General features: G+C 45.9%; 49 protein-coding genes and 2 tRNA genes (1 of these 51 running past the window's edge). 14 read left to right on the top strand and 37 right to left on the bottom strand.

What is annotated here, in order from left to right:
* Positions 1–381: 381 nt before the first annotated feature.
* Positions 382–1,257 carry an IS110 family transposase gene (locus MKX35_RS30935; protein WP_256716424.1) on the top strand — a complete coding sequence of 292 codons (876 nt, stop codon included), beginning with the start codon at positions 382–384 and terminating at the stop codon, positions 1,255–1,257.
* Positions 1,258–1,814: 557 nt separating this feature from the next.
* Here the strand turns inward: MKX35_RS30935 and MKX35_RS30940 are convergent.
* Together MKX35_RS30940 and MKX35_RS30945 are read right to left on the bottom strand one after the other, a co-directional pair.
* Positions 1,815–2,405, bottom strand: coding sequence for a YdeI/OmpD-associated family protein (locus MKX35_RS30940; RefSeq protein ID WP_256716423.1), 591 nt, complete (start codon positions 2,403–2,405; stop codon positions 1,815–1,817).
* Positions 2,381–3,322 carry an alpha/beta fold hydrolase gene (locus MKX35_RS30945; protein ID WP_076133036.1) on the bottom strand — a complete coding sequence of 314 codons (942 nt, stop codon included), beginning with the start codon at positions 3,320–3,322 and terminating at the stop codon, positions 2,381–2,383. Before MKX35_RS30945 ends, MKX35_RS30940 begins: the two co-directional genes overlap by 25 nt.
* A 99-nt stretch (positions 3,323–3,421) precedes the next feature.
* Here MKX35_RS30945 and MKX35_RS30950 point away from each other — a divergent pair, with 99 nt between their 5' ends.
* A complete protein-coding gene (locus MKX35_RS30950; RefSeq protein WP_076300916.1) occupies positions 3,422–4,333 on the top strand; it encodes a helix-turn-helix transcriptional regulator in 912 nt (303 codons plus the stop codon).
* 354 nt (positions 4,334–4,687) lie between these two features.
* On the opposite strand, the gene MKX35_RS30955 is transcribed toward MKX35_RS30950, so the two are convergent.
* From MKX35_RS30955 to MKX35_RS30965, 3 genes are read right to left on the bottom strand one after another with little or no spacing between them, the layout of a single operon-like run.
* Positions 4,688–5,758, bottom strand: coding sequence for a coiled-coil domain-containing protein (locus MKX35_RS30955; protein WP_179086748.1), 1,071 nt, complete (start codon positions 5,756–5,758; stop codon positions 4,688–4,690).
* A gap of 35 nt (positions 5,759–5,793) precedes the next feature.
* Positions 5,794–9,909, bottom strand: a complete 4,116-nt coding sequence (locus MKX35_RS30960; RefSeq protein ID WP_341044539.1) for a DUF4855 domain-containing protein — start codon at positions 9,907–9,909, stop codon at positions 5,794–5,796.
* Between the two features lie 47 nt (positions 9,910–9,956).
* Positions 9,957–14,261 (bottom strand): S-layer homology domain-containing protein, encoded by a 4,305-nt coding sequence (locus tag MKX35_RS30965; RefSeq protein ID WP_076300913.1) that lies wholly within the window; start codon positions 14,259–14,261, stop codon positions 9,957–9,959.
* A 536-nt stretch (positions 14,262–14,797) separates the two neighbouring features.
* Here MKX35_RS30965 and MKX35_RS30970 point away from each other — a divergent pair.
* Together MKX35_RS30970 and MKX35_RS30975 are read left to right on the top strand one after the other, a co-directional pair.
* Positions 14,798–15,628, top strand: a complete 831-nt coding sequence (locus MKX35_RS30970) for a hypothetical protein (RefSeq protein WP_076300912.1) — start codon at positions 14,798–14,800, stop codon at positions 15,626–15,628.
* 183 nt (positions 15,629–15,811) lie between these two features.
* Positions 15,812–16,033 (top strand): hypothetical protein, encoded by a 222-nt coding sequence (locus MKX35_RS30975; protein WP_231573411.1) that lies wholly within the window; start codon positions 15,812–15,814, stop codon positions 16,031–16,033.
* 516 nt (positions 16,034–16,549) lie between these two features.
* Here the strand turns inward: MKX35_RS30975 and MKX35_RS30980 are convergent.
* The 3 genes from MKX35_RS30980 to nrdR form a co-directional block, all read right to left on the bottom strand.
* Positions 16,550–16,622, bottom strand: a tRNA-Lys gene (locus tag MKX35_RS30980).
* 10 nt (positions 16,623–16,632) lie between these two features.
* Positions 16,633–16,708, bottom strand: a tRNA-Ala gene (locus MKX35_RS30985).
* A 159-nt stretch (positions 16,709–16,867) separates the two neighbouring features.
* Entirely contained in the window at positions 16,868–17,344 is a 477-nt protein-coding gene (gene nrdR / locus MKX35_RS30990) for a transcriptional regulator NrdR (protein ID WP_042126015.1), read from the bottom strand.
* Between the two features lie 164 nt (positions 17,345–17,508).
* On the opposite strand from nrdR, the gene MKX35_RS30995 reads away from it, so the two are divergent.
* Positions 17,509–17,727 (top strand): alpha/beta-type small acid-soluble spore protein, encoded by a 219-nt coding sequence (locus MKX35_RS30995; protein ID WP_042126012.1) that lies wholly within the window; start codon positions 17,509–17,511, stop codon positions 17,725–17,727.
* 79 nt (positions 17,728–17,806) lie between these two features.
* Here the strand turns inward: MKX35_RS30995 and MKX35_RS31000 are convergent, their stop codons facing one another.
* The 11 genes from MKX35_RS31000 to MKX35_RS31050 all read right to left on the bottom strand — a co-directional run bounded on the left by MKX35_RS31000 (position 17,807) and on the right by MKX35_RS31050 (position 30,368).
* Positions 17,807–18,370, bottom strand: a complete 564-nt coding sequence (locus MKX35_RS31000; protein ID WP_076283312.1) for a lytic transglycosylase domain-containing protein — start codon at positions 18,368–18,370, stop codon at positions 17,807–17,809.
* On the bottom strand, positions 18,367–18,963 hold the full coding sequence (gene coaE, locus MKX35_RS31005; protein ID WP_076300911.1) for a dephospho-CoA kinase: 597 nt from the start codon (positions 18,961–18,963) through the stop codon (positions 18,367–18,369). The genes MKX35_RS31000 and coaE overlap by 4 nt, the downstream gene beginning before the upstream one ends.
* Before the next feature lie 9 nt (positions 18,964–18,972).
* A complete protein-coding gene (locus MKX35_RS31010) occupies positions 18,973–19,719 on the bottom strand; it encodes an MntP/YtaF family protein (protein WP_076283314.1) in 747 nt (248 codons plus the stop codon).
* A gap of 127 nt (positions 19,720–19,846) precedes the next feature.
* Positions 19,847–20,683, bottom strand: a complete 837-nt coding sequence (gene mutM / locus MKX35_RS31015; RefSeq protein ID WP_042186551.1) for a DNA-formamidopyrimidine glycosylase — start codon at positions 20,681–20,683, stop codon at positions 19,847–19,849.
* Between the two features lie 52 nt (positions 20,684–20,735).
* The gene (gene polA / locus MKX35_RS31020) at positions 20,736–23,405 is read right to left on the bottom strand and encodes a DNA polymerase I (protein WP_042186549.1); all 2,670 of its coding nucleotides are present in this window, start codon (positions 23,403–23,405) and stop codon (positions 20,736–20,738) included.
* 309 nt (positions 23,406–23,714) lie between these two features.
* The gene (phoU, locus tag MKX35_RS31025; protein WP_042186547.1) at positions 23,715–24,374 is read right to left on the bottom strand and encodes a phosphate signaling complex protein PhoU; all 660 of its coding nucleotides are present in this window, start codon (positions 24,372–24,374) and stop codon (positions 23,715–23,717) included.
* Between the two features lie 73 nt (positions 24,375–24,447).
* Positions 24,448–25,203 (bottom strand): phosphate ABC transporter ATP-binding protein PstB, encoded by a 756-nt coding sequence (pstB, locus tag MKX35_RS31030; protein ID WP_042186541.1) that lies wholly within the window; start codon positions 25,201–25,203, stop codon positions 24,448–24,450.
* Positions 25,204–25,402: 199 nt separating this feature from the next.
* On the bottom strand, positions 25,403–26,131 hold the full coding sequence (locus tag MKX35_RS31035) for a response regulator transcription factor (RefSeq protein ID WP_042125998.1): 729 nt from the start codon (positions 26,129–26,131) through the stop codon (positions 25,403–25,405).
* Positions 26,132–26,240: 109 nt separating this feature from the next.
* The gene (gene pnpS / locus MKX35_RS31040) at positions 26,241–28,037 is read right to left on the bottom strand and encodes a two-component system histidine kinase PnpS (protein WP_076300910.1); all 1,797 of its coding nucleotides are present in this window, start codon (positions 28,035–28,037) and stop codon (positions 26,241–26,243) included.
* Positions 28,038–28,217: 180 nt separating this feature from the next.
* Complete coding sequence (locus MKX35_RS31045; protein ID WP_042186537.1) at positions 28,218–28,604, bottom strand: VOC family protein; 387 nt, start codon at positions 28,602–28,604, stop codon at positions 28,218–28,220.
* 195 nt (positions 28,605–28,799) lie between these two features.
* Entirely contained in the window at positions 28,800–30,368 is a 1,569-nt protein-coding gene (locus MKX35_RS31050) for a fumarate hydratase (RefSeq protein WP_076300920.1), read from the bottom strand.
* A 102-nt stretch (positions 30,369–30,470) separates the two neighbouring features.
* Here MKX35_RS31050 and yfbR point away from each other — a divergent pair, with 102 nt between their 5' ends.
* Positions 30,471–31,076, top strand: a complete 606-nt coding sequence (gene yfbR / locus MKX35_RS31055; RefSeq protein WP_143759587.1) for a 5'-deoxynucleotidase — start codon at positions 30,471–30,473, stop codon at positions 31,074–31,076.
* Positions 31,077–31,164: 88 nt separating this feature from the next.
* On the opposite strand, the gene MKX35_RS31060 is transcribed toward yfbR, so the two are convergent.
* The 6 genes from MKX35_RS31060 to MKX35_RS31085 all read right to left on the bottom strand — a co-directional run bounded on the left by MKX35_RS31060 (position 31,165) and on the right by MKX35_RS31085 (position 38,804).
* Entirely contained in the window at positions 31,165–32,034 is an 870-nt protein-coding gene (locus tag MKX35_RS31060; protein WP_076300908.1) for an SDR family oxidoreductase, read from the bottom strand.
* A gap of 230 nt (positions 32,035–32,264) precedes the next feature.
* Positions 32,265–34,454 carry an S-layer homology domain-containing protein gene (locus MKX35_RS31065; protein ID WP_076300907.1) on the bottom strand — a complete coding sequence of 730 codons (2,190 nt, stop codon included), beginning with the start codon at positions 34,452–34,454 and terminating at the stop codon, positions 32,265–32,267.
* Between the two features lie 190 nt (positions 34,455–34,644).
* A complete protein-coding gene (locus MKX35_RS31070) occupies positions 34,645–35,073 on the bottom strand; it encodes a hypothetical protein (RefSeq protein ID WP_042125989.1) in 429 nt (142 codons plus the stop codon).
* A 173-nt stretch (positions 35,074–35,246) separates the two neighbouring features.
* A complete protein-coding gene (gene mdh, locus MKX35_RS31075) occupies positions 35,247–36,188 on the bottom strand; it encodes a malate dehydrogenase (protein WP_042186530.1) in 942 nt (313 codons plus the stop codon).
* Between the two features lie 56 nt (positions 36,189–36,244).
* Positions 36,245–37,540: an NADP-dependent isocitrate dehydrogenase gene (icd, locus tag MKX35_RS31080; RefSeq protein WP_042125986.1), complete on the bottom strand. Its 1,296-nt coding sequence runs from the start codon at positions 37,538–37,540 to the stop codon at positions 36,245–36,247.
* A 151-nt stretch (positions 37,541–37,691) separates the two neighbouring features.
* Positions 37,692–38,804, bottom strand: coding sequence for a citrate/2-methylcitrate synthase (locus tag MKX35_RS31085; protein ID WP_042186527.1), 1,113 nt, complete (start codon positions 38,802–38,804; stop codon positions 37,692–37,694).
* 395 nt (positions 38,805–39,199) lie between these two features.
* Here MKX35_RS31085 and ytvI point away from each other — a divergent pair, with 395 nt between their 5' ends.
* Positions 39,200–40,315, top strand: a complete 1,116-nt coding sequence (ytvI, locus tag MKX35_RS31090) for a sporulation integral membrane protein YtvI (RefSeq protein WP_076300906.1) — start codon at positions 39,200–39,202, stop codon at positions 40,313–40,315.
* A 91-nt stretch (positions 40,316–40,406) separates the two neighbouring features.
* Here the strand turns inward: ytvI and MKX35_RS31095 are convergent, their stop codons facing one another.
* Genes MKX35_RS31095 through MKX35_RS31105 form a run of 3 tightly spaced genes read right to left on the bottom strand, consistent with a single transcriptional unit; the run spans position 40,407 to position 42,549 of the window.
* Positions 40,407–40,805 (bottom strand): FxsA family protein, encoded by a 399-nt coding sequence (locus tag MKX35_RS31095; protein WP_042186523.1) that lies wholly within the window; start codon positions 40,803–40,805, stop codon positions 40,407–40,409.
* Positions 40,802–41,329 (bottom strand): acyl-CoA thioesterase, encoded by a 528-nt coding sequence (locus MKX35_RS31100; protein WP_076283319.1) that lies wholly within the window; start codon positions 41,327–41,329, stop codon positions 40,802–40,804. Before MKX35_RS31100 ends, MKX35_RS31095 begins: the two co-directional genes overlap by 4 nt.
* A gap of 38 nt (positions 41,330–41,367) precedes the next feature.
* Positions 41,368–42,549 carry an MFS transporter gene (locus MKX35_RS31105; protein WP_042186520.1) on the bottom strand — a complete coding sequence of 394 codons (1,182 nt, stop codon included), beginning with the start codon at positions 42,547–42,549 and terminating at the stop codon, positions 41,368–41,370.
* A gap of 133 nt (positions 42,550–42,682) precedes the next feature.
* Between MKX35_RS31105 and MKX35_RS31110 the strand changes: the two genes are divergently transcribed.
* Positions 42,683–43,354: a G1 family glutamic endopeptidase gene (locus tag MKX35_RS31110; RefSeq protein WP_076300919.1), complete on the top strand. Its 672-nt coding sequence runs from the start codon at positions 42,683–42,685 to the stop codon at positions 43,352–43,354.
* 119 nt (positions 43,355–43,473) lie between these two features.
* Here MKX35_RS31110 and pyk read toward each other — a convergent pair whose 3' ends face one another.
* The 6 genes from pyk to MKX35_RS31140 all read right to left on the bottom strand — a co-directional run bounded on the left by pyk (position 43,474) and on the right by MKX35_RS31140 (position 51,742).
* Complete coding sequence (gene pyk / locus MKX35_RS31115) at positions 43,474–44,892, bottom strand: pyruvate kinase (protein ID WP_042186514.1); 1,419 nt, start codon at positions 44,890–44,892, stop codon at positions 43,474–43,476.
* Positions 44,893–45,224: 332 nt separating this feature from the next.
* A complete protein-coding gene (locus tag MKX35_RS31120) occupies positions 45,225–46,226 on the bottom strand; it encodes an acetyl-CoA carboxylase carboxyltransferase subunit alpha (RefSeq protein ID WP_042186511.1) in 1,002 nt (333 codons plus the stop codon).
* Position 46,227: 1 nt separating this feature from the next.
* Entirely contained in the window at positions 46,228–47,121 is an 894-nt protein-coding gene (accD, locus tag MKX35_RS31125; protein ID WP_042186509.1) for an acetyl-CoA carboxylase, carboxyltransferase subunit beta, read from the bottom strand.
* Positions 47,122–47,193: 72 nt separating this feature from the next.
* On the bottom strand, positions 47,194–47,382 hold the full coding sequence (locus MKX35_RS31130) for a hypothetical protein (protein WP_042125966.1): 189 nt from the start codon (positions 47,380–47,382) through the stop codon (positions 47,194–47,196).
* Positions 47,383–47,528: 146 nt separating this feature from the next.
* Positions 47,529–48,029, bottom strand: coding sequence for a phosphatidylglycerophosphatase A family protein (locus tag MKX35_RS31135; protein WP_076300905.1), 501 nt, complete (start codon positions 48,027–48,029; stop codon positions 47,529–47,531).
* 74 nt (positions 48,030–48,103) lie between these two features.
* A complete protein-coding gene (locus MKX35_RS31140; protein WP_076300918.1) occupies positions 48,104–51,742 on the bottom strand; it encodes a DNA polymerase III subunit alpha in 3,639 nt (1,212 codons plus the stop codon).
* A gap of 325 nt (positions 51,743–52,067) precedes the next feature.
* Between MKX35_RS31140 and MKX35_RS31145 the strand changes: the two genes are divergently transcribed.
* The 3 genes from MKX35_RS31145 to MKX35_RS31155 all read left to right on the top strand — a co-directional run bounded on the left by MKX35_RS31145 (position 52,068) and on the right by MKX35_RS31155 (position 53,305).
* On the top strand, positions 52,068–52,391 hold the full coding sequence (locus MKX35_RS31145; RefSeq protein ID WP_042186502.1) for a YtrH family sporulation protein: 324 nt from the start codon (positions 52,068–52,070) through the stop codon (positions 52,389–52,391).
* Positions 52,392–52,396: 5 nt separating this feature from the next.
* On the top strand, positions 52,397–52,897 hold the full coding sequence (locus MKX35_RS31150; protein WP_076300904.1) for a DUF4044 domain-containing protein: 501 nt from the start codon (positions 52,397–52,399) through the stop codon (positions 52,895–52,897).
* 87 nt (positions 52,898–52,984) lie between these two features.
* Positions 52,985–53,305, top strand: a complete 321-nt coding sequence (locus MKX35_RS31155; protein WP_042186497.1) for a YtpI family protein — start codon at positions 52,985–52,987, stop codon at positions 53,303–53,305.
* 95 nt (positions 53,306–53,400) lie between these two features.
* Here MKX35_RS31155 and MKX35_RS31160 read toward each other — a convergent pair whose 3' ends face one another.
* Complete coding sequence (locus MKX35_RS31160; protein ID WP_076300903.1) at positions 53,401–54,735, bottom strand: DRTGG domain-containing protein; 1,335 nt, start codon at positions 54,733–54,735, stop codon at positions 53,401–53,403.
* Positions 54,736–54,912: 177 nt separating this feature from the next.
* Between MKX35_RS31160 and MKX35_RS31165 the strand changes: the two genes are divergently transcribed.
* Together MKX35_RS31165 and MKX35_RS31170 are read left to right on the top strand one after the other, a co-directional pair.
* Entirely contained in the window at positions 54,913–55,746 is an 834-nt protein-coding gene (locus tag MKX35_RS31165) for a hypothetical protein (protein ID WP_076300902.1), read from the top strand.
* Positions 55,747–55,850: 104 nt separating this feature from the next.
* Positions 55,851–55,991 (top strand): hypothetical protein, encoded by a 141-nt coding sequence (locus MKX35_RS31170; RefSeq protein ID WP_179085720.1) that lies wholly within the window; start codon positions 55,851–55,853, stop codon positions 55,989–55,991.
* Positions 55,992–56,351: 360 nt separating this feature from the next.
* On the opposite strand, the gene MKX35_RS31175 is transcribed toward MKX35_RS31170, so the two are convergent.
* Positions 56,352–56,636, bottom strand: a complete 285-nt coding sequence (locus tag MKX35_RS31175; protein ID WP_042186490.1) for a hypothetical protein — start codon at positions 56,634–56,636, stop codon at positions 56,352–56,354.
* Between the two features lie 192 nt (positions 56,637–56,828).
* Here MKX35_RS31175 and MKX35_RS31180 point away from each other — a divergent pair, with 192 nt between their 5' ends.
* Positions 56,829–57,404: a hypothetical protein gene (locus tag MKX35_RS31180; protein ID WP_042186488.1), complete on the top strand. Its 576-nt coding sequence runs from the start codon at positions 56,829–56,831 to the stop codon at positions 57,402–57,404.
* Between the two features lie 126 nt (positions 57,405–57,530).
* Here the strand turns inward: MKX35_RS31180 and MKX35_RS31185 are convergent, their stop codons facing one another.
* On the bottom strand, positions 57,531–57,671 hold the 3' portion of the coding sequence (locus MKX35_RS31185; RefSeq protein ID WP_042186485.1) for a YlbF family regulator. 198 nt of this gene lie beyond the right edge of the window; only the last 141 of its 339 coding nucleotides appear in the window; its start codon lies beyond the right edge, outside the window — the gene reads right to left on this strand; its stop codon occupies positions 57,531–57,533.

Here is a 57,671-nt window from a genome sequence, read left to right on the forward strand (position 1 = left end):
CATCGAATATGTATACTTAAGCCCCACATGGACATTTAACATCCACGCCTCTACCCTTAACACATACCTCTGCTTTACCATCACTTGTGATACGGTTCCCCGCGTTTGATCTTCAACTCTCCTGCCCGTTCGTATTATGAGATCAACCAGTTCTTTCTGGTTGATCCTTTTTTCATTTGCATAGAGGATTAAAGTAGCCTGGTCGAACGTACCTGCCCGTGGGACTTGATCCCGAGAGCTATAATGTTCACCCCTACTTGTCATGACCATGATTGAGGCTGGTTGGGACGTAAGATCCCGTATAACAAGCGATGCTATGGAGCGACAAAAAGATCAACCTTAGGGGATGCCGGTGAATCTACACTTACAAGGGGAGATGAAATGAATCCAGTTATCGGTCTAGATATTTCTAAAGAAGAAAGCCATGGACAAGCCTTTCTAGAGCGCGGAAAGCCATTCCAAGGGATATTCCACTTCGAGCACACTCGAGATGGTTTAGCAAATTTCCTTCAAGTTTTAACAGAAGTTGAATTTGCATCTCAACAACGTCCTTTGCTTATTCTAGAAGCAACCGGTCATTATCAAAGTCCCGTTGTTCAGTTCCTAGAGGAACATCATTATATTTATATTGTTATTAATCCGCTCATCTCAAATCGGCTTAGGAAGTCTCAACTTCGTAAAGTAAAGACGGATGCTGCTGACGCTTACCTATTGGGAGAGCTGTACTACAAAGAAGAATTTGAACCGTTTAAGAAAAGAGGTGTGCAACTTCTCAATCTGCGCTATCTTACAAGACAATATGAGTCTCTTTCAAAGATGTGTGTACAAACTAAACTACAATTCCAAGCTGTTTTAGATCAGGTTTTCCCTGCTTACAAAGGTGTCTTTGGAGCTATGTATTCCGGTATTTCATTACAGTTTTTAAGTGAATTCCCAACCTCATATTCAGTATTACAGACGGATGAAAACACACTCAAATCTAAGATGAAAGAACTGCTTTCTTCAAAACGGGGGCGTTCAGAGGACTGGATTAACCAACGGGTGCAACGGCTGCTAGTTGCGGCAAAACAAAACCCATTTCAGCAAACCATGTATGCAAGCCACTTAATCAATTTGAAAGTCCTTATTACCCTCATTCTTCAGTACCAAGAGCATCTTACTGGATTGGAACAGAACATAGAGCGATGCTTTTCTCTCCGCCTGTTCAATTATTGCAGTATTTCTGCTTTGTTAGTTATACGCCTTTTCCTTGCGTGAAGTAAAAAACAAACGGCACGGGGCTTTCCCATGCCGTTTTGAATTCCATTTTTATTCCCGTTCTTACCTTTGAGCTTAACTTAATGACATTGCCTGTTTGGGTGTCCTTATTGTTTTTCTAAGTTTTGCTTGCTAAGCGACTCTATTCAGCATCATTCTGCTCTTCCAGTCATCTCAAAATCGCTTGGTTTGTTTCTTCCGGCTTTTCTTGCTGGATCCAATGACAGCAATCCAGATTGACCACTTCCGCATTAGGCACGAACTTTGTCAGGTTTTCAGACCTCTGGACCGTATCCCGGTCACCATAGATCATGAGGGTCGGCTGTACCATAAAAATGAAGGGGGTTGCGATTTTGGATGAGCTGTTTCATCCCTTCTTCATTTAGCGATTTGATTTATGCCTCGCATTTAAAACGTTCTGACTTTTGATGAGAATTAAACCCTAAATGATTGAGAAATACAGTAGCTCCCCTCTCCTAAAGATCAGGGAAACAATAGACCCAGATTTATGCAGTACCAAAAATCCTTTTAACGATTCTTTTGTTATTTGTATTTCCTTATTCTGTAATATTATTTTTGCAATGTTGAAATTTTAGCCCTTCTTCAGATGAAGCGATCAATATTCCAAGCCTTCTTAATCGTGTTTCTTCTTTCTTGGCGCTCATTATCCACCAGATAGAATCTCTTTTATAGGATGGTGATAAATTAGTGAAGAATAGCCAGGCTGTTTGATTGGCCTTGATTTGTTCTTCATATTCTTTGGCAAGTTCCACGTTTCTTTGTTCAGAGGAATAGCCTTGTGCATCGGTTCTGTTGTTAAAGACGTGCATTCCTTCTGGTCTCATCTTTCCAAGCTGTATTAGTGCTTTTACCTTCTTTACGTTCACAGCACTCCATACACTATTTACTTTGCGCGGAGTAAAGCGAATCTTATAGCTTTGTTTATCAATGGTTTTTCGTATACCGTCAATCCACCCAAAACAAAGAGCGGCATCTACTGATGCAGACCAAGTAAGGCTTGCACGCCCTGTACTTATCCCAAAATAGCCCACCCAAATTTCACTAGCTTCAGCATGATGTTCTTCTAACCAATCGTTAAACTCTTCTTGGTTGTTGAAAAAAACTACATCTCCCATTGTTCCAGCCATTTTAAAATCGCTTGGTTTGTTTCTTCCGGCTTTTCTTCCTGGATCCAATGACCGCAATCCAGATTGACCACTTCCACATTGGGCACGAACTTTGTCAGGTTTTCAGACTTCGCAACCACATCCCGGTCGCCGTAGATCATGAGGGTCGGCTGCTGGATGATTGGGTTCACTTTCGCCAATAAGCGCCAGTTGCGGTCAAGGTTCCTGTACCAATTTATGCTGCCCGTGAACCCTGATGTTTCAAAAGCGGAGACGTAAACGGCCAGCTCGCTTTCGCTCAATACGGGCTCACCGAGCGGTGTTTCTGCTCTGGCGAGATTGATCAACGCCATACCTGGCTCAGGTGCTCTGAGAGGCTCGTTCTTCCGGTACAGGTTGCGAAGGAACCTGTATGTATTGTCTTCGAATACGGCGTCCGCGACGCCTGGCTGTCGATTGAAGTGGACGAAATAGAAATCGCCGCCAAGTATTTCTTCCATGAACTCGATCCAGGGTTTTTCTCCGCGCTCTTGGTAAGGCAAGCTCAGATTTATCACTTTATTGACTCGGTTTGGATGCAACAAGGTCAGTCCCCAAACGACGAATGCACCCCAGTCATGACCGACAAAGGTAGCGTCCTCGTATCCATAGTGATCGAGAAGCGCGATGAGATCACCCGACAAGTGTTCAATGTCATAGTCTGTTACTTCGGTCGGACGGGATGAGTTGCCGTAACCCCGCTGGTTGGGGACGATGACATGGTAGCCCGCTGCGGCAAGTGCGTCCATCTGATGGCGCCAAGAAAAGGCATGCTCTGGCCAGCCGTGGCAGAGTACAATAGGTTTTCCTGCGTTTTCTCGGCCTGCTTCAAACACTTCGAGTTCCACACCGTTGGCTGAAATAAGGGTGGGCTTGGGAAAATCGGTTGGATTAAACATTGAATTAAAACCTCCTTCTTGTGATACTTGTAGTATAATGGATAAAAGGTGACATCAAGGTGTCACCGTTCTGAAATCATGTAAAAAAAGAGGGCAATTATGGACAAAGTGGAGAGACTCATTTCGATTATCATGATATTGCTGAAAAAAGAGGTTGTTTCTACAACGGAATTCTCACAACTATTCAATGTCTCCAAAAGAACGATCCTTCGCGATATGGAAACATTGAGCTTATCGAATATCCCGATCTACTCTGTCAATGGGGTCAAAGGGGGCTACGGCATAATGGATGAATACAAGGTGGATAAACGCCTTTTAAGCAGCTCCGATTTACAGAATATATTAACTGCGCTCGGCGGATTGGAACAAATCCTCCGTACTGAAGAAGTTGAAAGAACGATAAAAAAAATAGAGGCAATGGTTAGTCCATTGTCTCTAAATCGTTCCATTCAACTGTCGTTTTATGATTGGGAAGGTCGGTCCGAGATTCTTGAAACCTTAAAGACATGTCAAGAATCCATTTCAAAAAAGAGGCTGGCTTCGTTTGATTATACAGATAAGGACGGGGCTGTAACGAATAGAATGGTCGAGCCCTATGAGCTGCATTTTAGCGAATCGAGTTGGTACTTGAAAGGATTCTGTTTACATCGACAGGGATATCGAACTTTCAAGTTATCTCGGATCGATCATATTACTATGGATGAACGCGCGTTTCATCCTAGAGACGATTGGTCAGAGCAAGTACACGAAGCAAATTATCTACCTGAATTCGTCACGATTAAGGCATGGATATCGCCTAGCATAAAAGATCAAATCATCGAAAGGTATGGTCGAAGAAGTATTGAAGACCATAGTTCTGGATTTTTATTAGCAACCATTTATGTCCCACAAAATCGTATGGGATTTCAACTTTTAGCAAGCTTCGGCACTCATCTAAAAGTTGTAGAGCCCAAAACCTATGTTGAAGACTTTCGAAATTATTTATATCAAATGATGGAGAACTATTCCTGATATATTTAGCATTAAAGCTTCAACCTTCAACTCAACTTTTCGCCCTATTTATGGTACGGTTCACCGTACCATAAATAGGGCGAACGCAAATATTCTACTTACCTAATTTTTAGATAGTAAAAGCGAATGAAATGTTTCAATCGCTTTTATCTAAAAAGGTCCATTATATATTAGCACTATTCCTTTATTTCATTTGCTTCTTCATCTATTAGACCATGCTCGCCATTGTAAAAAGTATATTTAGTGAATAACTTATCAAATTGGGTTGGAGGTGTATTTTCAACGAGAATTATTTGATGATGATCACCTAATTCAACTAAAATTTTATAAAACTCTTCATAAACTTCAGGATCTCTAACTTGATTTTTTTACTGGACCTTCAGCAATATTTAAATCCTGATTTTCTTTCTTCAAAGTACCCACATACTTGCTAATTGAGTCTAGCAACAATAATCCTGGGTGTCCTACAGCGTAACCAACTTCCTTGCTATTGAGAATAGCACCTAAGTAAGATAGCTGCATACTTTCTAGCAATCCTCCACTTTCATGTGCATAAACGCTAGCTCCATTATAATATGGAATGAAATTTTCTCTATTAATGTAGGTATCTACAAGAAATTCATCTTTCAATCTGATCATGAATTGACGATACTCAAGATCAAGGAAATTAATAATCTTTTCCTTTTCCGCACCTTTAACCTGTAACGCTGCTAGTTTCAATTTCAATTTCTCTTCTTTAATCCCTAGAGAAATAATAGAAGCTTCTTTTTCCTCGATTTTATGGTAAATCCTCATACTTTCTTTAAAGATTTCTTGATCTCTTGTCAGTCTGTTAATCATACTATTTAAAGTTTCTATTTGGGAAAGGAACGGAACTTCTGTTTTCTTGCTGAAAACCTTAATCGCTTCATCAAAAATTTCGCGTTTTTGATTTAGATTTGATATCTCATTATTTAGTTCTTCTACTTTCTTATTTTCAGTCTCTATTAATCCTGATACTAAAGTTTTTTTGCTTTCAATTTCCTTCCTAATCTTTTGTAAATTTTTTTCTGTTTCACCACTATTCAGGACTCCACTAGTATGATTATGCTTTATTTGTGAATTACACAAAGGACACTCAAGTATTTGATCAGCAATAACTAACTTGTAATTTATATTTAATGTTTCTTCTATTTCTACAAGTTCCACGTCATATTCTTCTAACAACAACATTTTAGAAGAGACCGATAAGTTTAATAACTTTTCTTCTTTCCGAAAATTAAACACCTCATTAGAAATATTCTCTATATCTCTTTTGAGCTTAATATATAATTGGTTTTCTTTATTCTCATTAGAAGCGCGGGACGGCTTACCGGCTTCATCCGTCCATTCAGGAAGTTTTATTCTGTATCGTCGAAAAAGCACATTCCGGTCGCGTTGCCGCACTAATCGGAATGTGCTTTAATCAATTGTTTCCGCGTCTACTCCTGCTGCTGCCCCTCGATTAATTTAAGAAAGCGATACAAGAACGTCGCCGCTTCCGCTCTGCTGGTCGTACTCTTCGGCTTCATATAGCCGCCCGAGCCCGTAACCAGCCCATGCTCGAACAGAGTTGCCACGCTGTCCGCAGCATATGGCGCAATCTGGCTCGCATCACGGAAGCCCTCAAGTGTTGAACCGGATGCGGACGGCTTGATTGCCCCCGTCGTTTGAAGCGCTCGGGTTAGCATAACCATAGCGTCCTGGCGGCTGATTGAGTCACGAGGAGCAAAGTTAACTTCGTTCACTCCCGAAACGATTCCCAATTGCTTGACGATGGACACCGCATCGTAGTAATAATCATTCGGTTTCACATCGGTGAACGTCGAGGTAATCTCGGCGCGCAGGTCAAGCATGTTCACCAGCATAAGGATAAAATCAGCTCGCGTTACTTGATTTGCGGGGCTGAAAGTGCCATTTTCGATCGAAGTGCCTTTGACGATGCCTCTTTCGGCCAGCTTCTCTATCGCCTCGCGCGCCCATTCATGCTTGCCAAGGTCAGTGAACGCAACTGGTTTCTTGCCGCCGACAGCATAGACGCCGACTTGGTCGATGGAGAATCGCAGTACGCCCTTGTCTTTGTCATAAGACGTGCCATCAATTGCCGCCGCGCTGTCGCCCGTCAGCTCGAAAGCTTGCAGATCAGCAACTTGCTCGCCCGCTTGAAGCGAATACGGAATCGCAATGGAAATCGGTGCCTTCGCATTGTTCCAAGACAGAGCTTCACCGTCCAGTTGCAATGCAACTTCAACGATTGGCCTGTTGCCGATCCGGCCAGCCGCTTCGTTGCCGCGATACTCGCCTGCATGGTCGCTTACGATAACGAGCAGCTTTCCGGCATTCTCCTTGACTCCAGCCAGCATGTCGCCAGTCAAAGCAAGCTGGGCATACGGCGTGGAGATATGCAGAATCAGATTAGACTGGTTCGTCAGATTAGCTGCGGGAAGCTCCAAAGCATAGCTGCCAGCCGCGTTCGACAGCTTCAATTCAAGACGAATATGCTTGTTGCCGTTGCTGTCGGCTGTTGCCTTGAGAATCGCGGCATTCAGATCCGCTGCTCCGACCGAAGCTACAGCCTGATTGCCTTTCAATGTCGGGACAAGCACGGCTTTGACTGAACCGTACGTTTGCAACGTATACGGATCTTGCGCCGAACCGCCTCCAATGCTGCCTCCATTGCCTCCGCCAGTGGAAGGCGGCTTGCGATATTCGAAGGCGGCCTGCGCTGGAGTCGTCATGTCATCCGTTTCAAGCTCGACCGTATACAGTCCTTGCTCTTCTCCGGTCAACGTAAAGGCGATGCGGAAGCTTCCGTCATCCTCAGTGCCGGTCTGGCCGGTATATTGAATGTTGCCTTTTGGGTCAAGCACTTTGACATACAAATGTTCTTTCTTGCCGTTCATGACTAACCCATTGATCGTAACTTTCTTCGTGGAGGCGTCCACGGCCGCTTGTATGCCGTCCAATGTCTTCAGCTCTTGCCGCTGGGAAAGATTGTACACGCCGAATTCATAGAAGGAATAACCGTAGAACGTTGCCCGATTCAGTCCCTCAAACTTGATGTATCTCGCCGTCGTTGCCGGGAATACCAGCGTATTCTTGCCGTCGGACGCTTTAACCACGCCATTGTTGCCGACTTTCAAGGGCTCCCACGTCTGCTTATCATCCGAGACGCTCAGACGGTATTGGTCCGCGCGCGCATATTCCCAATCGATGCGGACCGTATTGAAGGTTTGCTTGCTGTCCAGATCGATCTGGAACCAAGCCGTATCGCGCACTTGGCTCGCCCAGCGCGTACCCGGTGCGCCATCCAGCGCCTTAGAAGCCTCTAGACCTGCGGCTTCCGTCGAGGATGCCTCTGCTTCTTTGTCTTGTGCGATGCTGCCAATCTCGTAATACACGCCTTCCTTCAGGGCCGTATAAGCGCCTTCCGTTACAAATTCAAGGCCTTTAGCCCCTTCCAGCTTCGCATTGAATGCCAGCAAATAGCCTATGGCTTCCTCAGGATCGCTCTCTTGCGTACGCTCCATCATAATCAGAGCGTTGCGCATAGCGCGTACCGTATCGGCATTGCTAAGCTGCTTGTTGTCCGCGTATTTATCAACAAGAGCCAATAGACCTTCAGCGCCCAAACGAGCTTCTATTACGAACTTAACCGTCTTGGATTTGGAAGCCGCCACCGTCAGCTCCAGCACATGCTTGCCCGGCTTGCCCGTCAGATCTACTATAGTTCCTTGCGTATAAGGTTTGCCGTCATACTTGGCCGTTACTTTGACGATACCGCTGTCATCATCTCCTGGAATGGCCCAGGTGAAGGCGGCCTGTGTCGTATCAGGCACAATCGTATGCTCCGAGATCGGCTCCCCGTTCATGAGCGCTACAACATCAGGCGCAGCGGCGTCTTGCTTCTGATAAGTGCCCTTCACGAATTGGTACAGCCAATCGTAGAGGACGCGGATAGCAGGATCCTCGCTTTTCGCCGCGCTGAAAATGGCGTTGTTGCCTTGATAGTACGCTCTATACCCTTGCTGCATTAGCCCTGTATCCACGCCGCTGTTCAAGTAATCGATGAACCGCTCGCGGAAGACGGCGTCATTGATCATCCGGTCATCGAACTCCAGCTCCAGCGACATGCCGTACCGTTTCGCCATATCCGCTGTATCTTCCAGACGCGAGAACTCCATTTTCTCGAAGAAATAGTTCGGCTGCAGAGATACTGCATCGATGCCGACATCCTTCCACATGAATTTCTTATAAGCCAAAGAATGAGGGATCCAGAACATCTTCAGGTCAGCGTTATGAACGATGTCGCTCGCTTTCTTGACCATCTCCGGGCCAGTCGAATGCGTGCTTATTTGTTCCTCCAGCCAATACATGCCGACGAGCTCCAGATTCGAGTAGCCCGCAGCCGCCCATCTTGCTTGCACTTCATCGGTCCACCACTGAATCGCTTTGGCCCGGTTGTTCAGCGATGCGGCATTACCAACCACACTTAGGTTGAAGTCCAGATTTTCATCGTTAATGCTGCCAAAATCGGACTGATATTCGCCCGGATCGGGTATCATCATAACAACCTTCGTCTTACGGTCAGGCTCGCCAAGCTTCGCGCCTACCTCGGCCGTCGCCTCGTTCAGCGCGCTCATATCGCCGCCGGCGTTAAACGTTTTATTCAAATACCATTCCCATTCCACTCTTCTGGCTTTGCCGGCCGCTTCAACCGCGCCGAAGCCTCTGCCGTTTTCCGACGTCAAACCCAGATACAGCACGCCGTCGAACAGCCAATCGACAGGCTCTCCCTGCTTGTTCACATAGCTGATATTAGGGATAACCCGTTCCTTCGTCCAGGTTCCTGTACCATCCGGGTAATGCCCGTTATACAGCAAGCCCAAATTTTCAATCCCGCCAGTAGCCTCCCCAGGTTGCTGGAGACCATAAGGTTCGGGCTGCACTGGCTGGGCTCCGTCGATCAAGCCGTCCGCGCCGGTTATCGTCACCTCGTCGATCATAGTCCACGCCCTCGGATGCACGGAGAACACCACTTTCACATACTGAGCGTAAACCAATCCTTCGGTATAATCGCCACGCTTGACGACTCCGGTCTCTGGGCTGCCGTCCCATTTATACGTCTCGGTGTTGGTCTGATCGCCCCATAACAATTTAGTTGCATTATGAGACAATACGCCCCAGTTCACCCCATCGTCAGACGCGTAGAATGAAACGGTGAGCGGTACAAGCGTTTCGTTGTTCGGCCAATCTTGCAAGAAACGCGCGCTCACGTCCTTGATCGTTTTTTGCTCGCCTAGATCAAACACAACTGAACGGGATTTCTTGTAGCGGTGGCCCACCCAGTTGCCGCTGTCACGGGATATGTCTACGGCATTGCCGTCCGTCAGCTTCGTCCCGTCATCCGGGAAAGTGTCCTCCGGCTGATCCAACCATGTGTACGTTTTCCCTTGAACCAAATTATAAAAGCTGGCACTCTCTCCGCCCGGCTCCTCCGCATACACGGAGGATATCAACGAGAATAGCATGACCGGGACAAGCAGCAAAGCAGTCAAACTTCGTCTAGTTTTCACTTAAGCTCACGCTCTCTTTCTATACATAATTAGTTCTGCTCCTGCGCTTGCAATTCTGCAAGCGCATCGAGCATGTTCAGAATGACGACCACAGCTTCAGCACGCGTCGCCAAGGCGGCCGGGGCAAACCGGTTGTCCCCGCGACCGTTCATTACTCCCGCCTCCTGGGCTGCTGCCACATATGGCTTCGCCCAATCCGGGATTTGATCCGCGTCCGCATAAGAGAGCTCATGCCCTTCCGAAGTCTTCAGGCCCAAGCTGCGAACAATCATTGCTGCCAGTTCTGCTCGGCTAATCGAAGCCTTCGGACGGAAGGTCCCATCCGCATAGCCGCTGATCAGGCCGGATTCCAAGGCTTGCGCAATATAAGGATTCGCCCAAGCTTGAATTGAACCTGCGTCCGCGAAGCCCAGCGAACTGTTCGTACCTTGCAGCTTCAACGCTTTGACCAACATGACGACGAATTCGTCCCTGCTGACCGTCTTATTCGGCTTGAACGTCTCGTCGGTATAGCCCGCTACGAATCCAAGCTCGACGGCCCGTTTGATGGACGCTTTTGCCCAATGGCTCGCAATATCGTTCAGTCGAACCGTTGTCGATCCGCCAGACTCCCCGCCATTGCCGTTGCCGTTCTCATTGCCATTGCCTGGATCTCCACCTCCCGGATTCGAACCGCCGTTTTGGCCTTCTACCGGATCTGGAGTTATTGGAGTCGGAACCCATCCTCCGCCACCAGAGCTAGGCAACGCTTTGATTTTGATCTTGAACGTTTTTTTCGCGGATGCATCTCCCTTGCTGATCGTCGCGGTCAGCACGACCTCCATGTCGCTGCCTGACGGACGTTGCAACAATTGTCCGTTGGCATTCAGATAGTCGGGCTTCGAGCTGCTCCAGACGATACGCGTGCCGAGCTGTCCTTTCTGCGGTAGATAGAGATTCGCGGCAATGCTTTCATTCACATTAAGCTCGATCAGACCCATTACGTCTTCGATCGTTAGACGATCGCGCGCAATGCTCAGCCCGGCATACGCCTGCTCGGCCTCAGGACGAGTCAGCTGGGCGGTTTGAATCGCCGCAGTCGCTTGTACCATCGCCTGTTGAAGCTGTGCCCAGCCCTCAGGAGAGTAATTGTCCTCCACGAGCTTGTAGGCCTCGATAGCCGTCAACAGGTCGATAATCGGCCGTATATTGCCGAGCTTATATTCCTCGCCGTACACTTCAAATTCCTCAAAGGAATAGCCGAACATGGTAGCTCTGGATACGCCTTCGAACTTCACGTATCTGGCTGGCGTGCTTTGGAAGGTAGTCACGACGCGTCCCGGCTTGCCGTTAATCTCGCCGTTGTTGTCTTTCACGACATTCGTCCAGTTCTCCTTGTCCTCGGACACGAGAATGCGGTACTTCGAACCGTAAGCCGTTTGCCACAAAATAGATACAGCATCAATGTTCTTCACTTCACCCAGATCCACCATGAACCAGGTATCGTCCACCCAATTGCTGGACCATCTGGTGTCCCCTCTGCCGTCCACCGCTTTGTCCGCCGTGTAGGACGAGGATTCCGGCAGCGAGGATTCGGCTTGCTTATGCAAAGCCAGATTTCCATGCAGGTCCACGTAGGTGTTCCTTACGATGAGTTCGTCAATCAAGCCTTTAAAAGCATTCGTTTCACTGCCTATTTTGGCTACTGGCAATACGAACGTTTCCAACTTGGAGCCGTCTTTTAGAGTAGCCGTATACTCACTGCCGTTAATGAAGATGGAGGTCCCCGTGTCGTCGCCGATCATAATGACATGGGTCCAGCGGTCGGTCGGCAGCTTATAATTGAATTCGCTGACGTAGTTTTCTTTCGTGATGGCCAGTTTGCCACTGCCCCCGATGTTATATCTCAGCTGTCCATCCGGAGATTCCAGCAGCACAGCTCCTTGCGGGTTGTCAGCGTCCGGTTTGATCCACATGGACATCGTCCATCCGAAACCGAGCGTGCGAAGCGGCGTTTCCACGTAGCTGGCTCCGCCTTTGAGCCTTACTGCTTGCCCGAAGATTCCCTTCTCCGTGCCTGCATTCACCGCGTTGCCGTCAAAGCCGTTGCCCGAACGATCCGCGAAGCCCTCGTCGAAAGTATAATCGAGAACGATATTGCGCTCATTGTCGACTTGAAGCTTGTGCGACTGATGAACACCCGGCGGGTCCACGTACTTTGCGGCATCCGCCTGGAAGCTTGCAAAGTTCCGGTCGACACGGTTGCCTCTCCACAGCTTCTCCGCCAACACTTGCATGGAAGGCAAGATACGCTGATGCGAGTCCGCCATGGAGACGCCCTTCTCTACGGACACGTCGTTCCAGAGCGCGAACATGCCGCCTTTTACCTGCGGGTGCCCATAAGGAAGCTTCGTCTCCAGCCAATCGTTAGGCTCCCACTCATTGTAAATAAAATCGTAATTCAAATAGCTGCGGTACAGTTGCGGAACGATATAGAGCAAGTTCGTGTTGGTATTGACAACGTCGTAGCCAAGCTTAATAGCCTGCAAGACACTTCCGTACGGCTCATACCAGATGTCCATCGTCGCATTGTTGCTGACTGGCGTCGTGCCGTCATATGCGGACAGACTGCCCCACAGACGAGCGCGCTTGCCTTTGCTGTTAATGTGGTTAAGGAGCATATCCGCGTACCTGCGGAACGCCTCCTTGTCGTCGCCGAAATATTCATCCGTGCCGACGTGCACGTCCGGGCCGACGAAGGTCGGATTGCTGCCGTCGAGATACTCGTCAAAGAGTTCTTTAATGAAGTCGAGCGTCTCCGGACGATTGATATCCAGCTGATTGTTGCTGCCCAACCTAGGGTCGTAAGCGATGAACGCGCCGGAATGGCCCGGTGTATCGATTTCCGGCACGACGTTTACGCCGTATTCCATCCCAAGCAGCTGCAGGTCTCTGAATTGCTGCTTCGTATAGAAGCCGTCCTTGCTCGTCACTCCCGGGAATTTCTCGCTCTCCAGACGGAAGTAACCGACATCGCCGACATCATCGTTCAGATGAATCTGGAACCGGTTCATCTTATAGTAGGACATCAACTTCACATAATCCCGCAAAAATTCGATCGTATAAAACTTTCGGCCCACATCGAGCATGAAGCCTCGATCCGCGTATTTCGGATAATCGCGCGATTGCCCCTTGGGCATCGTCTTATGATCGGCATCGTGGCCGAGCAGTTGAAGGATCGTTTTTGTGCCGAACATGACGCCCGTCTGATCGGAGCCAGCGACGGAAGTATATTCGCCGATATTCAGCTCATAGCCCTCTGTCCCCAATCCCGTTTGCGCGGCATCCAGCACCAAATAGATGTCCCCCTCTTGAGGTGAACCAACCGTAACCGTCAGCGGAAGCTTCGTTAAATCAAGCAAATCCTTCCGCAAAATATTGGCCGTCCCCTGCAGAGCCGCCTCATCCTCCGCGCGAATGACGATATTGGATTTATCCGTCAAGCGGAACTCGCCGGTTGTGCCCAGCCACTCACGCAAAGAAGGAATGACTCGCGGCTCCGGGTTCCGATCGCTCGTCTGCTCGTAGAGACCGGGTACGGTGACTAGCGCATTATCCGCTAACAGATATGTCGGATCGCTGTCGCTCTCGATTTGCAGCAGCAGCTGAACCTGAGTATCCACAAGCGGCGCATGAATATTGCCCTGCTCGTCGATCACCGGCAAGCTGTCCGTGTTCACCAGCGTCAGCGTATAACCATCCGGTACAGCGGGCAGGTTCAGCTGAGTGTCTCCCTCGGAGACGACGATGCTGTTTTTGACCGCATCCATCATAGGCGGCAACAGCGGTTTGCCCTTGTATACCTCGAATTCCCAGAAGGAGTATCCGTAATAGATACCCTCAATTGGACGTCGCGTTACTCCTTGGAACTTAACGTATTGCGCCAGTGTCGGCTCAAAATCGATCGTTTCCTCGACTGATCCGCGGGCGACGAGCACGCGGTTGTCCGCGAATACGTTCCTCCAGGTTACCGCATCGTCAGACACGAGAACTTGATATTGTTCCGCCGGAGTCTGCCAGTTGATGATTACTCTTCCAATTTCTACAGGCTCGCCCAGATCAACGTAGAACCACTGGTCATCCGTTCTTTCCGAAGACCAGCGGCTTGCATCCCGATTGCCACCGTCGACCGCTTTCTCAGGCCCGAAAAAGTCTACTTCGTTCGACGACGAATAAGCCGTCTTTCCTAAAGCCAGATTACCTGTTGCGGCGTCGGACTTCTCCGATGAAACGGCAACTAAAATGAAAGCGGTAACAAAAAACACTAAAAAAATATTCCTATACCGTAAACGCACTAAGATCCCCCCCCCGTTGTTTATTAGCTCGAATTTTACTCCAGCTTACCGCATGACCCTCCATGCTCAACTGCTGCAGCAATTTTATTATAAGTAGGGGCATTCGTTTCATCGATATACTTGTCTTTACAATACATATACAAATGTGGACATTCGGCCTTCTATGGTGAATCAAGCATGCCAACATTTCTGTCATATCTCATGCTAATTAATAGTACAAAATCGTGATCCTTTCGAAGAGTAGTGAAAAAGAAAAAAGCCATTTCAGTAGAATTGGCTTTTCTTCATGTTATGGAAATAGAGCCTAGGGGGATACGCTACGCCCTGCACATTCTCCGTCTACCCGTCATGGGAGTCTAAAACGACTATACCCATGAACAAATCTTGGCATTTGATGTGGAATTAAGGAGAATCGCCCTAGGCTTTAAGCCCTATTCTCGAGGGGGAGTATATCCGTTGCCCTATTCAGGACCCGCCTATCTTATAGGATAATATAGAAAATGTATCCACTTGAATAGGGATGGGAGTGATTCCTCTTGTTACAATTAAACAGCGAACTGTGGGGCAAGCTAACCGGTCCTTACGAGTCGGGCGAAATGGTACCTGAACTGTTGGAGCGTCTGATGCTTGATTTCGATAAAGAAGTTTTCGACGAGCTATTCCAGGAGCACTTATATCACCAAAATACGATCTATACCGTCACTTACGCGGCAGTACCTTATCTGGCCAAACTTGCTCTCGCATCAAAAAATATGGAAGTGCGCCATGAAATCTACATCACTTGCGGGATTATCGAGTCGTGTCATGACAAAACAAGATCTGAGCCGTATCCCTCGGATTGGAACGAACTCGCTGCTGAAGCGGGAAACGAGGTTTGCGCGGAGATGTACCAATCTTACTTAAAAGCGATAGCGGAGCTTGCTTCGCTGGTTCCAGAGATGTTGGCCTACGCCAAACAAGAAATAAGCAGCGATACCGAAAAAAGATATGTTCTCATTGCCGACGCGGCTTATCGGGAATCCCAGAGCGTGGCAAACATGTTTCTGAATTTTACGGCTGGCGACGAATATGTGGCCGTTTGCGGAGCATGTAATCAAGAGGCTTACTTGTGGCCGAGCGGAGAAGGCGGTCGTATACAAGCATTCGCGGAAGATCCGGTATTCGAACCCCTTCAGGCAGCACATGAGGTTACTCCCGTTGAGGCATTCGTTGAAGCGGAACATCAAATACTGGCGGAGCGAGCCGATCAGCTGGGCGATTCCTCTTTTTTGAACCAATTGCCGTATTTGGCCGGGGAAATGAATTGTCCTTCATGCGGCGCCAGAATGCAGGTTTGGCCTAGTTTGCTTTCGACTTTTGGAGGGTAATAAACAGGAACTGGATATCGCATCCATTTCTATGTTTGGGGGGAATGACTTATCAGTGTTTCTATTTATTACACATGCACGAGGGAATACGTCCTAACAGAAAGCGAACAACAAGCAATCACAGCCATTGTCCAACGTTATGATCAGGATTTTGAAGGGAAAGACCGGGCGGAGTCTTTCACAGTGTACAAATTCGATTCGTCCAGATCAACGGAGATCTTCGCTGGCGCTACCAAGCTGTCCATGACGGATCAGATTGAAGATTTGCTGAACGATTTATTTCATTGGTTGAAATGTTTGACCGAGATACGTAGAAAAGTAGACGGTGGTGAATGGCATGTTCACCTGGATGATATCGATGCCGTGTGGGATGATGAATTAGGCTGGAAAATGCCTGAAAACTGATTTCCATAATGAATGCCATGCACTTGCTTGCCAGCATTCAAATCATAATCATTACCTTTTAGACTACTTACACTTGAAGTCGCTAAAAACGAGCTAATGTTCAATTTTAACGTCAGTTCTACTGAATCTCGGTAAACCCTAACACACTCAATGATCGTACTAAGCATCATTTTCTTTTTAGCAGTAGAAGCTTTCTTAAATACCTCGCGCCAAACAGGAATATAGGTCTAGAGAGCCTGCATTTCAACTTGTTCTACCTTTTTAGCATTGAGCTTCTGAATTACCTCAAAAAGAAATAGACCGCCCTAGTCCAAAGGATGCGGTCTATTTCTACCCGTAATACGTGAAAGCCGCCGCCCTTAAAAGCGGCTATTGCACTGGGAGCCGTGTTTCCGCACGGCTCTCTTTGCATTGTACGATTTATCTACCCAAACTATACCACGATCAAAACCAAATAAAAAGTCACTCCGCTTCCTGAACAACAAAAGAAACGGCATTTCTGCCGTTTCTTTAGGATGGACTCTCAGGGGCTCGAACCCTGGACAAATAGATTAAGAGTCTACTGCTCTACCAACTGAGCTAAGAGTCCATATGAAGTTTGGTGGAGCCAAGGGGGATCGAACCCCTGACCTCATCGCTGCCAGCGATGCGCTCTCCCAGCTGAGCTATGGCCCCAAACGTAATTTTCAGATGTATGTAATCACACATTCTAAAATTCAGTTCGGTGTATTTAAGTCATTCTGACAAATCCAAGCGCCGTAGGCGACTCCTATATAATATAAAAAATCGCCTTCGCTGTCAACACTTTTTTTAGTCATTAGACTAGCCACAACCCTACAATCTGTCCAGATCCCCAGTACTCTTAGATAACAGACCCTTCAGTTCCTTCATAAACATGTTAATATCCTTGAACTGCCGGTATACGGATGCAAAGCGAACGTAAGCGACCTCATCTACTGGATAGAGCTGCTCCATAACCAATTCACCGATCTGTTGGCTCTCTACTTCAGCTACAGCGATCCCACGTAGGGATTTCTCCACCTCAGAGACGATCTTCTCAAGACGTTCTACAGAGACGGGGCGTTTCTCGCAAGCACGGATAAGACCACGCAGTATTTTATCACGGCTGAACTCCTCGCGGCTGCCGTCTTTTTTGATCACGATTAACGGTGTTTCCTCGATCATTTCAAAGGTTGTAAACCGTTTGCTGCAACGCTCACATTCACGCCTGCGGCGGATGGACTTATTCTCATTCGCTGGTCGCGAGTCGAGCACTTTAGTATTTGTGTGATCGCAGTAAGGGCATTTCATAAGCTTCATCACTTCCTATTACATAATGTTTTTAGTCCCGGTATGTTAAACATCCGGCTTTTAAAGGGCTATTTCATTTTTTCCAGAAATCACCGTTTTTTTATTGTAATGATTATGGCAAGTCCGGCACATAATACAGTTACCAACAGAGGAGGTGAACAGCAATGAGCCAAAACAACAGCTCCAATAACCTTGTAGCTCCAAATTCCCGTGGTGCTTTGGAACAACTTAAATATGAAGTTGCCCAAGAACTCGGAATCACGCTTTCCCCAGATGGTTACCAAGGCAATAAAACTTCTTATGAAAATGGTTCGATCGGTGGTTACATCACTAAACGTCTTGTAACCCTGGCAGAACAACAATTGGCAGGTCAATACAAATAACCTGTCCACATAAGCTTACTGAAGAAGTATTAAACGATCGCAAGATCGTTTAATGCTTCTTTTTATACATAACACGGTTTTAGAATTCGTTGTAAATATCCGTGTACTGATCATAGTAATAGTTGACGCGCTGTACATAATGGCGGGTTTCACCAAACGGAATATCCTTAATGGTAGCATCCGTTCCATCCCAGATCCCCTCATCCAGCCATTTTTGAACTTTACCCGGTCCAGCATTATATGCAGCGATAACCGCTGTACGTTTACCTTCGAATTGACGGGATAATGTTGAAAGATACCAGGTACCTAGTTCAATATTTGCTGATGGTTCATGCTTTAGCTCCTCCATAGAAACATCAGGAAGCTTGGCCTTTTCAAGGGCCCATTTGGCGGTATCCGGCATAAGCTGCATTAAACCTATAGCACCTTTTCTGGATTCTCGTCCAGTTTTGAAGTTCGTTTCCACTCGGATAATCGAAGCCACTAGAAATGGGTCAATATCGTACGTAACGCTGTGCTTACGGATCTCATCTTTATAATGGATCGGATAAAACCAGGACATCCAGTTCGTACTCAGAAACAATATCGCAGTAAAACCAATGAATAACAGAAGAAGGACTCTTTTTTTACGTAACCATTTCATGATAAGCCCAGCCTGTCCCAAAGAACAGCAACCTGTTGCTCAGTGTGCGCAAGTTCGCCACTGTTGTCAATGATATAGTCCGCTTTGTTACGCTTCGCTTCAATATCCATCTGTGCATTTAAGCGTGCTTCTGCTTGTTCTATAGAAAGTCCGTTACGTTCCATTAATCGAGCGATTTGCACTTCACGAGGCACGTAGACCACCAGTATTTCATGGAACATGTTCTCGAGTCCTGATTCGAAAAGAAGAGGGATATCCACAATGGTTAACTTCTTTGGATCTTCTTCCTCCATGCTGTTCATACGTTCTTTAATCTCCCGCCGGATTGCGGGATGCGTCAGATTGTTCAGGGCTTGCAGGGCCGCCGGGTCTTGAAATACAATGTCCCCCAGCTTGCCCCTATTCAGTGTGCCATCCGAAGAGAGGATCTCGCTTCCGAATTGTTTCACAGCCGCAGCCAGCACCTCATGACCGGGGAGCATAACTTCTCTGGCGATCACATCCGCGTCAACCAGCCTCGCTCCCTTGCTCACAAGCAGTGCGGACACCGTGCTTTTTCCGGATGCAATGCCTCCGGTTAAGCCAATAATCATGTACTCACCTCATAATAGCTTCAGTATTCCCATTGTAATTAATAATAACGCGGGTAGTGCAGCAGCATGCTTCATCCAGTAGTTCCCGGCGAATCTTAATCCAGTCTTCATGCCCAGCAATAGAAATGTACCACTAAACAGAGCAATTGTAAGTGATGTCCATATCGGATTGAACCCCAGCAATGCTGCGCCAAGTCCAGCTCCAAAAGCATCTAGAGAGAGGGCAATCCCGAGCAGCATAGCCTCCATCGAAGAAATACTCCCGGAATCATCCATATCTGCAGAAGACGGAGTACGCAAGATCTGTACAACAATCCCCAATCGTCGTAACTCAAGGGAAAAGACAGCCGACTTTGCCTGCTCAGGAGCCATGGTAACCTGTTCTACAACATCTTCAGTATCAACAGCTACCTCTGCCCGAGCTTCTGTGGATAGCACATTTTCTTCACTACCTACTTTACGCTCACCTGTCTGTTCCTTCTCTTTCTGCATTAACATCTGGACGAGCGACCAGCACCCCATTAGCACGAGTATAACAGCGCCAACCTCAGAAGCTGCATGTGGAGACACTACCTTGGCAAGCAGAACACCCACTTGCATAGATACACAGATAACTACCCCCGAACAAAGCGAGATAATCAGAATGGAGAGCAATGGTATTTTCATTTTACGCAGTCCATATGTAATACCAACGCCAAAACCATCCAAACTCAAAGCAAAAGCTAGTAATATTAGTGAAAAAAATGGGCTGAGCACCCGCAATCCCTCCTGTGAAGAACCGGAACACTGAAGAATACACTTCATTCAGCTTCCGTTCTCTATTAAGCATTCTTCACACAGTATATGGGCGGGACAAGTAGTGGGTGCCAACCTAATTACCTCTTCAGTTTTCAACCTTACGCTGACAACTTGGACAATAATGCGTGCCGCGGCCACCTACAACCGTTTTCTCAATCATCGTTCCACAGTGGTTACACGGCTGATCTTTACGACCGTAAATCAACAGCTGTTGCTGATAAGTGCCGCTCTCACCTTGACCATTCACATATGATTTTACAGACGAACCACCAGCGTTTACCGCTTCCGTCAGCGTACTGACAATAGCGTGATGCAGCTGATCAAGTTGCTCATCCGAAAGATCTTTGGCGCTGACTTCAGGATGTATCCCTGCACGATGTAACGACTCATCTACATAAATATTACCTATGCCGACGATATATTCCTGATTCAGCAGCAGTGATTTAATTTTTGTGCTTTTGCCTGATACAATCTGCTTAAACCTCTCCGGCGTAAAGGATGGCTCCAGCGGCTCCTGTCCTAGCTTATTAAGAGGAGGCAGCTGGAGGTCTTCACCAATCTGAAAAAGATGCATTGTACCAAACTGACGAACATCCGTGTAACGCAGCTCAGTGCCATCGGTAAAATGGAATATCACATGCGTATGCTTGTCCAGTGGATCTTCGTTCGAAAAAAGTCCGTAACGGCCCTCCATCCGTAAATGAGATACCAGCACCAAACCGTCTAACACGATGCGCAAAAATTTCCCTCTTCGTTCAACATTAACAATGCTATGACCTGCGAGCAGGTTGGCAAAAGCCTGAATATCATCCGGCCGCTGAATAATCCGGGCCAACCGGACGGTTACACTCTCTATCTGCTTTCCATTAACTAAATCATTCAGTGTTCTCTTGACTGTCTCTACTTCCGGTAATTCCGGCATGATGTCTTCACCTCAACTACATTATAGCTGATATGCACACCTTAAAGGGAGCCTATTTCGCTTCGTACCAGTTGCTACCAAAACTTACCTCTGCTTTAAGCGGCACCGATAACTGCAATGCTCCACCCATTACTTCCGGCAAAAGCGTCTTCATGAGCTCCATTTCATCCTCTGGCACCTCGAATACAAGCTCATCGTGTACCTGAAGCAACATACGGCTCTTTAGCCCACGCTCAAATAGCGCCTTGTCCATATGCACCATCGCCAGCTTAATAATATCAGCGGCAGTTCCTTGTATAGGTGTGTTCATTGCTGTACGTTCCGCAAAAGAACGTAGATTAAAGTTCTTCGCATTAATCTCAGGCAAGTAACGACGGCGTTCCAGCAGCGTGGTTACATAACCATGTTTCCTTGCATCAACTACGATATCATCCATATATCGACGTACACCTTGGTATACCTCGAAATACTGCTCAATAAATTGAGCGGCTTCTTTGCGAGGAATATTCAAGTTCTGCGACAGACCATAATCACTGATTCCGTACACGATACCAAAGTTAACGGCTTTAGCAGCACGACGCATATTGCTATCAACCTGATCGGCGGTAACTCCAAATACATCCATCGCTGTCTTCGTGTGAATATCCATATCATGGAGAAAAGCTTCCTTCATCCGCTCATCACCGGAGATGTGCGCAAGTACCCGTAGTTCAATCTGCGAATAGTCCGCCGCCAGAATGGACCAGCCCGGTTCGGATGGAACAAACACTTTACGGATTTTACGTCCTTCTTCTAAGCGGATTGGAATGTTTTGCAGGTTCGGAAATTGGCTGCTAAGACGTCCTGTCGCAGCAATCGTCTGCCGATAGAATGTATGCACCTTCCCTGTTTTCGGGGAAATTTCCTTGAGCAGCCCCTCTACATAGGTGGATTGCAATTTAGCAATCGTGCGATATTGTAGAATCAAACGTACCACATCGTGATACGGTGCTAACTTTTCCAGCACCTCTGCGTCTGTTGAATATCCGGTCTTCGTCTTCTTGACGACAGGAAGACCCAGTTTTACAAATAAGATCTCGCCCAACTGCTTTGGTGAATTCAAATTAAACTCTGTGCCACAAATTTCATAAATTTCGGTGACCAGCTTGGAAATCTGAGCTTCGAATTCTTTTCCTAATTCTTTAAGATCCCCTTCGTTGACTGCAATCCCCTGTTTCTCCATATCCGCAAGAATACGTGATAATGGCATTTCGAGATCCTCGAACAGTCCGGTCATCGCCGTTTCAATCAATTCCTGCTGTTGTTTCTGGGCGATGCCAAGTACCGCAGCACTCTTACGTGCGACATGATTTCCTAAGATTTCAAGCTCAGGAATTTTATATTTGGCGCCCTTACCAAATACATCTTCATCAGGTGACAATCTTGGCAAACCGTATTTCGTAGCGAGATCGTTTAGGTTCTGATTAGCTTCCGTCGGATCCAGCAAATAAGCCGCCAGCTGCACATCATGGGCTGCACCTGCAAAAGCAATCCCCTGCCAATGCAGTGCCAAATCAGCACGGTGAAGATCATATCCGCTCTTCGGAGCCTTCTCATCTCCTAACCAGTCGCGTAGCTTCGCAGCCGCTGGTTTCTGTAGTAATTCAAACGGCACATAATAATGTCGCTCCAGAGTAGATAGCCCTACCCCGATCACCTCGGCACGATGCGGATTATCCCCATTGGATTCTACATGCAGTGCCGAAATACTAGGGAGCGCTTCATTTAGCGCCTCAAGTTCATCTTCACTCACGATCGAAATATCGAGTGTAGCAGCTTCTACTTCCGCTGCACCCTCTTCTCCATCAGCTACTGGAGCATAGGCACTAAGTGACAACCTTTCCAGAAGTGATTTGAATTCTAATTTTGCGAGTGCGGGTCCTGCTGTATCCGCAGAGATTCCGTTAAAGATCATATCTTCCCACGAATGTTCAAGAGGCACTTCACGATAGATGGTTGCCAGTTTCTTACTCATGACAGCGTCTTCCGCGTGTGCTTCCAGTTTTTCTTTCATTTTACCTTTAAGCTCACCGGTTCCTGCTAATACACCTTCAACCGATCCGAATTGATGCAGCAGCTTGAGCGCTGTTTTCTCACCAACACCCGGAACGCCCGGAATGTTATCACTCGCATCACCCATCAGTCCCTTAAGGTCGATGATCTGCTCGGGTGTTAAATCATATTTCTCACGAATTTGTTCTGGTCCATAAAGCTCAACCTCAGTAACACCTTTGCGGATCAACGCAACGGTCGTATGTTCGGAAGCCAGTTGAAGCATATCCTTGTCTCCCGACACGATCATAACCTGCCGGCCTGCTTCATCTGCTTGGCGAGAAATGGTTCCAATAATATCATCGGCCTCATAATTGCCAATTTCAAACTGCGGTACACCCAGATTTCTGAGCAAATCTTTCAGCAGTGGAAACTGCTCGGAGAGCTCGGGAGGTGTCTTTTGCCGACCGCCTTTATAATCCTCATAACCTTCATGCCGAAATGTGACTTTTCCTGCATCGAAGGCAACAATCATATGTGTCGGCTTGTGTTCTTCAATTAAACGGAGCAGCATCGTTGTGAAACCGTACACCGCGTTCGTCTGTTGCCCTGCTGTATTCGTTAGCGGGGGCATCGCGAAGAATGCGCGGTAAATAATATTATTTCCATCTATAAGTATCAACTTGTCCATAGTGCACCTCGCCTTTTTCATGCTTACTTCTTACATCTTAACATATGGCCTGTCCAAGTAGAAACGGCTATACAACAAGTAGCCGTCCTAATATAAGGACGGCTACTCAATTTACCTAAAAATAAACAAAAGATGTGAAGGTGCAAGTAATGGAGGAGAGGTTTGGAACTGTAGGAGCAGAGCGCCCGCCTTTGTCTCTGGATTTACACCACTAAAGGTGGTTAAAATAAAATAAATCTGGAGACAACAGCGGCCGAAAGTCCAAACACTCTCTGTAATTACCAGCCACTGAACATCTTTTGCAAAACACTACTCATTCAAATCTGGACGACTACCGGTAACTAGGTAAACTACGCTTTCACCAATGTTAGTAGCGTGATCGCCAATCCGTTCGATATAACGGCCTACCAGTGTCAATAACATAGCTTGGGATACTGTCTCCGGCTTTGTTACCATATAAGAATACAACTCATTGATCATCGCACCATACAATTGATCGACCTGATCATCATCCTGTGCCATTTTATAAGCCAGATCAGTGTTCTCATCCAGGTAAGACTGGATCGCCTCATCGATCATAATTGTCACGATTTCAGCCATACGAGGAATGTCTACAAGGGGCTTAATCAACTGTTGGCCTTGAAGACGCATGGTCGCCTTAGCTACATCAATCGCCAGATCCCCCATGCGTTCCAAATCGCTTGATATTTTGAAGGCAACGATAATGCGGCGCAAATCCTTAGCTACGGGCTGCTGCGTAATAATTAAGCGTGAGCCAATTTCCATGATTTTATCTTCCATGGCATTCAGCTGTAAATCCGCTTCAACGACTTCCTGTGCGAGCGTTGTATCTAGATTTTGTAATGCATTAATTGCACCTTCAAGAGCATCCTTAACATGCTCACCCATCTGCTGCAGCAGACTGCGCAGCTCTTCCAAGTCTTTATCAAATTCTTTTCTGCGAATCATAATAAGAGCGATCCTCCTCATTAACGTATGGTCAGCTTGCCATTTCCAGGGACGAACACCCTTTTAAATCTGATCAGCCGAAACGTCCGGAAATATAATCTTCAGTGCGGGAATCTTTAGGGTTCGAGAAAAGCACCTCTGTGTCCGCCGCCTCTACAATTACACCATTTAAGAAAAACACGGTTCGACCGGATACACGTGCGGCCTGATGCATGTTATGAGTTACCATAACAATGGTATACTCACTTCTTAATTCCTGAACAAGCTCTTCTATCTTGAGAGTGGATACAGGATCGAGCGCAGAGGTTGCCTCATCCATTAGCAGAATATCAGGCTGTACTGCTAACGCTCTAGCAATACAAAGCCGCTGCTGCTGTCCACCAGACAAGCTAAGGGCAGATTTCTTCAGAAAATCTTTCACTTCCTCCCATAGGGCGGAGTGACGCAAGCTTTTTTCTACGATCTCATCCAGTTCACTTTTGGAACGGATGCCGTGTAAACGGGGACCGTAAGCTACATTGTCGTAAATCGACTTAGGAAAAGGATTCGGCTGTTGAAACACCATACCGACCTGCTTACGCAGGCTTTCCACCTCTACCTCATCACTATAAATATTTTTGCCACCGATGTTTACAGTTCCTTCTATACGTGTGCCAGGAATCATATCATTCATACGATTCAATGTGCGAAGCAACGTGGATTTCCCGCAACCGGAAGGTCCAATAAAAGCGGTAACCTGTTTCTCCGGGATTTGCAGATTCACATTCTTCAGTGCGTGGAACGACTCATAGTAGAGATCAAGATTCTCTATGTCAATGATGGATTTCATTAGTGTTTACGTCTCCTTCTCATCATCTTCGATCTCCATGATAAGCTTTTAGTGTAAATACAGTTGGAGAGAAATGTTAACGCAATGTAAAATCAGTGAGATGAATGGGTCCACATCACAGTATTTCCCCAGAAGCCAACTAGTACTCCGAGCATTTCTTATTTATGAAAAGTATAGAAAAAATAGAACTCCAGTCACTCTAAATGACCGGAGCTCTTTTTTTATTAACCACTAATTTATAGCCTACGCCTCGAATCGAATCGATATGAACGGATTCTGGATCGAGCTCAAGCTTTTTACGAAGTGAACTCACATGCACGTCCACCGTACGCTGCCCACCAATATAATCAAAGCCCCATACAGCATTCATGAGATCATCTCTCGTCAACACAACCCCTGGCTTACGAGCCAAATATAATAGCACTTCGAACTCTTTAGGCCGTAAATTAATACTATGACCACCGAGGGAGACTTCATATCTCTCAGGGTAAATCTCTAATTGACCTAAGATAATGGTAGAAGCAGAGATAGGTGTTTCTGTCGGTGCTTCCTCAGCAAGTCCAGAAATCCTCCGAAGTACAGCACTTACTCTAGCGAGCAGTTCAGAGACGCCGAATGGTTTGGTTATATAATCATCAGCACCTGATTTCAGCCCTCTAACTACATCTTCTTCCGCATTTTTAGCGGTCAACACAATAATAGGTGTTCGGATACCTTGTCCACGCAATTTATCAAGGATGTCAATGCCATTCATACCTGGCAACATCAGATCTAATACGATCAAGTCAAAAGGTTCCCTCGTCGCACGATCATATCCTGCCGTACCATGATCCTCTACTGTTACCTCGTAACCTTCCTGCGTTAAGTTATAGGACAGCAGCCGGGCCAGTGTCGGTTCGTCTTCAATGACAAGCAATCGTTGAGCCATAGGTTCCCCCGTCTTCCATATAGTTTGATTTTTACAAAGCAACAACAAAACAATCATATCACCACAATGTTAACTTGGTGTAAAATCAATAAGATGAATTTACAAAAATCTAATCCACCTTTTCTTCCTGCAAGAGCGGCAACTCAATAATAAATGAACTTCCGATCCCCAGATCACTTTTAACCGAAATCACACCATGGTGCAGATCTATCAAGTGCTTCACAATAGACAGTCCCAACCCCGTTCCACCGGAACTTCTTGATCTTGCTTTATCCACTCGATAAAAACGTTCGAAAATGCGCGGCAGATCCTTTTTGGGAATCCCCATCCCTGTATCGGTAACGGTAAATTGGACATTCTCTGAACCATCTGGCTTCAGTATATTCTTAACGTAGACTTTTACGCTACCCCCTTCATGCGTGTAATTAATCGCATTGGAGAGCAGATTCATAAAAATTTGACGTAGTTTATCTTCATCGGCCTCAATGAACAGCTCCTCAGGAACCTCTACGTTAAGACTAATACTTTTCTTCTCAGCCACTTTGCTAATGGTTCCCAGCACGGAATCAAAGAATTCAATGATATGAACAGGTGAGCAATCGAGCTGCACACGTTTAGATTCGATTTTAGATAATTCCAGAATATCTCCAATCAATCGATTTAAGCGTTCGTTCTCATCATAAATAATTTGCAAGAAGGAACGGGCTGTCTTCTCATCCTTAACCCCACCACCCAGCAAGGTCTCGGCAAATCCTTTAACAGCGGCAACCGGCGTCTTCAATTCATGGGATACGTTAGCGACAAATTCACTTCGCATCCGCTCCAGGCGACGAATCTCTGTTACTTCCTGCAGCAGGAAGAGCATGCCTCTATACGTCCCGTCCTGGATCATAGGTACTGCGTCCATACGTACAATCCGCTCTCTCGGATTGTAAATACTTCGTTCTTCATGGAGCGGTTCTTTATTCGATACCCCTTCTTCAAGCAGACGTGTTAACTCATAATGACGCTTTAGCTCCTTGTACGAATGACCCGCCATTTCACTGTTGCTAACATCCAGCATCCGCTCTGAGGCTCGGTTCAGCAGGGCAATTTCTTCGTCCGCATTGATCATTATGATGCCGCCAGTCATGTTGTCCAGTACGCTTTGCAGCAGATCCTCATTATCACGAATAGTCTTAAGCTGAGCTTGAAGACTGTCAGCCATGGCATTTATCGCTGTCGCCAGCTGCCCGACCTCATCTTTACGCTTCAAATGGACTCTTGCATCATAATCAAGATCTGTAATACGCCGCGCGACTCTCGTGATTTGTTCAAGCGGTGAAGTCATGCTCGATGCCACTTTGTAGCTGACAATAGTTGCTGCCAGGAACAAAACAACTAACCCCCCAGCCATAATCATCCAAGCACGGTTAAGCCCTTCCGTTACTGCATCCAGTCCCATCGAGACCCGAATGTAACCGTCAAAACCATGATCTGAGGTCACCCGCTCAGCTACATATAACATCTCGCGATCTAAAGTTTCGCTGTAACGAATGGCTCGTCCAGTCCCCTCTTTAGCCGCAACAATCTCCTCTTCACGATTGGCGTGATTGTCCATCTCCAGAGGATTTTTCTCTGAATCCCCTAAAACTTCACCTGACTTACTGATAAAAGTAATCCGGGAGTCTAGAAGCTCGGCGACATGCTCTGCCTGCTCCGTGTAATACGGAATGGCATTGGTGGCGTTCATATCTACAAATTCCAATGTGCCTGCGAGTAAATTTATTTCCCGGGACATGTTCTCTTCGAGAGCAGCTATATGGGAGCTCTTAAACAGATGAGCCATCGTAAATCCAGTGCCAATCATGGAAATACCGATTAAGGCCATAAGTATAAACGTAAGACGAGCGCGAAACGGTTTCATCTGAAGTGTGCCTCTCCCTTTTTCATTGTATCTTTTATCCTAACTTCATTTTCATCAAAAAACCAGTGCTACTATTTTCGTGACATAAATCCCTACTATAATAGATTATATAAAAATAACAGCCCAAGTTGATTATCTCTGGACTGTTACTTTGTATTACTTTTGTAAAATATCATGATTTCATTCTATACAGGTTGCAAGAAACCACTGATTGCCCTGAGTATCTCTAATACCCGCTCCTCTTTCCCCATAAGGCTTATCTAATGGTTCTTCAATGATGGATGCCCCGGCATCCAAGCACTTACGAAAGGTCTCATCCACATTTCTTACATATAGATGAATAGCGAGCTGTACTGGTGAATATTTCTCATTAGCCTCGGAAACCTCGATGATCGAATCTCCTATTCTAAGTTCTGCATGTCTAATCTTGCCTTCATCATTCCGCAGCATATCATTAATTCTTGCATCAAAACAGTTCACAACAAAATCAATCAATTGATCTGCACCAGCCACGATAAAATACGGAGTAACGTTAAGAAGACCATTTCTAATATAATGTGGTACCATTCGTAAACCTCCTTTAGACAAGCATAAACACCTTCGGCGTCCCTATCTATATAGACGCTAAGTGATTACACGAGGAATATAAGGATAGATTATAGCGTGGAACATATAAATTCTTATATTTTCGATAAAACCGGAGAAAAAGCCATAGCAGCGGATGTCCCCACTTTATGACTATTTCACCGGACTGTACCCGACTTATTTAAATACAGGTTCTTTAAACTGAGTTAATTTTGCTGCGGAATCTTTCTCTACATCTGCGTGCAGACTGTTGCCATGGGCATCCATCGTTACAATAGCAGCGAAACCATCCACATCCAAATGCCACATTGCTTCAGGAATGCCAAATTCCATAAAATCAACAGCATTTACCTTCTTGATGCATTCCGCATAATACTGTGCAGCGCCACCAATCGCATTGAGATATACGCCCCCGTGCTCCTGAAGAGCTTTTAACGTTTTAGGACCCATTCCACCTTTTCCGATGACGGCACGAATTCCAAATTTTTTGATAATATCGCCTTGATAGGGCTCTTCACGGATACTAGTAGTCGGGCCTGCTGCTTTAACATGCCAGCCTTCCTCGTCCTTCATCATTACAGGACCACAGTGATAGATAACTGCACCGTTCAAATCCACCGGAGCCTCATGATCCATTAGATATTTATGAAGTGCATCGCGGCCCGTATGCATTTCGCCGGATAAAATCACTACATCCCCAACTCGTAAACTACGGATATCCTCTTCACTTATCGGTGTGGTCAGGCGGACTTCGCGAGATCCAGTAGCTGCATTATCTTCACCTGCATCTGTATCTGCCACTTCTGTTTCCGACGCCTGGTCCCGTCCATCATCAACCGAAATCCCTGTACCACTCTCGTACAACCAGTCCTCTATATTGCCTGTTGACGGATCAACCAGCACACCTTGGCGACGGAAAGCCCAACAGTTGTAGGCAACAGATACGAAAAAGCTGGCTGGCAAACGATTCATAACGCCGACCTTACAACCAAACAGCGAAACTTCCCCACCAAAGCCCATCGTTCCAATACCCAACTTATTGGCATTCTCCATGATGTAGTCTTCCAGCTTGCTGAGATCCTCTATTGGATTAACATCCTCCACTTTGCGGAACAGCTGCTTCTTAGCCAGCTCATAGCCAGTTGTGCGGTCGCCGCCGATACCAACACCAATAAAACCAGCGCTACAGCCTTGCCCTTGTGCCTGATAAACAGCATGTAAAATACATTTACGAATTCCGTCCAGATCACGGCCTGCCTTGCCCAATCCTTCTAATTCTGCTGGAAGGCTGTATTGAATATTCTTATTCTCGCAGCCGCCACCCTTCAGAATCAGTCTGACATCTATTTTTTCCTCTTCCCATTGTTCAAAATGAATGACCGGTGTACCTGCTCCCAAATTATCTCCGCTGTTCTCACCTGTCAATGAATCTACAGAATTTGGGCGAAGCTTACCATTCTTGGTCGCCCGTACAATGGCGTTGTGAATATCTTTTTTCATCTCAATCTGATTGATTCCCACAGGTGTGTGAATGATAAATGTAGGCATTCCCGTATCCTGACAGATCGGTGATACTTGCTGCTCAGCCATTCCGATATTTTGAGCAATCGTAGTTAACGCAAGACCTGACCGGGTAGCTCTGTCCTCTAGTGCGCGACCCTTGGCGACCGCCCGGCGTACATCACCCGGCAAGTTCGTGGACGTTTCAACAATTAGATTATAAATGCTGTCTTCAAAATGCTGCATATTCATTCAAGCTCCTCTCAGCAGATCCAGATTATCAAAAGTCTGATACAATTAGTATAATAATATCATACCTAGCAGCTCATGAAAGGGGTTACTTTAAAATTGAACTACCATTTTTCCGCCTATTTATATCGGCTTCAATATATTCAGCGCTGGAGCCTAATGCGCAGCACCGCACCTGAGAACGTCGCTGAGCATTCTTTCCATGTAGCTCTGCTCACACATATGCTCTGTTCCATTGGTAATATTCATTATGGACGTTCATTAAACGCCGAAAGAGCAGCAACTATGGCCCTGTTCCATAATGCCAGCGAAGTGTTCACGGGTGACATTGCCACACCAGTGAAATACAATAATCCTCGGCTACTAACCAGCTTCCGCGAAATGGAAAGAATTGCTGCGGAACGCTTGACCGGTATGATTCCTCCCGAGCTTCAGGGCATTTACACGCAGCTCATGCAGCCAGAAGACAGTTCTCCCGATTCGGAGGACGTTCTCCTGCACAGCTACGTTAAGGCAGCCGATCGACTGGATGCTTACCTAAAATGTGTCTGGGAGGTTGCTGCGGGCAACCGTGAATTCGCAGCAGCGAAAGAGCAGACAGGTGCGAAGCTACGCGGACTCGGCTTACAGGAAGTGGATTATTTCCTCACTCATATGGCTCCGAGCTTTGAAATGTCGCTCGATGAGCTGTCTGCTGGAAACTAAATCCCAAGATCAATACAAAAAGCTCTAATTCGGCTAACCCTGAATTAGAGCTTTTTAAATAAGTATCTAGGTTTGGTTGGCTGAGCGTCTACCCGTTTACGACCTCGCCACCATTTACATGGATAACTTGTCCGGTCACATAACTCGAATCGTCGGAGGCTAGATATACATAAGCTGGGGCCAGCTCCTCCGGTTGTCCCGGTCGCTTCATAGGCTGCGTACCGCCGAACTCACTAACCTGTTTTGCATCAAAAGTAGATGGAATAAGCGGTGTCCAAATTGGACCCGGAGCAACGCCATTTACCCGAATGCCTTTCTCTGCCAGATTCGTAGATAAGGAACGCGTGAAGCTCAGAATGGCTCCTTTCGTTGACGAATAGTCCAGTAATTGTGGACTACCACGATAAGCGGTAATCGAAGTCGTATTAATGATAGCTGATCCTGCTTTTAGATGAGGCATAGCCGCTTTGGTCAAATAAAACATTGCAAAAATATTCGTACGGAATGTACGCTCTAGCTGCTCGGACGTAATATCCTCGATCTTAGCTTGTGGATGTTGCTCCGCCGCGTTATTGATGAGAATATCCAGTTTCCCGAGGCCCTCTACCGTCTGTTTAATGAGATCTTTACAGAAGGTTTCCACACCAATATCTCCTGGAATCAGAATGCATTTGCGACCTTCCTGCTCCACCTGGCGTTTCGTTTCCTCTGCATCAGAGTGTTCATTCAGATATGAAATAACTACATCGGCGCCTTCTTTTGCAAAAAGAACAGCCACTGCCCGTCCGATCCCGCTGTCTCCTCCAGTAATAAGTGCCACCTTGCCCTGCAATTTACCTGCCGCCTTATAATTAGCCGGTTCATATTTCGGCAACGGCTTCATTTCGCTCTCAATTCCTGGTTGATGATGCTGTTCTTGCGGGGGTAAGGTTTTCGTAGCTTGCTTGTCGTTTGACATAATCCTAGCTCCTCTCGTTAAGTAATTGATAGTTAACTGATCGTCTTAGGATGGCTCAAGCGTATACGTTTATACGCCGGCTTTATCATTTTTTTAAATTGCTGTATGAAAAGTTACTTACCACAATGCAGGTAGAATCAAACACCCTGAAGTTCATTTGAACGCAAATAAGGACTGTCCCCTAAGCCATGAAATGGCGATGTGGAACAGCCCTTATCGTTTAATGAAATTTAGCTTTGCTTCAGAAGAAGCAATTTTGCCTTAAGCTCTACAATTTTAGTTATAAAATCTCCCGCAATCAGATTCTTTTGATCGTCGGTTAGCTTGATATATCTGTCATACACCCAGTTTACTGCTGGCTCATCATTCAATACTAACAAATCTACAGCAGGAAGCTTGCCAATCTTAAAACCCACATTATTTGCTTTCTGTTGGTCGGTTAAGTTAGTCTTTCCCTGATAGTAACCCAACACCTTTAACTCCGAGTCATATAGAAGAACCATATATTCCTCTTCAAAATTCGGTTGAGTATAAAATGGTGATTCATCGTAATCAAAACTTTCATACGAATACTCAACAGCGCTATAACTTTTAGAAACCTCATTAAGATACGCTACCGTAGATGAAATATGTTCTACATTAAAATCCTTAGTAGGGTCCAACATATAGAATGCTGTATTTGGGGTTGTAGTAAAGTACTTCACTTCAGGATGTTGCTGAACAAATGCACTAGCTATCGAGATGCTATTTTGAATGTATTGCGAATTGCTCGCTCCTGTAATGTTTACACCTTCACTATATTTAGTTACCATTGACATATCAAGAGTAGTATATTTCACATTAAGATCCAATTTTATTGTCTTATAGCCAATGGGTGCACCATTCTTATCAAATAAAATTATCGTCATGTAATCCTTTACATGCTCTGGATAGATCGGAAAGGTTACAAACATATCAAAAGGAAAATATCCTCGTGCTTTATCCATATCTGGTGATATTTCGAGTGCGGTAGTGAAATAATATTCTGCATGATCAGTTTGAGAACGTATTGCATGCGACACCTTACTTAAATTAACAGTTATAGAAGCAGCATTCGTATATTTATATACAGCCTCCTGTACTAAAGTTATGCCGTTCACTTCGGGAACATTCACCGCAGGTGTCGGTGTTGGTGTTGGTGTTGGCGTTGGTGTTGGTGTGGTTGTTGGTGTTTCCCCGCCACTACCGCCTCCACCACCGCTCGAACCACCAGCAGCCGCTCCTACAGTAGGTGTAACGGTGGGAGTAGGCATAGTGATGGAATCCTTCAGAGATCCCTCTAACAGATCGGGCTTTTTCTCAAACGAAGACCCTTTAGCCCCATCGTTCACTGTTGCAGATAATAGCTGACCTTGTCCAGTTACCTTTGTGAGTGCATCCAGAATAACCTTATTCACAGTAGTACCTTGGCCTAGTTTAAGAATTGCTCCAGTCTGTACAAATATACTCTTGATTTGGGTTGCTCCTTCAGTTACAAGACGAACAACTCCGCCTTTTCTCTGAACGACTACTTGCTCTATGATAGAATTCTTGAAGTGTATAGAATCAACACCTCCACCCTTAACAAAGACTTTCCCTTTTACAGTTACATTATCTAGTGATACTTCACCTTCTCCAATGCCTTCATCCAAAAGCAAATCCCCGTATATAACAGCGTTCTGAAGGTTAACCCCATAAGTACTCACTGTTACACTCTCATAACCCGTTAGGTGAGCAGGGTCTTTGCTGCCAAAAACTCCTGACTGCGTGATATGAAATCCACCACCCATTGGTGTATTCAAGGATTCCAATATAGCTACTGCTTCAGCCCGGGTCATAGCTTGCAATGGAGCAAAATTCCCGTTAGGATATCCTTTCATTGCTCCTAGATTCACCATTCCCGCTACCTTGCTCTCACTCCATGACGCTATCTGGTCCCGATCTTTGAATTGATCCAATACGACAGGGTCTGGATCTTCCAATTTCAGCAGCATACTGATTATTACCGCAACCTCCTGGCGGGTAACAGGATCATTTGGGCGAACCTTATCGCCATAGCCCTTTATGTAACCTTGCGTAACTGCCTTGGAGAATTCCTCATACACCCAGCCACTTGCAGGCAAATCAGTAAATTTCACTGGTTGACTCTTTGTGATCTCGAAGAAACGATTCACAAGGGCAACAAATTCAGCTCTCGAAATGCTTTGATTAGGCTTTACCGATCCATCTTCAAATCCTTTTAACCAGCCCTTCTCTAACCAGCTTTCGATCTGCTGCTGCGCCCAGTGACCCTCATAGTCTTTAACCGAGCTATCTGCTGCTGCGGATACGGAACCCAACGAACTAAATACTAAACTGAGACCCAAGCTTACACTCACAATCCTTCTTAACTTCACACCCATCCAAACTCCCCCGTAATCCCTCAGATAATAAAATAATTGTAATTTTAAACCAATCGCATAAACATTTTTATATTACTCTATTACTACGTAATTGAAAACGTTTTTTTCTCTAGGAAATAACTACTGTGATATTCTCAACACACAAAAAAACCCGCTCTCCTTTACGGAAGCGGGCTCATAGTCGTACAGATTAAATAATATCGTTAAATACCATGAAGAATACCATCAGCAGCAATGACACGGACAGCAGCGCACTAAGCGTACGCAATTTGCCTGTTTCTGCTTTGACATCACGGTTCTCACGAATTCCAGCAGCAGCAAGACGCAAAGGCTTGCTCATAATACCACCAAGCGCAAACATTGCTAGCAACAATACAACGATAATGATCATCCATGCTACAGAATAATCACCCTTGGTCATCATGTAACCACCTGTAAGTAGTTGAATCACTAAACCGTATTGTGCAAAGCGGTTAAATCCAGTAACTGCACTTAACGTACCTTCTTTTGCTGCAGGCGACAATTTTTCAGCACGACCGATGATGAAAGGCAGTACAAGGTAAAATCCTAGTGCCAGCGTCCCGATCATATGTAAGAAAAACAAAACGTTCCAATCCATATCATATCTCCTCCAATTTAACTGTGATAATAGTTACATATAATTATACCCATAATATTAGAATAAGAAAAGCAACTTAGGTGTCCATTCTTTGAAGTTGTTGATATAAAAAAAGAGAGCGCCCTTAAGCCATTTCACGGCCTTCGGGACCCTCCCCTTTCATCTGGCACAATCTACACAGATAATATTGCTGTTACACTACGTACGGACTCTGCGGACTTATCTAAAGCCGCTTTCTCCTCAGCCGTAAGCTCCAGTTCAAAGATCTTCTCAATCCCATTCGCACCAAGAAGAGCTGGAACGCCCAGAAACAGATTGTCATAACCATATTCGCCTTCAAGCAAGGCAATAACCGGAATGATCCGTTTCTTATCCTTCAAGATCGCTTCCGTCATCTGAACTAAAGAGGCTGCAGGAGCATAATACGCACTACCATTTCCTAAAAGGTCAACGATTTCCCCGCCACCCACACGTGTACGCTTCACAATCTCCTCGATACGATCCGTAGGAATCAATGTATCGATTGGAATGCCTCCGACACTAGAATAACGAACGAGCGGTACCATATCATTGCCGTGTCCTCCTATTACGAAACCACGTACATCTTCAACGGATACGTTCAGTTCTTGCGCAATAAAAGTGCAGTAACGCGCTGTATCCAGCACGCCGGATTGTCCAATTACGCGGTTTTTCGGAAAGCCTAACGCTTCAAATGCAGCATAAGTCATCGCATCTACCGGATTACTCAAAATAATTACGATGGATTCCGGTGCTACATCTCTTACGTTCTCGCATACCGACTTTACAATCCCTGCATTGATATTCACAAGATCGTCGCGGCTCATCCCAGGTTTACGGGCAATCCCTGCAGTGATAATTACAATATCAGAATCTACAGCATCTTCATAACTTGAGGTTCCTATAATATGACTGTCGAATCTCTGCACAGGACCTGCTTCTTGCATGTCAAGCGCCTTACCCTTGGTTGGGTTCTCCATTTGTGGAATATCGAGCAGCACAACGTCTCCAAGTTCCTTTTGAGCTAACATAAGAGCTGTAGTAGCGCCGGTAAAACCGGCGCCTACCACTGTAATTTTATAACGCTTGATCGCCACAGATTCGCCTCCTAGAAATGATAAAGGTAAGGCTAATGTTATCTGGCTAATCTAACCTATAGGTGGTTAATAATTTCGTCTGCAAATGCGGAGCATTTCAGCTCAGTTGCACCTTCCATCAGACGGGCAAAGTCATAAGTCACGGTCTTATTGTTGATAGCAGTTTCCATACCTTTATAAATCAGGTCCGCTGCTTCCTGCCAGCCCAAGTGCTCCAAGAGCATTACGCCGGACAGAATAACAGAACCGGGATTCACAACGTCTTTGTCTGCATATTTAGGAGCTGTACCATGGGTAGCTTCAAAGATGGCGTGGCCAGTAATGTAGTTAATGTTCGCTCCAGGAGCGATGCCGATGCCGCCGATTTGTGCAGCCAGTGCGTCGGACAGGTAATCCCCGTTCAGGTTCAACGTAGCAATAACATCGAAATCAGTTGGACGAGTCAGAACTTGTTGCAGCGCGATATCCGCAATTGCATCCTTGATAATGATTTTGCCAGCAGCTTCAGCATCCTTCTGAGCAGCATTAGCGGCAGCCTCACCGTCACGTTCCTTAATCACATCATATTGACTCCAAGTGAAGACCTTATCTCCGAACTCTTGCTCAGCTACTTCATAACCCCAGTTTTTGAAGGCACCTTCAGTAAACTTCATGATGTTTCCTTTGTGAACAAGCGTTACGCTCTTACGTCCGTGCTTGATCGCATATTCAATTGCAGCGCGCACCAAGCGCTTCGAACCTTCGGAGGATACCGGTTTGATACCAATACCAGAAGTTTCAGGGAAACGGATTTTGTTAACTCCCATTTCTTTTTGCAGGAATTCGATGACTTTCTTCACTTCAGCAGAGCCTTCTTGATATTCAATCCCTGCATAGATATCCTCTGTATTCTCACGGAAAATAACCATATCCACCAGCTCAGGACGTTTAACAGGAGAAGGAACACCTTGGAAATAACGAACTGGACGCAGACATACGTACAAATCCAATTCTTGACGCAAAGCTACATTCAATGAACGAATACCGCCTCCGATTGGAGTAGTAAGTGGTCCCTTGATCGCCACAAAATATTCGCGGATTGCTTCCAACGTATCATTTGGCAACCATTCACCATATGTATTGAAAGCTTTTTCGCCAGCAAATACTTCGTACCAAGCGATTTGCTTAGTGCCACCATAAGCTTTAGTTACTGCTGCATCAAGTACGCGCTTGGAAGCTTTCCAAATATCACGGCCTGTGCCGTCACCCTCGATAAAAGGAATGATTGGATTATTCGGAACTTGTAGTTTTCCTTCTTTAATCGTGATTTGTTCGCCTTCTGTAGGTAGATCGAATTTTTCTAGTTTCAACATTTGAGTGTATTCCTCCTAAAGTTTTGTGGGATTTAAATAGCATTGACAAGCATCGAACAAAACTCTCATCATCATTAAAATCAAAAATTTAAAACACTATTGCTAGGGTTCATTCTACTAAACTTTAGGAGCAGCCCGCAAGGCTGCTCTTCTATCTTTCGTCTACTGGAACGTATTTCTGTTCAACCATACCCGTGTATTCTGCACGTGGACGAATAATGCGGTTATCTGTATATTGCTCCAGAATATGCGCAGTCCAACCTGAAGTCCGGCTAATTGCAAAAATAGGAGTGAACAGTTCACGATCTATGCCTAGCTGTGTATAAACAGAAGCCGAATAGAAATCAACATTCGGTCTTAATCCCTTTTGCCCGGTAATCAATTGTTCAATATTTACGGACATGTCGTAAAGGGTGGTGTCATTTTTCATCGTGCCAAGCTCCAGCGACATTTTCATCAAATGTTTTGCACGTGGATCACCATTCTTATATACTCGATGACCGAAGCCCATGATTTTCTCACGGTTATCCAGTTTCTTACGGATAAACGGTTCAACCGCTTCCAAACTTCCGATCTCCTCTAGCATCTTCATAACTGCTTCATTCGCCCCACCGTGAAGCGGGCCTTTGAGCGCACCAATAGCGGAGGTGACCCCAGAATAAATATCGGATAATGTCGCAACTGTAACCCGGCCAGCAAAAGTTGAAGCATTCAGCTCATGGTCCGCATGAAGAACAAGTGCGGTATCAAGTGCTTTGACAGATACGCTGTCCGGCTCTTTTCCCCACAGCATATAAAGGAAGTTCTCAGCAATAGAAACGCCTTCTTTCGGAGCCACTGGTTCAAGCCCCTTGCGAATACGCGACAGTGCCGCCACAATTGTTGGGAGTTGTGCCTGCAGTTTTACCGCCTTAATCTCGTTCGCTTCTCTGCTCATATCGTCAGCCGCTTCATCATAGAGAGCAAGGCTTGATACAGCCGACCGCAATGCTGCCATGGTGTTGGCGTCTTTTGGATAGAGCTTCATTTGCTCGATTACCTGTTCAGGAATCTGTGCGAAGGCACTAAGATCCCGCTTGAGCGCTTCCAGCTCTGGCACCGTCGGCAGACTGCCGAACCATAACAAATAAGCTGTTTCTTCGAAGGTAGCATGTTCTGCAAGTTCATCAATATCATAACCGCGGTAAGTGAGTACACCATCCACAATAGAACTAATGGATGAAGTTGTTGCAACGATACCTTCCAAGCCTTTGGTAGCTGTCATAGCATATCTCTCCTTTGCCAACAAGGTATAAAAACAATCTTAGTTCCATGAAAACATTTCCAATTGAAAGCATTAAAAAATCTAATAAGTGCGTGTAAGAACATTTCCGTCAGGAATGCTGTATGACCAACATGCTTCGTATCTTTATTCATCATACTGGATTTTGTCGGTTATGTGAACAATGTGGAAGCTTTGGAGCGCATCAAATGATTTTATCAGAGAGATAGAAAAAAACTTCTAATCCCCTGATTCAATTTTTTCATTTCAGTTTAGAGATTCCGGCCCATTCTAATATTTATCCCGCATTCTAGTCTTTAAATCGATCCTATGAATATATATGAAGACGAGCTCTTATTCCCCTGTCTATGCAGGAATGAAGAAGGTGTGGTCTCGGTATGGATCGTTTGGTATTAAAAAGACTGCTGCGCGGCCTGTGGGTCGTTCTGGCAACTTCCATCCTCCTGCTCGCAATCTATTTATTACTTCCGCTGTTATACCCCCTGTTGCTCGCTTGGCTGCTCGCATATATCATGCATCCATTAGTACTTATTCTTAAAGGCTTTAAATTACCAAGCTGGCTTGCGGTATCACTCGCGCTGCTATTTTACATAGGCGGAATCACACTAGTCTTAACCGCGATGATTACAAGACTCGTAAAAGAATTAATCGTCTTGCTGCAAACCTTTAATCTCCACACCGACCAATGGAAGGATCTTCTGATGTCCTTAAGCCAGAATGCAAGCATTCAGAACATCATCAACCAGATTAATCAATTCTACCGAGACAATCCTGACTATCATGCTACGATTGACAGCAATATCAGCAGAACAACGGAAACTGTAGGTTACGCAGTCACGCAAGTGGTCACGGGATTTTTTAATGTAATATTGAAACTGATCTCCGCACTTCCTAGTATGGGTACGATTCTTATCGTGGTTGTCCTTGCTGCCTTCTTCATTAGTACGAGTTGGGAGCATCATAATGATAAACTTACAGGCTGGCTGCCGACAGTATTCCTGAAGCCTGTGTCAGATATCTGGAGAGATTTACGCAGAGCGCTCTTCGGTTACCTTCGCGCCCAGGTCATCCTGATCTCCATCACAGCGATCATTGTAGTAATCGGGCTGTTGCTGCTGGGTGTGAAGTCTGCATTTGCTATCGGCTTAATGATTGGCTTTGTGGATCTATTGCCTTATCTCGGTGTGGGAATTGTGATGCTGCCTTGGGCGTTATATTCTTATATGACGGACAATCTGGCACTAGGGATAGGACTATCCATACTTTACGCTGTTATTCTTATTACCCGGCAGGTGCTTGAGCCGAAAGTGCTCGCCAGCAGCATCGGACTCGATCCCCTTGCCATGTTGATTGGTATGTTCGCCGGTCTGCAGTTGTTCGGTATGCTAGGGCTGATCATCGGACCCGTTGTCCTAGTAGTCCTTGTCGCCTTTAATCGAGCGGGCGTATTCCGAGCTTTGCACAGCTACATTGTTAGCGGCAGATTAAGATAGGAACCGATAATCATCAATTCGTAAAATAGCAAACAGAGCGGTCCCTTCAGCAATGACAGGGGTCCGCTCTGTTATTGTTGTAAAAAGTATACTAACGACGGTAAAAGGTGAAGGTGCCATTCTTCATCTTCTTCTCAATCCACTTCAGCAAAAATATACGGTACAAAGGCCGAGTTAATGGAAATACTAGCGTGAAACCGACAATATCGGTTACGAAACCCGGCAATATCAGTAGCAATCCTCCGAAAAAAATACATAAACCATCCAGCATCGTCCGACCAGGAACGCGGCCCTCCTGCATATGTGTTCTGCTGTCCTGCAGCACTTTCTTACCCTCAAATCGCATCATTAGTAGACCGATTACTGAAGTGGTCAGCATAAGCAGCAACGTTTTAAATGCTCCAAGTTGATCTGCTACGTAGATAAAACCGAATAATTCCACAGCAGGAATAATAAATAGTCCAGCCCATAACCATTTGCTTCTAATCATACTGAACCCCCTTCTTCCCGCAGCGCCTCTTTTATTGCGTGAAAGAGCTCTGGAAGGGCTCTATCCAGCCTAGCAGGCCTCCATTCCCGGTTCACCCAAACATGACTTGTCGTGCCGGTAACCAGCAGCTCCCCAGGTGGATCCATCGACCGCAACTCCCCTAGAGTAGCCAATAAATCTTCTGAATTTCCACCTTCTTCTTCCGAAAGCCTCCGCACTTGATACTCAAATACGACTCGTAACGCTGAGAAGGTAGTCATTCGCGCATACACGGAGATAAGATCATCATATCGCGCCGGACTTTTAAATTGCAAATCTGCTGAGGTGACAGGAAGTAAGACGCCTTGTTTCTCAAGTTCACGATAAGTAAAACCAACCTGACGAAACATCTCCGTACGACCAGACTCAAACCAGTTCAAATAATTCGCATGATACACGACACCCATCTGATCACTTTCCTGATAGCGAACACGCAGGGTCGACTTATACCATCGGCTGGGCAAGCCAGCTCGTTCTAATTCCATCTATAAATACTCCTTTCAGCATAGCAGCAGGGAAGCGTTTAAGCCTGGGCCCCGCCTGAAGATAGCGTCGTCGATAATTTGCGCCGAGAGTTTCTGGCAACATAGAACAGCAGCATTGCTCCTGCGATAGAGCTCAACATACAAGACAGATTCATTACTTCTACCCCGCCTTGATTGAGCAAGAATCCATTCAGTAAATTACCGACAATGCCAGAAAAACCTGCAAACACCATATTAAATACACTTTGGCCAGTGGCCTGCATCTCGTTAGACGTGATCTGAGATACATATTCGACTGCAGCAATATAAAAGAACCCAAATGAAAGACCATGCAGCACTTGCACTCCGATCATTACCGATGGATAAGGAAAAGCAACCTGAATACCCCACCGCAAAACATAAATAAGAGCCCCAAGGAGCAAGGTCCGCTCACGACCCAACCTCTTAATCACCTTAGAAGCAAAAAGCATGGAAGGCACATTCGTCACCGATGCGAGAAAGAGCGCAATCCCTGCATAGCGAGTAGACCCTCCAACCGATTGAAAAGCAATTACAAAGTATGTACCAAAAGCAGCCATCGTCTGGTTCACAAGAAAGCTGCCACCCAAAAACGCAAGGAAGACCCGATTCCCCAGCAGTTGTCTTACCCCCTGAGTAAACGATTGCCTCATCATATGATTCTCTTCCGCCTGCTTCGGCAATGTAAACGCAATAAGGACTGCAATCAGATTAAAAAAGAGAAAAGGTAGCCATATCGTGGATACAGAGAAGGTAGATACGTACACCCCTCCTGCATAAGCTCCCAGAGCCGCCCCAATGCTCATCATAAGCCGGATGCTACCGTAAGTGGCTCCAGCTCTATTCGCCGCCGAGATCGCGTAAGAATCGGCTATAGGAGCCTGTGTAGAGGAGAAGATCGTTGAGCACGTATACACCAGAAGAAGTACAATGAAATATTCCGAACGATAAAAGACAGCTAGTAAGGCCGGAACCGCCACACTTAGGATAAGTACTAAACGCGTCTGATTATACCGATCAGAGATAATCCCCCACATCGGCTGAATGGTGATTGCAACTAGTGTGCCTGTTGCCATTAGTATACCTATCTGTCCACTATTAAGTCCATTATGGACCAGCAGCAGCGAAAGATAAGAGCCAAATGAACCGCCGGCCAATCCTAAAAATAGATAAAAGCCGCGCAGCTTCGATAATTTTTCCATTTGTACTATGAGTCCTCCAGCTTTATATTTTTATATTTTAACAGAACACCCGTACTTCATATGTAATCATCGCATTTAATATAGCAGTACTATAAAGGCGGTGGACAAGTTGAGCATAAAATATAACTCTCTCATGGTAAATCATCCTTGTCTAACAGACAAATCTAATGCGAGCAATAGACAAAGCTCTGCTTTTGGCTGGTCATCTAAGAACTGGAGTGGCTACACTGTTACTGGTAGAAAAGGTGCCTTCAATCGCATTTCCGGTGAATGGACCGTCCCATACGTAAAACCAACCCACAAATCCACCTATTCCTCCGCATGGATTGGCATCGACGGCTTCAAGAACAGCAACCTTATTCAGACGGGAACAGGTCATGAATTCGTAAATGGGATTGCCCGTTATTACGCCTGGTGGGAAATACTACCTGACGTCGAGACCGTAATCCCTTTTCCAGTATACCCCGGAGATCATATGAAGGGTACTATCACAAAAATAAGCCACACGAAGTGGTCTATCACACTCCGGAATTTAAGCCGAAATTGGACCTTCCGAACGCTTCAGCGATATACTGGTCCGCAGACCTCCGGCGAATGGATTATGGAGGCTCCTGAGGTCGATGGTTCCATCGCAAAGCTGGCCCGCGTGGGCACTACCTGCTTCAACTGCTGTCGAATCAATGGAAAACAACCTAGGTTAACTCTTTCTAATGGAGGGATCATGGTCCAGAATAACACCACCGTTGCGGTTCCTTCCAGTCCAAGCCCTCGAGGGGACTCTTTTAGCGTCAAACGTATATACTAACAGCATAAATGGATTCAGCACAAAAAAAAGAGCTGCCTCATTTGTAGATTTTCACTACATCTGAGACAGCTCTTCTATTTTGCGTAAAATCTACGAATCAGGCAAAGCACAGTCGAGTACTACTCGATTGTGCTTACTTTTACCAAGTTAGTGGAACCGGAACGTCCAAGTGGAATTCCTGCAGTAATCACAACTAGGTCGCCAGCTTGAACCAGACCGGAATCCTTACCACCTTGGATTGCTGTTTCAAGCAATTCATCTGTGGAAGTAGCTACTTTACCGAATACTGGCGTTACGCCCCAAACGAGGGACAATTGACGCATAGTTCTTTCTTGTGTCGTAACAGCAATGATTGGTGCTTTAGGACGGTATTTGGAAACAACGCGTGCAGTATGACCTGTAACAGTCGAAGAAAGAATAGCCTTAGCGTTCAGATCCAAAGCGGAAATTGCAACGGATTGGCTGATAGCTTCTGTAACTGTAGTTTCTTGTAAAGTTTGTTGTTTTGAGAAAATCTCACGGTGGTCCAAAGCGGACTCCGCTTTCTCAGCAATACGGGACATTGTAAGAACGGATTCTACTGGATATTTACCAGCAGCAGTTTCTCCGGAAAGCATGATTGCATCTGTTCCGTCGAAAATAGCGTTTGCTACGTCACTTGCTTCAGCGCGAGTAGGACGTGGGTTACGTTGCATAGAATCCAGCATTTGTGTAGCTGTGATTACTGGTTTGCCAGCAACGTTACATTTTTGAATCATCAATTTTTGAGCCAAAGGTACATCTTCAGCTGGAATTTCAACACCAAGGTCACCACGAGCAACCATCAGGCCATCGGAAGCTTCTAAAATTTCATCAAGGTTGTCAACACCTTGTTGGTTTTCGATTTTGGAAATGATTTGAATGTGAGAAGCGTTGTTTTTCGAAAGCAGCTCACGAATTTCCTGAACGTCGCTAGCTTTGCGAACGAAGGAAGCGGCGATAAAATCGATGTCCTGTTCGATACCAAAAAGAATATCGTTGGTGTCTTTTTCCGTAATACCCGGCAAGGAGATGTTTACTCCTGGTACGTTAACGCCCTTCTTGCTCTTGATCGTACCACCGTTTACAATACGGGTCTTGATTTCAGTTCCTTGAATGTCGACAACTGTCAAACCAATCAGACCGTCATCAATAAGGATGGTGGAGCCTACTTGAACATCATTAGGAAGCTCGCTGTACGTGATGGAAATACGTTCTTGGGTGCCAAGGATTTCTTCCGTAGTTAGTGTCAGGTACTCGTCCTGAACTAGTTCAATCGGTTCTACTTCCAACTTGCCTGTGCGAATCTCCGGTCCTTTTGTATCGAGCAGGATAGCAACAGTTTTGTTCAGTTCCTTAGATGCTTGACGGATCGTTTTAATCCGAGCACCATGCTCTTCAAAATCGCCGTGGGAGAAATTCAAACGGGCCACATTCATACCAGCCAAAATCAATTTTTTGATATTCTCCAACGATTCACTCGCAGGTCCGATCGTACATACAATTTTACTTTTCCGCATTAGGTTTTCCTCCGTTTTTTCGTTCTCTCTGTCTCACTTTTTCCAACTACAAAATCTACTACAAGGCTAACTAATTAAATAGGAACTTTGTCACATGTGCCTTTAACTACGCCCTTATGAATATTACTGCAACTTAGACACAAAATCAATGTTGTAGGCTCTTTTAGATGTAATTTGAGCTCGAATTATCTGAACGCACAAAAAAAATTAAAATAATCCCGGCATTGCGTCGAGATTATTTTAATTCCAATAAAATGTATAATTTACACTTAATTCAATATGGTCCACTAAGTATGGTTATATGTCTTAAAGTGCAAATGGAAAGGCACTATTCACACTTCAGATTCCACTTCTTCTTCAAGGAAAATCTGCTCCTGCTGGACTTCAGCAAACTCACCAATTTTACGGAATTTACGATAACGATCTTCTTTCAATTCCGCTCTATCCAGAGGAATCAGCTCCTGCAAGTGACGCCATAATGCATCCTTAATTGCAGCTGCCGTAGCTTCGTAATCACGATGTGCGCCGCCTTTTGGCTCAGGAACAATCTCTTCGATGACTTCCATTTCAAGCAGATCAGATGCCGTTATCTTCATGGCTTCTGCCGCTTGATCAGCCTTCGAAGCATCCTTCCATAGAATTGATGCAGCACCGTTAGGAGATATCGCCGAATAAATGGCATGTTCCAGCATAAGCACTCTATTACCAACTGCCAGTGCTAATGCGCCCCCACTTCCGCCTTCACCGATAACCACACAGATTACAGGAACACCAAACTGAGACATCTCGCGTAAATTACGGGCAATTGCTTCGGATTGTCCTCTTTCCTCAGCTGTATTGCCTGGATATGCACCTTTCGTATCTACAAAGGTTATAATGGGACGATTGAACTTGTCCGCTTGCTGCATCAGACGCAGTGACTTACGGAAGCCCTCAGGGTGTGCACTGCCGAAAAAGCGTAAAATATTCTCCTTCGTATCTTTACCGCGCTGCTGGCCAATGACCGTAACCGGGACACCGTTAAGTTTGGCGATACCGCCTACAATTGCAAGATCATCCCCAAACATTCGATCCCCGTGAAGCTCGATAAAATCTGTGAAGATCTGCCCCATAAGATCAAGAGAAGTCGGACGTCCTTGATGTCTAGCTAGATGCATTTTTTGGGAAGGGGAGATATTAGAATAAACTTCCTCCTCAAGCACACGGTACCGTTCTTCCAGTCTTGCTACCTCATCCGTAAAATCAATACTTTTCTCTTCGCCAAACTGCTTTAGCTCGGCAATTTTCTTGCGCATTTCAACCAGAGGCATTTCAAAAGGCAACTCTCCTGCCAACCTAAAATCCCCCTTTCACATCATGCAATTCCAAAATTTTGGTCAGTGTGGCGCGCATTTCTTTACGGTGCACAACCATATCAATCAAGCCATGCTGCAAATTAAATTCAGCCGTCTGGAAATCATCCGGAAGCTTCTGGCGAATTGTCTGTTCAATGACTATACGTCCTGCGAAACCGAATACCGCCCCAGGCTCAGCAATAATAATATCGCCAAGACTAGCAAAACTCGCAGATACCCCGCCAGTTGTCGGATCCGTAATTATAGAAATATAAAGGCCGCCCACTTCGTTGAAACGAGCAAGCGCTGCACTGGTCTTCGCCATTTGCATAAGACTTAGAATACTCTCCTGCATTCTCGCTCCGCCAGAAGTAGAGAAAATAAGGAGTGGAAGCTGCTTCTCCGTGGCTTCTTCAATCGCCCGGGTAATCTTCTCACCAACTACAGATCCCATACTGCCAGAGAAAAATTCGAAATTCATCACAGCTACGATCACTGGATGTCCGCCAATAGATCCCTGACCCGTAATCACGGCATCAGTTTGTCCCGATTTTAGTTGCTGTTGCTCCAGTTTAGAGGCATAACCCGGGAATTTCAGCGGATCTATAGAATACATTTCACTATCAAACTCAATAAAGCCCTCTGGGTCTAACGTCATAGCAATACGCTCTACGGCGTTCAAGCGCAAATGATGACCACAAGTAGGACATACTTTTAGATTCTTTTCCAATTCCTTGCTATACTGGATCGTTCCGCATTTATTACATTTACTCATTAATCCTTCTGGAATTTCCCGTTTGGGGCGTTCGCCTTCTGCAGGCACGCCGCTTCGCTCCAGACGTTCTGAAGGAATAGTCGCGTACTTCCGTTTCTTCTGAAATAAATCTTTGAACACACCCGCACCTCTTCAGCCGTTTATTTGCGTTATGCAGCTTGCCGCTGTCATGACTTTTCTCTTGATAGAAATTCAGGGATGCAGAATAAGATTAAGGACTTCCTGTACTTCCTCCAGTTCACCCGAAGGAACCAATATCTCAAACTGCTGCTTGGACATATTGATTGGACGGCATTTTACTAAAAAACCTTCTTCAGTCAGCTTACTCTTAATCATATCCGCCACTTTGGCGGTCGGCGCGATATATATTACCGTCCACATGCCTTGCAAGGCCTCCCCAATCTTAATTCCCAGCCGTATCCCGTATAATGGAATTATGATAACACAGTTTACTTTTTTCCCGCAACAGGCGTAGGGCAAAGGAAGCAAGACTGAGGAACTCGTTCAAACGAAATGAATCGGGTCATTTATTCCGTATCCGTGACCAGAGGATATACTTTTGCCCCTTCCTGCCGATGAGCGATTCTAGCAGAAGCAGCTGCAGCGATACCCGCTACTAAGTCATCCAAGAACACGTGAATCCTCCCCTTATCATCGTTCAATTCACCAATGATTCCAAGCTTTATTTTGTCCAAGTACCCAAATCCTGTAAGTCCGATCATCCCATATACCCCTGTGATGCCAAGGGCTAGAGTCTCGTCCGCTCCATAAAGTGATTCATCCGCTTCCATTACTGCCTGGAGCGGCTGCGGAAGCAGTCTTTTCTCTGCCAGCTCATCAAGTGCGATCCCCGTCATTAACGTGTACTGCACTTCTCTTTTTCCCAATACAGATTTCACACTGGAAAGGCATTCTTCCTTGGATAAACCGGGATAATAGACCGATTGTAAAATATATACGATTTCAGCAATGGAAGAAAGTGTTACGCCTCTACGTTCCAACAGATCAACTGCCATTTGATAGGACATGATGTGATTCCCCTTTCCGCCCAGGGATTCGCCCTGTGGTTTCCTAATGTATGCGGAAAAGGGTGGAATTGTTCTTATTTTATTCTTACGGTACCTGCCCCCAGCATAGACTCGATAGCCGCGAATAGCTCCTCGGTAGGCTTAATCCGATAATTATCGCTAAGGGCCAGGAGCTTCTGATCCCGTTCGTAGAACAGAATCGTCGCTACTGGGCCTGGATGATTCTGCAGCAGCTCCTTCAGGCGCGACAGCTGCGCAGCATTCTCGGCGGCCGGCGTGATCTTGATAAAGACACGCTGGCCTGAGCCCGGCGCTGGCGCAGCGGCCGGTGCAGGTGTTGCAGGCGCAGCTGCGCCGCCTGCAGGTCTGCCAGCGGGGCCAGTGGCGGCCCCGCTAGCCCGCGAAGCAGGAGCCGCGCCACGCGGCTGCGCTCCTGCTGAGGCCGAGCGTCCCGCGCTATACGGGCGGGACGCGGCGGCACTACGGCGCTGCAGCAGACCGCGGAGTGTCTCCGCGGATAGCAGCGCCACTTCCTCGGCCAGCAGCTTGAAGCCTTCGTCCTCCTGCTGCACCTTGGCGCGCAAGGCCAGCAGCGCGCCCTTGGCAATCAAGCCGCGGCTTCGCTTCCACACCTCGGGGAAGAGCACGACTTCGCAGCGCTCGATCTGATCTTCCCATTCGATGAAGGCCATCGATTTTCCTTGCTTCGTCGTAATTTCCTTAACGGATACGACCATCCCGGCCGTAACCGTCTGGCTCTCATCTGCGGCTTCGCCGAGATCCATCAGCCGCTGTATACCCGTCTCCTCAAGCAGCTCAGCACTATCGTCGAGCGGATGACCTGATAGATACAGCCCCAGCAGCTCACGTTCCATCTCCAGCTGCTGTCCTACTGTAAACTTAGGGATATCCGGATAGCGAATCTCCCAATTCGGCGTCTCCACCAAATCATCGAACAACTGAATTTGCAGTTCATCCCGCTCCTTGCGCCATTTCGTCGCGGCGTCAACGGTCTCGTCCAGCATAGCCAGCAGCTGGGCCCTATGACCCGGCAGACAGTCAAAGGCTCCTGCCTGCAGCAAAGACTCCACTACCCGCTTGTTGCAGACCCGCAGATCCACACGTCGACAGAAATCGAGCAGGCTGTCGAACGGCCGCTCCTTGCGAACCGACATAATATTCTCCACTGCTAGCGTGCCGACGTTCTTAATCGCTGCGAGCCCAAAGCGGATATGCCCTATTCCCGTTTCCTCTCCTGGAACAGGGGTAAACAGTACGCCGCTCTCATTCACATCCGGCGGTAATACGCCAATGCCCGTGCGGCGGCAGTCCAGTACATATTCCGCCACCTTACGGTGGGTTCCCATCACGGCGGTCAGCATAGATGCCATAAACTGTACCGGATAATGCGCCTTAAGATAAGCCGTCTGAAAAGCCAGCACACCATAAGCCGCCGCATGCGCACGCGGGAAGCCGTAATCGGCAAACCGTACGATCATATCATAAACGGCATTCGCATCCGTTTCGTTATATCCTTGCTGCAAGCTCCCCTGTACAAAATGACTGCGTTCCTTATCCAACGTCTCGCGCTTCTTCTTAGAAACCGCTCGGCGGAGCAGATCCGCTTCACCAAGCGAGAATCCAGCCATAAGCGAAGCAATCTGCATAATCTGTTCCTGATACACAATTATCCCATAGGTATCCGCTAATATAGATTTCAAATCAGGATGCGGATACTCTACTTCGATCTGACCGTGCTTACCTGCTATATATTTCGGGATAAACTCCATCGGACCCGGACGATACAAGGCTAGGACCGATACGATATCTTCAAAACCATTAGGCTTCAAATCCTTAAGCACACGTCTTACACCCGCCGACTCCAGCTGGAAGACCCCAGTCGTCTCACCAGCACCTAGCATTTCATACGTGAGCGGATCATGATCTGGTATGATTTTAAAATCTGGAACACTGCCACTCATTTCTTTAATCGAATTCATGCAGCGTTCGATAATCGACAAAGTACGCAGGCCCAGAAAATCCATCTTCAGCAGCCCAACACTTTCCAAATGCTCCATAGAGTACTGAGTTAACGCTGTACTTTCGTTGCCCTCTTGAAGGGGTACAGCATCAGTCAGCGGACCTTTGGAAATAACAACCCCGGCAGCATGTGTCGAAGCATGACGAGGCATACCTTCCACTTTCATTGCCATATCCAGCAAGCCTTTGATCTTCGGATTACTGTCATACAGCGCTTTTAGGTCTGGAGTAGTCTCCAGCGCTCTAGCAAGGCTGATGCCTAGTTGTCCTGGGATGAGCTTGGCAGCCTTATCTACCTCGTTATAAGGTAAATTCAGTACCCTGCCCACATCACGAACTGCAGCCCGTGCAGCCATGGTTCCGAACGTAATGATCTGTGCCACATGTTCTTTGCCGTATTTCTCCACCACATAAGCGATAACCTCATCACGACGCTCATCACTAAAATCGATATCAATATCCGGCATCGTGATCCGTTCTGGATTTAAGAAACGTTCAAAGAGCAAGTTATACTTAAGCGGATCTACATCCGTGATTCGTAGGGAATAAGCGGTAAGACTCCCCGCGGAAGAACCCCGGCCCGGACCAGTAGCAATCCCCTGACGATGACAATAAGCGATAAAATCCCACACAATTAGAAAATAATCGCTAAAACCCATATTCTCGATGACGCCAAGCTCATAGGCAAGACGCTTTTCAGCGGTTTCTCTTTGCTCAGGCGATGCCCAAAGCGGTGTGTCTATATACCGTTCTTCAAGCCCTTTAAAGCACAACTCTCGCAAATATGCAGCGGAGTCCTTACCTTCTGGAATTGGTGAATAGGCAGGCAGAATATGTTGACCGAAGGTAAGCTCCAAATTACATTTTTCTGCGATCAATAGCGTGTTACTGATAGCTTCAGGCACATGCGGGAACAACGCCGCCATCTGATCACTGCTTTTGAGAAACAGCTGATCTGTTCCGATTTTGAGCCGTTCCTCATCATCCACAGTTTTACCTGTTCCAATACAGATCAGAACATCCTGTACCTCTGCATCTTCCTTGGCCAAATAATGGACGTCATTCGTAGCTACAAGTGGGATCTCACAGGCCTTGGCAAGTGCGATCAGCTTCGGATTTACTCGTTTTTGCTCGGAAATTCCGTGATCTTGAAGCTCCAGGTAGAAGTCTTCGCCAAAAATCTCCTTATATCGCAGCGCAGCTTTTCGCGCCTCGTCATCTCTTCCATGCAACAGATGCTGCGGCACTTCGCCGCCAAGACAGGCACTGAGGCATATGATCCCCTCCGAATGAGCGGCCAGAACCTCCATATCAATACGAGGTTTATAGTGATGACCTTCCAGATGACCGATAGAGATCAGCTTCATTAGGTTCTTGTAGCCGGTTTCATTCTTGACGAGCAGAATCAGGTGATAAATCGGTTGATCTTTACGACTGCCTCGCTCACGGCGAGAGCCCGCGGTTAAATAGGCTTCACAGCCGATAATCGGCTTGATTCCATTCTCTTTACACGCTTTATAAAAGGGGATCGCCCCATACATCACTCCATGATCCGTAAGCGCCAGCGACTTCATGCCGTATTCGCCGGCCCGGCGCACGAGATCGGTAATGCGCGCCGCCCCGTCCAGTAAACTGTATTCGCTGTGCACATGCAAATGCACGAAAGGGCTCATCATCCCACTTCCTTCCTACTACATAAATCAAACATAAATAGTTGTTCAAAAAAGTCCGTTTTTATCACGAAGTAACCCAAGAAGCTTACTCGACATCGAAGATTGAATTCAGGCGAAACTTCCGGTGCTCACGTAGCTTCCACTACGCTCCACTCCTCATTTTCTACCTTCTTTCAATCTTCTCGGTGCTGAAAACCGTACTTTTTGAACTCGCACTATAAGATGAAACTATTTTATCATATTAAAGGGGGACCCGCCCATAGAATGGATTAAGAGCATATGGACAGGCAACGTTTATAGATGCCTCGTCCGGGAAGGGGCCTTTATGAGCATTTTTATGAGCAAAGCCATCCTCGATTTCTTTATCGCCTTCGGCATCGTACTTGGCGGAGCTATGGTCGGCGGAATCGGCGCCGTAGTATCCCTGCAACCACCGACGCAAACGATGCTAGATGTAGCAGACCGGATTAAAATATGGGCACTTGCCGCCGCTGTAGGGGGTACTATGGACCCTTTACGGGTCATTGAAAGCAATGTGATTGGAGGTAACCTCTCCCCCGCCATCAAGCAAATCATGTATATTGCCTTCGCTTTTCTCGGAGCTCATATGGGCAGCGAGCTAGTAAAATGGGTGTGCGGCAGGGGGTAACGCCAGTGAGAGTTCCACCATTCAGTCGTTTTCGTAGATTCACCCAAATTTCCGCTATATTCATGCTGGGGATCGTCGTAGGAGCTGTCATATACAATGCTATTTTCCATGTTGGGTATAATGTGTTGTGGCTGCAAAATCAAGACTTACGCGTAGACATTGAGCAATATCAGGAAGATATTAAAACGCTCAAAAAATACAATAATACCTCTACCGTAATCAGAGAAATCAAAATCCGTTCGGAAGAGAGCAAGTCCAAAGAAGATAACCCCCTTGACCCCGTAACTGTAAAATTAATTATAAGCCAAATGGGCTCAGATCTGGAGCCCATGCGTGGCCGCAGCATGTTCGATATTGACACAGACAGTAAACTGGTTAGACTGCTGCTGGATGGCAAACTTTACATTGTGCGTGATAAGGAATACTCTGTCAAAATCCGGACGATGCTCGTCATGGAAGGTGTTCTGCAAATCTGGGTGGAAATCAGTCCTTTTAAGCGCAACTAACAACAATCGTGTGATACAATAATGGACAGACAAAAGTGGAAATTACTTCAAGGCTTTTGCAAGACATGATAAAGGAGCTGGCTGTCCATGGTTTTATTTATCAAGTACTTATTGTTTATCCTGCTGGTGATCTTTGTAATCGGCGCCGCTGTGTACAGCTTATCCTCTCGCCGTGCCTTAAATCCCCAAGATAAGGGGCTAAAACGCTCCGTCATGAATGTGATGCTGGGCGCTATGCTCGTAACGCTCTCCCTGATTTCCATGTTTCTATTTCGCGGCTCCACCGTTAATATCATTGTTGAAGCTGCCTTTCTTCTAATCGGTGTGTTTAACATCTTCTCAGGAATACGCAGCTATAGTTATTACAGTCGTAGCCGTAGCCAGGAACAACACCAGTCGAAAGCCTAGACTATCCCTCTGATAGGATTACAAGAATAAAATAGACTACCCTCTCTATCATCGTTGAGGGCAGTCTATTTAGCATGTTTGTGATTCATTATCTATTAGCCGTGATCAATGGATTGCAGCATCAGGACAGCTTTCGCTACCAGGGTATCCGAATAGCTGATCTCTATTTCTAGCTTACATGTACGGCGACTTATCTCGAGCAGTCTCGGCATTACAATAATCGCATGTTCGATCTGTACCGGCCGGATAAAATAGGTGGACATATTATCTAATACGTAGTCATTTCCTGTAATATCCTTAGCTGCCTTAAACGCAGAGAGCGTCATTAGCGTAGACAATACACCTTCAGAAATGGTACCAAGGTCTGTGGCCATCTGAGGCGTAATAAAGCCGTGAAAAAACAATCGTCCCTCTTCATCCCGCTCATCCGCAAAACCGTTCCAGATGAGATGATCGAAGGTCTCCCCAAGCTGTGGAGTGTTACGGACATCTCGCAGACTTTGCAGCACTTCTTTACGGGTTAGGGAGCCCACCAATTTGCGGTTACGGTCTACAATGGGTAGGAAATCGACACCTTCCCACATCATGATCTGCGCAGCTGAAGCTAGTGAGGTATGCAGCGCAGCGGTAACCGGACTCCGAACCATAGCCTTTTCAATACTTTGCCCTTCTGTCAGGTTCTCTACTTCGCGTCGGCCGATAATCCCAATCACTCGGTTCCATTCATCTGTAACGGGAAAACGTTGCTCTCCAGTTTCCTCTGAAATCTGTCGTAGCTCACCTACGGTGCTTGAAATTTTTAACGTAATCATACGCGGTTTGCTGTCGACAATATCTTCTACCAGCATAATTTTTTTCTTAATCAATCTATCAAAAATCGCTCGGTTAATCATTGATGCCACGGTAAACGTGTCATGTCTTGATGAAATGATGGGGAGATCCAGTTCGTCGGCTAATGCCTTCACTTCACGACTCGTCCCGAAACCGCCTGTAACCAGAACTCCGGCACCCTGCTCTAGCGCCAAGGAGTGAACATCATCGCGGTTACCCACAATAAGCAGACTGTCTGCGTCTATATAACGAATCATCGCGTCGACCTTCATCGCACCGATTACATATTTATGTAGATGTTTACTCAGTCCGCTAGCCCCGCCGAGAACATGACCTTCCACAATATCAACCACGTCACCAAACGTCAGCTGTTCAGAAATGTTACGAGGCTTCTTTTCTACACGTACTGTACCAATCCGTTCCTTCGTAATGACAATTCCAAGATTCTCAGCTTCCTTAACGGCACGATAAGCTGTTCCCTCACTGACCAACATTTCTTTTGCAAGCTTACGAACAGATATTTTGGAGCCTACCTTAAGACCTTCAATATGCTGCAGCAGTTGCTCGTGTTTAGTAATTGCATCGCCTTGACCTTCCAACTGTTACACCCCCGTACTCCGATCTGTACTATACTGTACTCATTATACACGGAGAGAATGGCACAGTACAACCGATTCATAAGCATCGAATTCGAATTTAACTGCCCGTTATTTAGCAACCTTTTCCTCTTTTTTATAGTCTGAGAGTTAAAGAAAGAGGAAAGGAGCATTGTGGATATGAACAAGACCATGTTAATAATATTTACCATTACTTTGCTTTTCATAGGACTGATCGGCTGTGGAAATGCGAGAACCGAAGTAAAACAATCAAGCCAAATAGAACTGGATGCACAAAATATAGTTTCTATTAACTTAATTGAAAAAGACCAGCCGGCGACGACTATTTCTGAAGCATCATCCTTGGAACGTTTCGTTCAAGCCATAACTGCTGCTGAATATGATAAAGGACAACTAGATATTGCTCCAAGCGATTACAGAACCACCGTAAACATGAAGGAAGGCATAAGTTATGAGTTCTCTTTTTGGATCGTCGGAAGCAACAGTGGGTTACTCATTAAATCGGGACAAACGGGTCACTATCGTCTTTCGGATATCAGCAAAAAAGATCTGTTGGACTTATTCCAATCGACTGTTAAAGAAGATAAGATTTCTCCAGCAGACACTACTAACCCACAGCCCCCTAACGTCCAAGTTACTGTTGGCGGTGAGCATTTCGATGCCATTCAAGGCTCTTATTGCTGGAATGACAATGGCAAAGGCGTCTGTGTAGATATGGCTTCTTACGATCAATTAGTTACCAAACAGAAGGTACATCCCAAAGCCATCAGCCGTGATCAGGTAGAACTCAAATTCTCATATGCACCCAAGGAGATAGAGGTTGTGGCTTCATTTCCTGGTGAGGAACGTCCGGACGAAGCTCTTTCCGTAGAAAATAACAGTTTTCAGCTCGCAGCAGGTAGCGGAAAACATCTGTATATAATCCAAGCAAGATGGCCTCAGGGGAGCGCCAGTTATGTATTTGAAGTAGAATGCTCTGTCAGTAAAGAGTAACCCGTTTATTAGACAAACTGGGTAGTGGGTAGGCGAATAGAGAATAGTCCCTTAAGAAAAAAGGAAAAATATGTTATGATGGAGAGGTGAAAGGGGATGACTTTATGCAATTTCTTTTTATACTCGCGATTCTCGTTCCTGCGGTGTGGTACTACGCGGCTCTAGGTAAACGGATATCTGCAGAAGAAAAGAAAGCTGGAAAAGATCTCTCGGATGAGATCAATCCTTTTACAGGTGCAAGATAACTTTAATCCCCCTGCTTTGCAGGGCAATTTTAAAGCCCACTGGCTTAAGCTAGTGGGCTTTTCTGTGAATCTAGGGGATTTATACCCTTCTTTTCGCCATTTCAGCGCTTTTCACGGCAATCTAGGGGATTTATACCCCTCTTTTAGCTAATTCGGCGCTCTTCACGGGAATCTAGGGGATTTATACCCCTCCTTCAACTAATTCAGCGCTTTTCACGGGAATATAGGGGATTTATACCCTTCTTTTAGCTAATTCGGCGCTTCTCACGAGAATCTAGGGGATTTATACCCTTCTTTTCGCCATTTCAGCGTTTTCCACGGGAATATTTAAATCTAGTTACTTAAGGAAGCTACCCAATTCTATGATCTTTGTGTAACTCTAGTTTCTTCTTTCCATTTGGACTGCCATTGCTCCAATTTTGCTTTTCGCACAGCTTCCAAACGCTTGGTCTTCTCCTCATCAACACCGATAATAAAATGCAGATGTGCCGCGATGACCATAAAGGCAAAAAGTGACCAGACCACCCCAAAACCAAACACCCAGCTAGGCCCATTCGCAAGCGATAACTTCGGCAGAGCATACAAAAGCATGGCCAACGCCAGCAACAGATAGACACCATGTTTAAACTTGTTTCTTTTTCTCATTACTAACAGCTCCTCGTAGACAAGATATTCGATTGAATCTATATCTCTACTCTATGAACATGAAGCCCGTAATATGAGACAAGTCCATAAAAATATACTTCTACTCAAAAAATTATATAAAATAGTATGCATTTATGTAGCTAGCAAAGCTTATATATGAGATGATTATTTCATTTAGGGGGCGATTTAGAATTGAATGCAACTTATACTCATACCGAATACATAATTCGAAAAAAGGTATTTTCGATCATGGGTGCGAAGCTTCATATTTATGATAACGCCGAGCAGCTTGTACTCTATTCACAAATGAAAGCATTCAAGTTGAAAGAGGATATTGCACTGTACACGGATGAGTCTATGCAAAAGGAGCTTCTGCGTATAAAAGCCCGCAATGCCATCGACTTTAGTGCCGTTTATGATGTGCATGATTCGGAGACTGGCGAGCATGTTGGTGCTCTTCGGCGTAAGGGACTCAAATCGATTTTGAAAGATGAATGGACGATTCTCGATCATCATGATCAGGAAATCGGAAAAATCAAGGAAGATAGCACCGCAATGGCTATACTCCGCCGCTTCATCTCTATTATCCCTCAAAAATATAATATCGAGATGAATGATACAACGATCCCGACTTTCAAACAAAATTTTAATCCATTCGTTACAAAAATCATCGCTGACTTCTCTGAGGATCCCAAGGGAATGCTTGATCGTCGCCTAGGTTTGGCTGCTGGTATTCTTCTCTGCGCAATCGAAGGAAAACAAGATTAGCGAGTTTACTCATGTGCTAGTCACAAGAATAAATAGGGTGTTCCCAATGCCAACCGGCTTCGGGAACACCCTATTTAGATTGCACTGATCAAACTTTTCAGGTGAATACCCGCTTACTAAAAGCGTTTATTCGCCATACAATTGCGACAAGCTCTCGGTAATGATCTTGTTTACATCCTCGATTACAACACTCAGACGGCGTTCTGCATCGAACAGACGGCGAATCCCAAGATTCATGTTAAGCACCTCGAATAATTTCTCCATCTT

It is taken from the genome of Paenibacillus sp. FSL R5-0923 (assembly GCF_038009145.1).
GTDB lineage: Bacteria > Bacillota > Bacilli > Paenibacillales > Paenibacillaceae > Paenibacillus_AQ.

What these genes read in the sequence shown, in the direction of transcription:
- MKX35_RS30935 (WP_256716424.1), top strand. Translation starts at nt 382, where the DNA reads ATGAATCCAGTTATCGGTCTAGATATTTCTAAAGAAGAAAGCCATGGA.
- MKX35_RS30940 (WP_256716423.1), bottom strand. Translation starts at nt 2,405, where the DNA reads ATGGCTGGAACAATGGGAGATGTAGTTTTTTTCAACAACCAAGAAGAG.
- MKX35_RS30945 (WP_076133036.1), bottom strand. Translation starts at nt 3,322, where the DNA reads ATGTTTAATCCAACCGATTTTCCCAAGCCCACCCTTATTTCAGCCAAC.
- MKX35_RS30950 (WP_076300916.1), top strand. Translation starts at nt 3,422, where the DNA reads ATGGACAAAGTGGAGAGACTCATTTCGATTATCATGATATTGCTGAAA.
- nrdR (WP_042126015.1), bottom strand. Translation starts at nt 17,344, where the DNA reads ATGAAATGCCCTTACTGCGATCACACAAATACTAAAGTGCTCGACTCG.
- MKX35_RS30995 (WP_042126012.1), top strand. Translation starts at nt 17,509, where the DNA reads ATGAGCCAAAACAACAGCTCCAATAACCTTGTAGCTCCAAATTCCCGT.
- MKX35_RS31000 (WP_076283312.1), bottom strand. Translation starts at nt 18,370, where the DNA reads ATGAAATGGTTACGTAAAAAAAGAGTCCTTCTTCTGTTATTCATTGGT.
- coaE (WP_076300911.1), bottom strand. Translation starts at nt 18,963, where the DNA reads ATGATTATTGGCTTAACCGGAGGCATTGCATCCGGAAAAAGCACGGTG.
- mutM (WP_042186551.1), bottom strand. Translation starts at nt 20,683, where the DNA reads ATGCCGGAATTACCGGAAGTAGAGACAGTCAAGAGAACACTGAATGAT.
- polA (WP_042186549.1), bottom strand. Translation starts at nt 23,405, where the DNA reads ATGGACAAGTTGATACTTATAGATGGAAATAATATTATTTACCGCGCA.
- phoU (WP_042186547.1), bottom strand. Translation starts at nt 24,374, where the DNA reads ATGATTCGCAGAAAAGAATTTGATAAAGACTTGGAAGAGCTGCGCAGT.
- pstB (WP_042186541.1), bottom strand. Translation starts at nt 25,203, where the DNA reads ATGAAATCCATCATTGACATAGAGAATCTTGATCTCTACTATGAGTCG.
- MKX35_RS31035 (WP_042125998.1), bottom strand. Translation starts at nt 26,131, where the DNA reads ATGGCTCAACGATTGCTTGTCATTGAAGACGAACCGACACTGGCCCGG.
- pnpS (WP_076300910.1), bottom strand. Translation starts at nt 28,037, where the DNA reads ATGAAACCGTTTCGCGCTCGTCTTACGTTTATACTTATGGCCTTAATC.
- MKX35_RS31045 (WP_042186537.1), bottom strand. Translation starts at nt 28,604, where the DNA reads ATGGTACCACATTATATTAGAAATGGTCTTCTTAACGTTACTCCGTAT.
- MKX35_RS31050 (WP_076300920.1), bottom strand. Translation starts at nt 30,368, where the DNA reads ATGCAGCATTTTGAAGACAGCATTTATAATCTAATTGTTGAAACGTCC.
- MKX35_RS31060 (WP_076300908.1), bottom strand. Translation starts at nt 32,034, where the DNA reads ATGTCAAACGACAAGCAAGCTACGAAAACCTTACCCCCGCAAGAACAG.
- MKX35_RS31065 (WP_076300907.1), bottom strand. Translation starts at nt 34,454, where the DNA reads ATGGGTGTGAAGTTAAGAAGGATTGTGAGTGTAAGCTTGGGTCTCAGT.
- MKX35_RS31070 (WP_042125989.1), bottom strand. Translation starts at nt 35,073, where the DNA reads ATGGATTGGAACGTTTTGTTTTTCTTACATATGATCGGGACGCTGGCA.
- icd (WP_042125986.1), bottom strand. Translation starts at nt 37,540, where the DNA reads ATGTTGAAACTAGAAAAATTCGATCTACCTACAGAAGGCGAACAAATC.
- MKX35_RS31085 (WP_042186527.1), bottom strand. Translation starts at nt 38,804, where the DNA reads ATGACAGCTACCAAAGGCTTGGAAGGTATCGTTGCAACAACTTCATCC.
- ytvI (WP_076300906.1), top strand. Translation starts at nt 39,200, where the DNA reads ATGGATCGTTTGGTATTAAAAAGACTGCTGCGCGGCCTGTGGGTCGTT.
- MKX35_RS31095 (WP_042186523.1), bottom strand. Translation starts at nt 40,805, where the DNA reads ATGATTAGAAGCAAATGGTTATGGGCTGGACTATTTATTATTCCTGCT.
- MKX35_RS31100 (WP_076283319.1), bottom strand. Translation starts at nt 41,329, where the DNA reads ATGGAATTAGAACGAGCTGGCTTGCCCAGCCGATGGTATAAGTCGACC.
- MKX35_RS31105 (WP_042186520.1), bottom strand. Translation starts at nt 42,549, where the DNA reads ATGGAAAAATTATCGAAGCTGCGCGGCTTTTATCTATTTTTAGGATTG.
- MKX35_RS31110 (WP_076300919.1), top strand. Translation starts at nt 42,683, where the DNA reads ATGGTAAATCATCCTTGTCTAACAGACAAATCTAATGCGAGCAATAGA.
- pyk (WP_042186514.1), bottom strand. Translation starts at nt 44,892, where the DNA reads ATGCGGAAAAGTAAAATTGTATGTACGATCGGACCTGCGAGTGAATCG.
- MKX35_RS31130 (WP_042125966.1), bottom strand. Translation starts at nt 47,382, where the DNA reads ATGTGGACGGTAATATATATCGCGCCGACCGCCAAAGTGGCGGATATG.
- MKX35_RS31135 (WP_076300905.1), bottom strand. Translation starts at nt 48,029, where the DNA reads ATGTCCTATCAAATGGCAGTTGATCTGTTGGAACGTAGAGGCGTAACA.
- MKX35_RS31140 (WP_076300918.1), bottom strand. Translation starts at nt 51,742, where the DNA reads ATGAGCCCTTTCGTGCATTTGCATGTGCACAGCGAATACAGTTTACTG.
- MKX35_RS31145 (WP_042186502.1), top strand. Translation starts at nt 52,068, where the DNA reads ATGAGCATTTTTATGAGCAAAGCCATCCTCGATTTCTTTATCGCCTTC.
- MKX35_RS31155 (WP_042186497.1), top strand. Translation starts at nt 52,985, where the DNA reads ATGGTTTTATTTATCAAGTACTTATTGTTTATCCTGCTGGTGATCTTT.
- MKX35_RS31165 (WP_076300902.1), top strand. Translation starts at nt 54,913, where the DNA reads ATGAACAAGACCATGTTAATAATATTTACCATTACTTTGCTTTTCATA.
- MKX35_RS31170 (WP_179085720.1), top strand. Translation starts at nt 55,851, where the DNA reads ATGCAATTTCTTTTTATACTCGCGATTCTCGTTCCTGCGGTGTGGTAC.
- MKX35_RS31175 (WP_042186490.1), bottom strand. Translation starts at nt 56,636, where the DNA reads ATGAGAAAAAGAAACAAGTTTAAACATGGTGTCTATCTGTTGCTGGCG.